This is a genomic window from Megasphaera geminata F0357 (genome assembly GCF_000239275.1).
In the GTDB taxonomy this organism is placed as follows: domain Bacteria; phylum Bacillota; class Negativicutes; order Veillonellales; family Megasphaeraceae; genus Megasphaera; species Megasphaera geminata.
The window spans coordinates 1-57,671 of record NZ_JH417610.1 but is presented as its reverse complement, the minus strand read 5'-3'; the positions used below and the strand labels follow the sequence as shown (position 1 = coordinate 57,671).

The following is a 57,671-nucleotide window of genomic DNA, read 5'->3' as shown; positions in this document are numbered from 1 at the left end:
CTTTCTAACTCGTTCTACCGCCCAGTCCACTAAACGGCAAACATGGTAGCGGTCACACACTATGTGAGCATGAGGAAATAGGGGTTCCATTACAAGCCTAAATTGCGGAGACATATCCATCACAATAAAGCGAACCTTCTGTCTCGCATTTCGGCTATAGGAAGCGAATACCTATACAGGGCGTTCGTATCCTTCTTCGGTAAACTATCAATGATATTATGGCTGTCCGGGTCGGTTAAAATAACCTGGTATTTCTGGCCGGCCGCATTGCCTCTAAACTCATCTACACCCAAGACGGTCGGCAATTCGTTCGGTCGTGAAATAGAAATAAGGGAGCAATACCGAATAACGGTAGTTACAGACACATGGCAAGCACGAGCGATGCTCGTGTAGTTCAGCCTTTCCTGTAACAGACGAAATATTTCGGCAATAGTAGTCATACCTAATCGCCTGTAACGCTGAATAAAGGGATTTTTTTCTGAAAATGAATGGGTACATTGAGGACAAGAATATCTACGTTGCTTGTATTTAGCACAGATATATAAACCGTGAATACTTCCTAGATTTATCGTACGAACTCGATAGTCCTTTATATATTTCGTAGTATGCCCGCAATAAGGGCAAGTATGCTCCGTGGCGGGAAGCCTCACCTCATAGACTAACGAAGTATCTGTTTGGTAGGAATGGGTAATACATTCCCCTTTAATATTGAAGAAGGGTTGTATATAATCAATAGTAGGCATATGAGATCGCATCCTTTCTTTAGGACTTAGACACTTTTATTGTAAAGCATGCGAGCCTCATATGCTTTTGTTTTGCAAAAAAATAATGTTGAAGTCAGCACCTATTCGGTGCTGACCCCAACATTTATTATAGAACCAGAATTATTGTTTGCGTTACAGTTTGTTATAATTCGTTACAATCTATTATTTCTCAAATAGAAATATGGTGCGGTTGGCGGGACTTGAACCCGCACGACCATAGATCACTGCCGCCTGAAGACAGCGCGTCTGCCATTCCGCCACAACCGCATAAAACTAAAAATCATACAACGCCTTATATTGCTCTTCGTTCTGCATTACTACTTTAACATACTCTCGTGTTTCTGAAAAGGGTATTTGCTCTATTTCAGAAAAATTTTTGTCCCAGCCGTACTCCTTTATCCATTCATCCACCTGACCACGGCCGGCATTATATGCCGACAGTACCAAAATCGTATTACCGTCGTATTCCCTGAAAAGGTAAGCCAGGTACCATGTTCCCATGCGTAAGTTCATACTCACGTCACTGAGTTTATCCGCTGAAAATCCGGGCAGGCCCATTTCTTCCGCTATCCACTCTCCCGTCTCGGGCATGATTTGCATGAGCCCGCTCGCACCGCGACGGGACGCCGCCTCCTGATTAAACTTGCTTTCCGCCAGGACAACAGCCGCGACCAGGCTGGGCCGCACACCGTTCGCATGGGCATATTGACGCACCATATAATCATATTCCAAAGGATAGACGAATTTGCGCATGACCGTCTGTTTCCACGAGCTGAAGTAAAAGATGCAGAGGAGCACCGCCAAAACAGCTATAATCGTCGTATCCGTCCTGTTTTTTCTCCTCAAAATATCCTCCCTTCCCGGCTCAGATACGGGATTGCAGTCTTCTCCACTGAAAAAGGACCTGTGTCTTCGTTTCTTCCGGCGTACCCGAGTTGTCGATGACGACATCGGCAAGCGCTTTTTTCCCGGCAACGGGAAGCTGCGAATGAATCCGCCGCTTCGCTTCTTCTTCACTACAGCCGTCCCGCTTTACAAGACGGGCCAATTGCACCTCGTAAGGTACATAAACGAGCCATACTTCATCAACATATGAGTCATATTTTACTTCATATAAAAGAGGCATGTCAAGAAAAACGGCCGACCCGCTCCCGGCTTTTTCCAACGCCTCGATATCATCGTCAATACGCCGGTAAATCAGCGGAAAGAGAATTTCTTCGAGCCGTTTTTTCGCCGCTTTATCGCCAAAAACAAGGCGCCCCATATATTCTCTGTCCATAGCCCCGCCGGGACCGACGGCTTCCGGTCCGAATGCCGCCGCCACGCGGCGCACTCCTTCCGTTCCGGCGGCCACGACATCATGGGCGATGCGGTCACAGTCGATGACCTTGGCCCCCAGGTCGCGGAGCATACCGGTCACAGTACTCTTTCCCGTGGCAATGGAACCGGTCAGGCCGATTTTGTACATATAGTTCCCCCTATTTCTGACAATGCGGGCAATAACGGGTGCCCCTGCCGCCCTGCTTGACATATTGAACGGCCGTACCGCATTTGATACACGGTTCTCCTTCTCTGCCGTAAACGGCGAGATTTTTCCGGTTGCCCCCTTCTCTGCCGCTGCCGTTGACGAAGTTGCGAATCGTCGTGCCGCCGTACGTAATTCCTTCCGCAAGAACCGACTGTATGGCTTCATGCAAAGCGACAAGGCTCTTTTTCGTCATGCTGCCGCAGCGGCGGGACGGGCGGATACCGGCGAGAAACAGCGCCTCGTCCGCATAAATGTTGCCGAGTCCCGCAATCACGGTCTGATCCAGCAAAAAAGCCTTTACGGTGCGTTCGGATTTTTTCAAGAGAGACCATATATAATCGACGGTAAAGTCCGGACCGTTCGCGTCGGGGCCGAGTGTGTCATACCCTTTAACGCCTGTCGGCCCGGCCGGCGGAATCAGCCACAGACAGCCGAAGGTACGGACATCACAATACACAAGATTCCCTTTATCGAGGCGGAAAATAATATGAGCCGACTTAGGCAAATCGGCTGCGGCGGGAAAATAGACGAGGCTTCCCGTCATACGCAGATGTATGAGAAGATGACGGGGACCGTCAAAGACAAGGCGCAGATATTTTCCTTTCCGCTGCACGGCCGTCACGGTCTGCCCGCGCAGAGCCGCCGCGAAATCGGCGGGCGACGCATTTTTAATAAGCCGTGGCAAGGCAACGTGAACGGTTTCAATCGTCCGTCCCGGCAAGACCGCCGCCAAGGTGCGGCGCACCGTTTCCACTTCCGTAAATTTCGGCATAGTATCCCCTCTTCCCTACTTGGCCTCTTCCCAGGTTTTACCGCTGTGTATATCCGCAATAAGCGGCACGGACAAGGTGACGATCCCTTCCATCGTTTCTTTCAGCACTGCTTCCGCTTCTTTCTTTTCGCTGTCAGGTACTTCCAGAACGAGTTCGTCATGCACCTGGACAAGCATGCGGCTCTTTAGATTACGCGCTTCCAATTCCGTCTGTACGGCATTCATCGCCATCTTGATAATATCGGCCGCGCTGCCCTGGATAGGCGTATTCATGGCTGTGCGCTCGGCAAATGAACGGCGCATAAAGTTTTTGCTGTTAATTTCCGGCAGAACGCGCAGCCGCCCGAACATGGTCCGCGCTTCACCGGTCCGCCGCGCTTCTTCAACAAGACCGTTCATGTAATCATGAATGGTGCTGTAGCGCGCAAAGTAAGATTCAATATACTCTTTGGCCCGTTTTCTCGTAATGCCTAAATTACGTGCCAGGCCGAAGTCACTGATACCGTAAATGATGCCGAAATTTACGGCCTTGGCATGGGAACGAAGCTCGCCCGACACGTCATCAAAAGGCACGCCGAAAACCTCCGCCGCCGTCCGTCTGTGAATATCCTGACGGTGGCGAAACCCGTCGATCATCGTCGGATCCTGTGAAAGATGCGCGAGAAGACGCAGTTCAATCTGCGAATAATCGCCTGAAATAAGCCAATCATACCCTTTTCCCGGCACGAAGAAGGAGCGGATTTTGCGTCCCTGTTCCGTGCGGACAGGGATATTCTGTAAATTCGGTTCCGAGCTGCTGAGACGGCCCGTCGCCGTCACCATTTGGTTGAAAGAGGTGTAAATCCGCCCCGTTTCCTGTACGATCAGCGGTTCCAACCCGTCCAGGTAAGTGGAGATGAGTTTCTTCAAAGCACGGAACTTGAGAATTTTCGGAATAATCTCGTTATATTCCGACAGTTCTTCCAGTACGGACGAGTCCGTCGAATAACCGGTCTTCGTCTTCTTGAGGGCGGGCAGGCCCATCTTTTCAAAAAGGATGACGCCGAGCTGTTTGGTTGAGTTAATATTGAAAGATGTGCCGGCAAGATCATAAATTTCCGTTTCCAGCGCATCCGCTTCCTGCGAAAATTCCGCCTTCATCGCTTCAAGCCGGTCGCGATTCACGGCGAACCCGTTGTCCTCCATAACAGCCAGGGTACGCACGAGCGGCGCTTCTATCCGTCTGTACAAATCAGCCAGCCTTTTGTCTTCCAGAGCTTCCATTTCAGCGGTTCGCAGCGACAGGATAAAAGCGGCGCAGCTGCCGAGCTGATGGGCCTCATCACGCTTGTCTTCACGGAAGGGCAGCCCGAAAAATTCGGATAAATATGTAAGGCCGTACGTCGTACGGGTCGGATCGAGGAGATAAGCCGCCAAGGTCACGTCAAAGAGAGGCGGCGTTGCCGCACCCGCATATTTTGCGGCCTTATACAGGGACTTCCCGTCTTCCGAAAGGACCGTATCCGCTTTTGCCAAAGCCCGCAGCCATACGCCGACAGCCTCACCGCTTACATAGTAAACTCCGTTTTCCACGGCCACGGCAAGACTTTTAGCCCGCATAGCGCCGGGAAGCTTTTCATATACGGCCGCAACGGCGGCTACGGCACCGTCAAGCGCCTGCGGCGTGAAATCTTCCAGAAATGTCAGCTCCGCCGCGTCTTCCTCTTTTTCCGGGTTTTCAAACCGGGCGAAAGCGGCAAACCGTTTCAGGAGGCTGCGGAAGCCGAGCCGCTTAAAAATTTCTTTTACTTCCTCTTCACGGGGCTGCGGCAGGAACATGTCCGTAGTGAAAGAAAGGGGAACACGGCAGTTGATCGTAGCCAATTCCTTTGAAAGCATGGCCTTATCCTTACTGTCAATCAACTTTTCACGCAGCTTCTTGCCGTTTATGTTATCAATGTGGTCATACACGCCTTCGACAGTGCCGTATTCGGCAATCAGCTTCTGCGCCGTCTTTTCGCCGACGCCGGAAACACCGGGAATATTATCGGATGCATCGCCCATAAGGGCTTTCATGTCGATAACCTGAGACGGCGTATAGCCGTACTCGCTCCGCATAACGGCAGGCGTCACGGCGAGCATCGTCGAAATGCCCTTCTTTGTCAGATAGACCGTAATCCTGTCGTCGACGAGCTGCAATGCGTCACGGTCGCCGGCAATAACGGAAATATCCGTATCGGCATCAGGTATGTTTTTGGCGACAGTACCGATGATGTCGTCCCCTTCATACCCTTCAATTTCCAGAACACGGATACCCAAACACGCCAAAACCTCCCGAATAAGGGCAAACTGCGGGCGCAATTCGTCGGGAGCCGGTTTACGGGTAGCCTTGTAATCGGCATATAAGTCGTTGCGGAAAGTATGTTTATCCTTATCAAAGGCCACAGTAATATACTGAGGGTTCAACTCTTCATATAACTTCAAGAGCATATTGAGAAATCCGTAAACGGCATTCGTCGGATTTCCCCGGCTGTCCGACAGGGGCGGCATGGCATAGAAAGCCCTGTACAGCAAACTGCTCCCGTCAACGATCATCAAGCGTTTTTTCATCTCAGTCACCTATTACCCGTCTCAACGTAAAAAAGACCGCACAACAGAATATACGAAATAGACGGCCAAAATACCGAGTAAATAAGGCAGTGCCACGATGAGCAGGCCGAAGATCCCGACAATGACGGCAATAATAAAAAAAACGATAAGGGCCAACGCCGCTTTTACACGCAGCGGCAGGCCCCGGGCCGCGTAAATGTGAATACGTTCTTTCGAACGCCCGCCGTATGCGCGTTCTTCACTGAGATCGTTATAGATATTCCCGTCCTCATCTATAGTCTGACCGCGGAAATTATCCCGTTCCGAGTCGGACATGACCGTTGCCTCTTCCGTTATTGCCCGCCTGTGGCATACCTCACAGAGGCCGTCATCATAGACGGATTCGTTATCACACTGACGACATTTCATAGTACTTCCTCCGCACTCTTAATACTCGTTATGCTTCATGCGACGTTCTATATCGCGTTTAGCTTCCTTTTCTGCCAAAGGCCTGCCGCTTATCGTACAGCTTCTTCCCTGTAGCCAAGCCCACCGTCGCTTTAACGCGGCCTTTCTTAAAGTAAAGATTCAACGGGATCAGGGTATAGCCTTTTTCTTTCGTCGCCCCGATAAGCTTGAGAATCTCATACTTGTGCAGAAGTAATTTCCGCGTCCGCAGGGGATCCGCATTGAAACGGTTTCCCTGTTCATACGGGCTGATATGCATCCCCACAATATAGGCTTCACCGTTATCGATACGGCAGTAACTGTCTTTCAAATTAACCGCTCCCCGGCGCAGGGACTTCACTTCCGTACCCGTCAAGGCAAGACCCGCTTCATAGGTGTCATGGATAAAATAATCATGACGGGCTTTACGGTTATCCGCAATGTATTTCACGCCTGTTTTCTCAGCCAAGGTGTTACCTCCCGTTTTTCCTCTTGCCTTTCTTATCCTTTTTACGGCCGCCTCCGGACTTGCGTACCTCTTTAGGCTTCATGCCTTTGGCATTCTTCTTGCCGCCCTTACGGCCTTTACGCTTTCACTTCGCCGTCGTACGGTCACGGTCCGGTAACGTTTTCCGATGATCCTCCGCCTGTTTGTGACGGCGGGCGCCCCGTTCGGCAAAAATTTTCTGCAGATCTTCAAGTGAGTCTATCTTTCCCGGCACAAAATCGATTATACAACGCTCCGTATCAACCGACGCCAACGTGACCGTCATTTCATCGCCGAGCCGATACACTTTACCGCCGCGACGGCCGTTAAGCGTATACGTCCCCTCGTCAAAATCGTAATCATCATCGCGCAGGAGGGAAATATGCACAAGCCCTTCAATGCCGTTTTCCAGGGACACAAACAGACCGAACGGCGTAATTCCCGTAACGTGCGCCGTAAAAGCTTCCCCAACAAAAGGCTTCATATATTCCGCTTTTTTCAGATCGTCCGTGTCCCGTTCCGCTTCAACGGCAATGCGTTCGCGCACACTTGCATGCTCCGCGGCTTTCGTCAGGAAAGCCAGCTTCGCGGCGGTCACTTTTTCAGTATACTTGTGCCTCTTTGCATAGGCCCGAATGAGGCGATGGACCATCAGGTCGGGGTAACGACGGATAGGCGAAGTGAAATGGGTATAACTGGTCGAAGCCAGTCCGAAATGGCCGGCATTGACGGTCGCATAGCGCGCCTGCTGCATGGCCCTCAGGGCAACGGTCTGCACAACCTGCTCCGCCTCCGTCCCTTTAGCGAGCGCCAAAAGGCGCTGAAATTCGGCCGGTTTGGCATCGGTCGCACTCGGTATGGGCAGGTTAAAAACAGACAGAACCGTCTTCATCAGCTCAATGCGATCACTGTCGGGAATCTCATGGATTCGAAAAACAGACGGATTACCGCTGCTTTCCAAATAAGCCGAAACAGTTTCGTTCGCAATAAGCATTGATTCTTCAATTATCTGTTCGGCTACAGTTCGTCTCCGTTCTTCGAGACGCAGTGGTCTGCCTTCCGGATCAAGAATAATCTTGTACTCGGGAAAATCAAAATCGACGGCGCCGCGTCGTAAACGCATTTGCCTGAGGATTTGCGATATCTCCCGCAATATGCCGATCATGGGCATGAAGGGGGCTAAATCGGCGGGGACAATACCGTCGACGAGAGCTTTTTTTATTTCTTTGTAGTTACAGCGCCGTTTAACCCGGATCACGGCAGGTCCGATATCGGCGCGGACAACCGTGCCGTTACGGTCGATCTCCATGACGCACGTCATGGAATAGCGGTCTTCACCGGCATTGAGACTGCAAATACCGTTGCTGAGCACTTCCGGAAGCATGGGAATAACGCGGTCTATGAGATACACGCTGGTACCGCGCTCATACGCTTCCGCATCAATGACGGAGGCAGCCTTCACATAGCGGCTGACATCGGCAATATAGACGCCGAGACGGTAATTCCCGTTTTCCAGTCTGACCGCGTCGACGGCATCGTCCAAGTCCTTGGCATCTTCGCCGTCAATCGTAATCAATTGTCTGTCCCGGTAATCGTTAAGGCCCTTTTCGGCTTTTACGGTCTTATCAATTTTCTCCGCCGCTTCGAGCACCTCTTGAGGAAAGGCGAAGGGTAAACGATGACGTGCCATAATAACCTTGATATCCAAGTCCTTATCGCCGTTGTAGCCGATGACCCGTTCTATTTCACCTTCAGCCTTATGCGCGCCTTCGGGCCATTTCGTAATACGCACGAGTACGCGCGCACCGCTGCGGGCATCACAGGCCTTATCCAGGGGAACGTAAACATCTTCATGAATCCGTTCGTCATCGGGCGTGACAAAGCCGAAGTCCGCCTGCCGATCATATGTGCCGACAAGAGTCTCATTGGCACGTTCGAGAACGGAAACAACGGTTCCTTCTTTACGGCGGCGTGCGGCGCCCGGCGTGACATGAACAACGACTTTGTCGTTATTCATGGCGGTCATCCTGTTTTCTTCGGCAACATAGACGTCATCTTCTCCGTCAGGGGTGACCACAAACCCGAAGGACCGGGTATAGCCCTTATATATACCTGTTATCTCGACGGCCGTTTCCTTCTTATGCCGTTCTTTGCCTGTGTACTTCACAAATATACTTCCTTCCGCAAAACCGGGATGCCATAAAACATAATATAATTATTATACCATATATCAAATTCACACGCTGTTTTCGGACATTAAAAAACCTGCGGCCGCGCCGCAGGTCATATGTCTGTCAAAATGTATGCAACAATCTGCCTAAAAGTAAGGTTAAGACAGCGAAAATAACGGAAAGGATGATCGGTCATTTTTGATAATAACGCATCCATGCCTCTGGCACGGCTGCCGAACAAGTCTTCGGCACCGCCGCCGAACCCTGCCCCCATGCCTTGCGTCTTGCTTTTCTGTGCTACCACTACGGTGATAAGCAATAACGACACTATTATGACGAGAATTTCCAATACGGTAATCACGGTACGCCTCCTTATATCTCATGGATAACAGTATTATTGTACACTGATTTATCCTATCTATCAATAGATTTTGTACGTTTTGTCCGGTTATCGCGGGAAAGCAGATACTCTTCCACCTTTCGCTTGACCCGCTGCAACGCATTATCAATGGACTTTTCACGGCGGCCGAGCTCAACGGACATTTCACGATACGACTTGCCGTCCAAATAGGCAATGAGCACCTGCCATTCCAGTTCGCTCAACACTTCATTCATTTTCATTTCAATATCTTCATAGGATTCACGGCTGATAATCAGTTCTTCCGGATTCATTGCCCTCAGCCCCGTCAGTACATCCTGGAGAGTCCGTTCCGATTCGTCCGCATAGACGGGTTTATTAAAGGAAACGTATGAATTCAGAGGCACGTGCTTTTGCCGCGTCGCCGTCTTGATAGCCGTAATGATCTGTCTGGTAATGCAAAGCTCCGCAAAGGCCTTGAACGTCACCTTACGCGACGGTTCGTAATCGCGGATGGCCTTATAAAGACCGATCATCCCCTCCTGAACGATATCTTCCTTATCCGCGCCGACGAGAAAGTAAGAGTGGGCTCTTGCCTTTACGAGATTGCGATATTTCTGAATCAGGTAGTCCGAGGCCGCCGCGTCTCCCTTTTTGGCGAGTTCCGTAATATTTTCATCAGTACGCGTTGTAAAATCGTCCTCCTTATGACTGCTCATATCTGCGCTCCTATTTTGATCTGCGAATTTTTTCAAGCTTTTCCCATACTTCACTGTTCCGCACGTAATGGACAACCTCGTTGCGCGTGCCCGTTTCAAGCTGACTGTTGTCATGCCGATAGCGGCTTGCTTCCTTTTTCATACGTTCCACGTCATCCGCCAGTTCCCGCGCCGACACACGATTGGCACCGCTGCCGAGAACCTGCAGCTGTTCCGTGCCGTCCGACGTAGCCACATAAATACTGCGCCGCCGGTGACGCTGCTCATAGACAAGGCGTTCAATGCGGCTGTCGGCCGTTTCTTCCTTATCTGTATAGACGACAGTACAGTCCCCGCCTATTTTCTCTTCTTTTGCAGCTTCATCCGTGTACATGGCGTCAAAGACAAGCACCAGTTCGATACCCTTGATTTTGCCGTACCCCGTCAAGATATCAATCAGTTTTTGCCGCGCATGTTCCAGCGATTCGTCAGCCAGTTTCTTCAACGGGTCCCAGGCAAAGATAATATTATAGCCGTCCACAAAATAGAGGTCTTTCATGCTTGTTCCCGACGCTGCCGCACGGCTTCATACAAAAGCAGAGCCGCCGCTACGGAAGCATTGAGGGAGTTCACACGGCCGAACATGGGAATCCGGACAAGGCGGTCGCAATCTCCCTGACTAAACGGGATATTCCCTTTCCCTCACTGCCGATAACGAGAACGAGCGGGCCCGTCAGGGAGCTGTGAAAGTAATCCGTCTCGCCGTCCATATCGGCGCCGATAACCCAAAATCCCTGCTTTTTCAGTTTTTTCAAGAAACTTGCCGTGTTACCGATGCGGACGACAGGCATGTATTCGACGGCGCCGGCCGAAGTTTTACCGACGGTTTCATTTACAGGAGCGCTGCGGCGTTTCGGCACGAGGACCGCATGGGCGCCGGCGCATTCCGCCGTACGAATAACGGCGCCCAGATTATGCACGTCTTCAATGCCGTCAAGCAGGATGAGGAAAGGGACATCTCCCTTCGCCTGCACCTCGCTCAACACCTCGTCCAGGTCGGCAAAGGCGACAGCCGCGGCAAAGGCGACGACATCCTGATGGTGCGTACCGCGGGCATGGCGGCGCATGACATCGGCGCTGACGGGTTCCACGGGAACCCCTTTTTCACGAGCCATGCTCCTGATACGCAAGAGCGGCTGTGAATCCTTGCCGGCTGTAATATAAATTCTTGTCACCGACCGCCCCGCTTTCAAGGCTTCGATAACACTGTTACGGCCCGTAATAATAGCTGAATCCACGATTTACTCCTTATGGTGAAGCTCACAATACGTTTTCGTGCCTTCATAAATAAGATCCATAATCTCGCACAACCTCTCCTTCTGCCCGGCGAGCACAAGATACCCGACAAGCGCTTCCAAAGCCGTGCTGTCACGGTATTCCGCGACAGACGCACTCTTCGGTACGCCGGATCCGGTATTGCGCGCACGCTGACATACCTCCGCTTCAACTTCATTAAACCGCTCTTTTATTACCCTGTAAACGAAAGACTGCGCTTTGGCAGACACAAATTCCGCCGCCAGCGTGTGGAGAACGCGCACACTCGGAATACCCGTCGCGACAAGGCGTTTGCGCATAGTAAGGGCATAATGCGCATCACCGACAAGCGCCAGATTAAGGGAATCCGCATGGGCCGCATCATAGCCGGGAACATCAAGGGACGTCCCTGTCGCAAACGCAGTATATGCTCTTTCTTTTACGTGTTGAAACTGTTTAAATCTCATTTCTTCCAACGCGCTCCCTGCGGCGAATCTTCAATGGTGATACCGAGCTCCGAAAGTTTATCGCGAATGGCGTCGGCCAAAGCATACTGCTTCTGCGCACGGCATTCCTGCCGCAGCTCCAGAATGACGTCCATCAGTTCCGCATAGTCTTTATCGCCGGTACCGCCGCGCACGCCGTTCCAACGATCTTCCAGAATGCCGAGAATATCCGTCATCGTTTTAAAGATATGTTTAACTTCCGCCAATACGGAAGCATCGACAGGAACATCATCAGTAACGACTTCATTTTTATAAATGTTGAGCTTCTTCGCCAATTCGAACATTGCGGCGCTGGCAAGGGCCGTATTGAAATCGTCGCACATGGCTTCCTCAAAGTCTTCCATCGCTTTTCGCGCATCGTTTAAAAGCTGTGCCGACGCTGCCGAACCGGAACCGGACGGCAAGTCGAGGAGATAGAGGGTATTATCGATAGCCGTACCGAGGCGTTCGAGGCTGCGCGTCATCTCCGTCAGGCGTTCATCGCTGAAATCCAGGGGGCTTCTGTAATGGTTGGAAATGAGGAAATACCGCAGCGCATCGGCGCTGTAGTGCTCCAGGACATCCTTGACGAGGAAAAAATTATTCAAAGATTTGCTCATTTTTTCCGAATCAATTGTAATAAATCCGTTGTGGACCCAATAATTTACCATCGGGCCGTGTCCACAACAAGCCTCGGTCTGAGCGATTTCATTTTCATGGTGCGGGAAAATGAGATCACTGCCGCCGCCGTGAAAATCAAACGGTTCCCCCAAGTATTTCAAACTCATAGCGGAACATTCGATATGCCAGCCCGGACGGCCCTTGCCCCAGGGGCTGTCCCATGCGGGTTCACCCGGCTTCGCCGATTTCCAGAGAGCAAAGTCCATGGGGTTTTCCTTACGATCGTCCACTTCGATGCGGGCGCCGGCCATCATATCGTCAAGAGAACGGTGGCTCAGTTCACCGTAATTCTCAAAGCTCCGGACGCGGTAGTAAATGTCCCCGTCCAATTCATAGGCATGGCCCTTCTTTACGAGTTCGCCGATCATGCTGATAATATCGTCCATATGTTCAGACACGCGGGGGTATCTGTCGGCACGTTGAACGCGAAGTTTATCCATTACTTCAAAGTACGACGCAATATAGCGGTTGGCAACGGTATCCCACGCCGCGTCTTCACCGTTTGCCGCATTAATGATCTTGTCGTCGACATCGGTAAAATTCTGAATATGCGTGACCTGATAGCCCAGGTGCTTCAGATAGCGCTTAATGACATCCCACGTAACGAAGGGACGCGCGTTGCCCATGTGGGAATGGTTATACGGCGTAATGCCGCAAACATACATTTTGACCTGACCGGGTGTGACGGGCTTAAACAATTCTTTCTTCCGTGTCAGTGTGTTGTATACGGTTAACTCTCTCATAGCATCTTCCTGATGAACACAAAAAAGGCCGCCATCCCCTGACAGAGACGGTGGCCCGCGGTTCCACTCTGCTTTACGGCAATGCCGTAATCTTAGTACCGGTAACGGCGGCCGACCGGATCGGACTACTTCTCAATTCACCCGACCTATTCACGAAGGCAACTTCATCGTTCTGCTCTCTGAACGGACTCTCAGCAGCCGCCCCTTCTCTCTGTAGCGCTCGGCGATGAACATATTTCGGTCATCATAGTTATTACAACCTGCAATGAGGTTCTTAATTTATATTATATAGTATACGACTTGAGACGGGCTGTCAAGATGGCAGCCGCCGCAGAAGTCCCGTCTTTTGCAGGCGGGCCATGACCTTTTCGCGCCCCATGAGAGCGATAATATGATGCAGGTCGGGGCCGTGCATAACGCCCGTAACGGCAACGCGTATCGGCATGTAGACGGCTCTTCCCTTAACGCCGAGCTCTTTTTGCACCTTTTTGAAAAGCGGCTGCACCGTGTCGGCGGTCACTTCATCAAGAGCCTGTAATTCCCGTGCAAATACGGTCAAAACGTCCGCAGCCGTTTCTTCCTTCAGAACGGCTGCCGTTTCTTCATTTTCCGGTGCATAGTCGTCAGTGAAGAAAATTTTTGCCGCAGCGGCGGCCTGCGCACCGTATTGAATATGTTCACGCAGCGCCTGAACCATCTCCTTAATCCGGATAAGAGTCGCGACATCGGGGTTTTCGGCTACATACCCCGCTTTCTGCAGGTGCGGCAGGCAAACCGCAAGGAGCTGGTCCGCGTCCAGTTCTTTCATGTACTGGAAATTGATCCAGTTCAGTTTTTCAATATCGAACACTGCCGGATTCTTGGCTACGCGATCGAGCGTGAACAGCTTGCAAAGCTCTTCTTTACTGAAAATTTCCCTATCACCTTCGGGCGTCCAGCCCAGAAGCGCGAGGAAATTGAAGAGAGCATCCGGCAGATATCCCATGTCCCGATACTGCTGCACGGAAGTGGCGCCGTGACGTTTGCTCATCTTTTTCTTATCCGCGCCGAGAATAAGCGATACGTGAGCAAATTGGGGCGGCTTAAAGCCCAACAGCCGGTAAAGCACAAGCTGGCGCGGCGTATTGGAAAGATGCTCTTCCGCACGGATAACATGTGTGATTTCCATAAGCGCGTCGTCAAGAACTACACAATAATTATAAACGGGGACGCCGTCGGATTTAACGATAACGAAATCGCCGATTTTATTGGAATCAAAAGAAACTTTACCGCGAACGATGTCATCGACTTCAAAGGTCTCGTTCCCGGGCGTCTTAACACGAATGACATACGGCCGGCCTTCTTTTAAGTACTGTTCCACCTGTTCCTGTGTGAGCCGGCTGCATTTGCCGCTGTATACGGGAGTTTCGCCCTCGGCCATTTGCGCGTTTTTTTCGGCCTCCAATTCCTCATGCGTACAAAAACAGTAATACGCTTTTCCTTCAGCGAGAAGCTTATCCGTATACTCCCGATATATCCCGAGCCGTTCCATCTGACGGTACGGGCCGTGGTCACCGCCTGCATCGATACCTTCATCCCAGTTAATGCCGAGCCAGGCAAGGGCTTCTTTAATATTTTCTTCCGATTCACGCGTGGAACGCTGCCGATCCGTATCTTCAATGCGGACGACAAAGGTGCCGTCTTCGTGCCGGGCAGCCAGGTAGTTAAAAAGAGCGGAGCGGGCGCCGCCTATATGGAAAGGTCCGGTCGGACTCGGAGCAAAACGTACGCGTACTTTCTCAGACATAAATCAATTCCTCCTACAGTGCATTATACTTGAGAACCATGGCGGCGGCCTGTGCGGCCATACCCTCTTCTTTACCGATGAACCCGAGCCGTTCCGTCGTTGTCGCCTTGACGGACACATCGGCCGCCCCGATTTCCAGAGCAGCCGCGATATTGCGGATCATGGCGGGGATAAAAGGCTTGACCTTCGGCCGCTGAGCCAGCAGAGTCGCATCGACGTTAATAATGCGGCAGCCGTTCTCGACAAGAATCTGTTTAACCTTACGTAAGAGCACAAGGCTGGATATATCTTTAAAAGCCCCGTCCGTATCGGGAAAATACGTGCCGATATCGTTGAGTCCTGCCGCTCCCAAAAGAGCGTCCATAACGGCGTGAAGAAGAACATCCGCATCGGAATGGCCATCCAGCCCCTTTTCAAAAGGTATGGTAACACCGCCGACAACAAGCGCGCGCCCCTCTACGAGACGATGGACGTCATACCCGCTGCCGACACAGTGCTTCGTCGGGCCGTTTAAATAAAATTCGAGAACAGGTATATCATCCGGCGTCGTTACCTTATGATTACGCTCATCACCTTTGAGCACAACCAGTTTTCCGCCGATTGCCTCGACAAGGGACGCGTCATCAGTACCGCTGAAGCCGTGGGCCTTTGCATAACGATGTGCCTCCCTGAGAATGGCGCGGTGAAAAATCTGCGGGGTCTGCACCGCAATAAGCCGGCTCCGTTCAAGCGTTTCCAACCGCTCCGGACCGACTCCGTCCGCACTTTCACGAAGCTTTACCGTATCCTTGACGGGAATGGCGTAAACGGCAGCTTCGGCTGCTTCCATAACAGGCACGGCATTATCATACCACTCCGGACCGGTCAGCGGCCGTGACCCGTCCTGAACCATAACGACGGCGCTGTCTTCCGCCGTCGCCATAAGACCGTTATATACCGAATCTTCCCGCTCGGCTCCGCCCAAGGCGTACTTCACAGGTATTGCCGGGTGAAGGGAAGCTACAATTCGTTCAACATCCGCGCGATCCCGCTCGGAAATTACGATAACCGCCTCGTCTACCCGTTTCGCCGCGAAGACATGGGCCAGCGTGTGTTCAGGACGGGTTTACCGCACAGAGGATAAAATAATTTATTCCGTTCGTAACCAAAACGGCGGCCTGAACCGGCAGCCACGACAATAACAGATACTTTCAACCAATCCACCTGTTTCTTAATCAGATACTTTTACGAAAATCATGCGGCCTGCAGAGGTCTGCAAGACGGATGTAACCGTAACGGGAATATTCATACCGATGTATTTTTCCCCGTTCTCGACGACGATCATCGTACCGTCATCAAGGTAAGCTATGCCCTGATTTTCTTCCTTACCGGCCTTGACAATGAGCACATTCATTTCTTCACCCGGTACGCGGGCCGGCTTCATGGCGTTAGCCAAATCATTGATATTGAGGACGATGACGCCCTGTAATTCGGCAACCTTATTGAGGTTGTAATCATTGGTAATGACCTTGGCGCCAAGCTGTCTGCCCAGACGGATAAGTTTGGAGTCGACACCCTGGGCGTCTTCGAAATCATCGCTGATAATATCGACCTGCACATGACGATCTTCCTGCATCTGCTTGAGAATATCCAAGCCGCGGCGTCCTTTGGTACGCTTCAGCAGATCGGACGAGTCCGCAATAAGCTGCAGCTCTTCAAGGACAAAAACAGGCACGAGAAGAGGCCCTTCCAGAAAACCGGTCGCACAAAGCTCGGCAATACGGCCGTCGATAATCGAGCTCGTATCCAGGAGTTTACCGACGGGACCGACATCTTTTTTCACCGTTTTGTCCTTGCTCTGTTTGCCGAAACGGAAAGACGAAAGAAGCGCGGAAATCTCCGTTTTTTTGCGGACGGCAATACTCATGCCCGCATAACCGAAGACAAGATTAAACACGATCGGCCCGTACGCGCCGATAATGGGGAGCCGGGCGAAGGCAAGTCCGATTAAGTTAGCGATTATAAGTCCAATAAGCAACCCTATCGTCCCGGCAAGCAGGTCCTGTCCGGACAGGCCGCTTAAACTGAATTCAATGCGATGAATGGCCGCCCAGATGAGACGCAAAATGAAATGAGACAAAATATACCCGACAATGGCACCGACGAAAGCGCCGGCAACATATGCGATGACCGTAAGGACAGTAATGCTGTAAAGGCCCTTGGCCGCGGCTTCGCCTTCAATTTCGGCGCTGAAAAAAGGAGCGGACATCAGCTCGTCGGCAAGAACCACGAAAATGATGGCCACGACAAGGACGATAAGCCAGCGCATGACGGTGTCCGCCAATTTATGAACCTTGGCGCGCCGCGCTTTACCCGCTTCCCGATCATCTCTCGAAGAAGTTCCGTAATCCGTCATATCAATTCACCTCCTGAAAGAACACAGAACACCCTTAAAACTGTTTAATTATATCATGTATACCACATCGTTACCAGTATGATACCGCATATGGGAGCGCTCTTTATATTATAAACGGGAAATATAGCAACCCCTGTTTATATATTATGATGTGAATGTGCAGAGATTATCGCCTCAACATAATAAAAATCCCCTGTGAGAAAACTCGCAGGAGATCACCGATCGGGATATTACGATCTTACAGCATTCAAAAAACATAAATCCATAGACAGGATCTTAATTCTATACAATTTTTTGCATCCATAAGTTCATGCCGTCAGCACCACCCGCGTCTTGAGCACATATCCAAATTATCATCAATATCCAAGTCAGTCCGCTACGTCCCGTTAAAAGCCGCTTCTACAGCTTCCCGCAGCGTCTTTACGGCGACGATATCATACTTTCTCTTATCCCGGTCGTCTGCGTTGCCGACGGGAATGATAAATCTCGTAAAGCCGAGTTTTGCCGCTTCCTGTATGCGTCTGCGGACATGCGGCACGCGGCGGATATCTCCGGTCAGACCGATTTCACCCATAACGACAGTATTCTTATCCATGGCCATATCCCTAAAAGACGAAACGACCGACAGGGCCACGGGCAAATCGGCCGCCGTTTCGTTTACTTTCAGGCCGCCGGCAACGTTAATATAGACATCCTGCGCCGACAGGTTCAGGCCGGCCCTCTTTTCCAGGACAGCCAGCAATAAAATCAGACGGTTATAGTCCATGCCGACGACAGTACGTCGGGGCACGGAAAAAACGGACCGCGACGTAAGAGCCTGTACCTCTCCTACAAGAGGGCGCATACCGTCCATAACGGCGGCGACAGCCGAACCGGCCTGTCCCGCGGAACGCTCCGCCAGAAGCAGTGCCGACGGATTGACCAGCTCTTCCAAACCTCTTTCGGACATGGTAAACAATCCCGTTTCATGAGTCGACCCGAACCGGTTCTTCATGCTCCGCAGGACACGGAACTGATAGTGCCGTTCCCCTTCCAGATAAAGAACCACGTCAACGAGGTGTTCCATGAGCCGGGGACCGGCAATAGTCCCCTCTTTTGTCACGTGCCCGACAACAATAACGGGAATACCGGTGGACTTGGCAAAGTTCATGAGCTTATTCGTCCCCTCACGGACCTGTCCCTGACTTCCCGGCGCACTGTCACAATCGCCTGTATACATGGTCTGTATGGAATCGACAATGAGAAGCCCCGCCTTTTCCGTCTCCGCCGCTTTTAAAACCGAATCAAGATATGTATCGGCCTCGACAAAGAGCCCTTGCGGATCAATACCGAGCCGCTCGGCACGAAGCTTAATCTGCCCCGCCGATTCTTCACCGGACGCGTACAGGACCGGTCCCGCCGCTTTTGAAACGGCTGCCGCCGTCTGCAGGACAAGGGTCGACTTGCCGATCCCCGGATCGCCGCTGAGAAGAATAAGCGCTCCCGGGACGATACCGCCGCCCAGAACCGTATCGAGCTCACCGATGCCTGTTGTCAGACGGGTCACCGTCTCCAGCTTAATCTCCCTCAACGGCGCCGGCTTTGTATCGTTTTGCCGTACAGATGACGCCGCAGCCGCCGGTACGGCAGCTTTTTCCGTTTCCTCCGCTAACGTGTTCCACTCGCCGCAGTGCGGGCAGCGCCCCAACCACCGGGTCGAGACGCTGCCGCATTCACTGCAGACAAAGCGGGTCCTCACTTTTGCCATCGTATCTCCTTATATCGTTTCGAAGTCGAGTTTTTTCTTATCCTTACTGTCGACATGGACAGTCTTGCCCTCCGTCAGCCGGCCTTCTAAAAGCAATTCGGCAATAGGATCTTCCACCAGTTTCTGAATGGAGCGGCGGAGCGGCCGTGCGCCGTAAGCAAAGTCGGTACCTTCGCCGACAAGCACATCCGTTGCCGCTTCCGTCCGTTTAAACTGCACGCCCTTTTCAGAGAGGCGTTCCATCAAATCATCAAGCATAATACCGACGATACGCTGTAAATCCTTCTTTTCAAGAGGCCTGAAAATGATCATTTCATCAAGGCGGTTAATAAATTCGGGCCTGAAGAACCGACGTACATCACCCATGATTTCCTTTTCCGCCTGTTCAAAAGCCGTCATCTTTGTTTTTTCCGTATCACCGCCGACAGCAAAGCCCATCGTCGGCGTTTCGGGACGCAAATGCGTGGCGCCGAGATTGCTCGTCATAATGATAACCGTATTGCGGAAATCGACAGTCCGCCCCTTCGTATCGGTCAGGCGGCCGTCATCGAGAATCTGCAAGAGAATATTGAAGAAATTGCGGTTCGCTTTTTCCACTTCATCAAAGAGAATGACGCTGTACGGTTTTTCCCGCACCTTATCGGTCAGTTCCCCGCCGTCGTCGTGACCGACATAGCCGGGAGGCGCGCCGATAAGACGGGCCACGGCATGAGATTCCATAAATTCGCTCATATCAATGCGAATCATCGCATCTTCACTGCCGAAAAGCCGCCCCGCCAAGGTCCGTGCCAGTTCCGTCTTACCGACGCCGCTGGGGCCGAGAAAGAGGAAAGAGCCGATAGGACGCTTCTCATCCTTCAGCCCCGCACGGGCACGTCGGACGGCTCTGGCAACGGCCGTAACGGCTTCATCCTGGCTGATGACACGCTTATGTAACTCTTCTTCCAAATGCATAAGCCTCTGCGACTCCGTTTCCGTAATCTGTTGTACAGGCACGCCCGACCAGACGGATACAACATCGGCAATGTCGTCGGCAGACACAACGGGACGTTCTTTATTTTCAGTTTCACCTCTGCAGACGGACTCAAGTTTATCTTCCGCCTCTTTGATCCGATCGCGCAGATCCGCGCATTTTTCGAAATTTTCCGCCGCCAGGAGCGCTTCCTTTTCGCGGTTCATACGGGACAACTCATCTTTCAGCGCTTTCACTTCCGCCGTAGGCACGGCTTCGCGCAGGCGCACCTTGGCGGACGCCTCGTCAATGACGTCAATCGCCTTGTCAGGCAAATATCTGTCGGCAATGTAACGCGCCGAAAGAGTAACGGCCTCTTCAAGGGCCCGGTCTGTAATCGTCACGTGATGAAAGTCCTCATATCTGCTGCGCAGACCTCGCAAAATCTGCAGCGCGTCTTCCTGCGTCGGTTCATCGACGCGGACAGGCTGGAACCGCCGTGTCAGAGCCGAATCCTTTTCAATATGCTTCTTATATTCATCCGTTGTCGTCGCCCCGATGCACTGTAATTCACCGCGCGCCAGAGCGGGTTTCATAATATCGGCCGCATCCATCGTCCCTTCTGCCGAACCGGCGCCGACAAGCTGGTGGAGCTCATCAATAAAGAGAATGACGGACGGATCCTTTTCCGCCTTTTCCAGAATGCGTTTGATTCGTTCTTCGAATTCCCCGCGATACTTTGTGCCGGCTACAAGACTGGACAAATTGAGCGAAAAAATCTGTTTATCCGCTAAAGGATACGGCACATCGCGGTCGACGATCTTCTGTGCCAGGCCTTCGGCAATGGCCGTCTTACCCACACCGGGCGCACCGAGCAGGATAGGATTGTTTTTCGTCCGCCTGCAGAGAATCTGAATAACCCGTTCCACTTCTTTATCTCTGCCGATGACGGGATCAATCTTGCCGTTTGCCGCATCAGCGTTTAAATCCCTGCCGTAAGCAGTCAGAAGATTAGATTCACCGCTGTCTTCCTCCGCAGCCGCACCGGCATATTCGTTGGGGCTGTAAGCCCCTTCCCCGGCGCCTTCGGTATACGGCATATCCTCATTAAATTCATTAATCCGCTCAATTAAGGCGGCCGGATCGACATCCATACTTTCCAGCACCTGCACGGCCATACTGTCGCGCTGCTGCAAAATCCCGAGGAGGATATGCTCCGTACCGACATAATTACGGTTCAGCCGCTTCGATTCCGTTACGGCAAATTCCATGGCCTGTTTCATTTTTCTCGTCAAAATAAGGTCGGCATCAGGCGTCATGCCCAAACCGACAATATTTTCCAACGCGCGGGTCACATTGGCAGTGGTCAGCCCCAAGTCACGCAGCATCTGACCGGCCGCCCCGTCTTCGTTGAGGACGAGACCGAGCAATATATGTTCTGTTCCTACATAATTATGCGCCATCCGCTGCGCAGCGGTGCGGGCATACCGAAGAACTTGTTTAGAGTCGTCTGTAAAACGATTATACATGCACATCTCCCTCCTTACGTGTCATGCATCATGTAAATCTAGTCTTTATATTCCTGCAATGTATCCCGTAAAAGACGGGTACGCACTTTAGCTTCTTCACCGAGACCGCTTTTGCCGACGGCACGGATATAGGCGGGTTCGCAGACAGCCGCCAACGCGGTGTACGCATGAGGCTTTGCCTTAATCAGGCCCATAGTCGTCGCCAATTGGAAATCACTGAGGAGATTCAACGCCTCTTCATGCTCCATAAGCCAGGCCTGCGAAAGAAGTCCGTAGCTGCGAAGCAGCCGATCGCGTACCGTGTCGGGTTCATTTGCCTGTAAAAGAGCGCGGCAAGCCCGTTCTTCCTGAATGATATGGGCGACTATCTTTTTTAACTGAGTGACAATATCCTCCTCCGTAACGCCAAGCGTTACTTGATTGGTAATCTGGAAGACATTACCGATATATGTATTCCTGCTGCTGTAAACCCCCATGAAAACGAAACCGAACTTCGTAATTCCCTGTGTAATACGATGGAGCCTCTTCATGGCGGCGAGGCCGGGCAAATGCAGGGTCACGCCTGCCAGAAATCCCGTGCCTGCCATGGACGGGCTGGCCGTAAGATAGCCGAATTCTTCATGAAAGGCATAATTAAGCGTTTCTTCCAATGCATCGTCAACACGCAAAGCATCGTCTGCGGCTTTTTGTACAGTAAACCCGGCCGCCGCCGTTTGAACGACAATGTGATCCGCTTCATTTACCATAACCGAAACGGCCCCGTCTTCGCGTACTATAACGGCATGATGTTCGGGCACATTCATCAGGGCGGCCGAGATAAAATGCTTGGTTGCGGTTAATTCCCGTTCGGCATTCGTCAGCGCCGGCATTTTAATACATTCATACTCTCCCGCGCCGATAGCGTCAAGACGCGGTACCGCAGCAACAACAGCCGTTTCCGCCGCGCCCAGTTCCGCTTTTGAGGCACGATTGGGGAAACGGTATTCACGGAGATTGCGCACCAGGCGCACACGGCTGTCGAGCACAACATCGTTATCCGCCCCCGAGCCCTGCTGCCACGGCAGGAGCGTAGAAGCTATACAGTCTTTAAACATGACCTGTCACCTCACCGTCATCATGCCGTTCCAGCGCTCTGATCTCATCGCGGATCTCCGCCGCTTCTTCATATCTTTCCGCCAACACAAGCTTACGCAAATGCTGCCGCAGCCGTTTAATATGCGTCGCCGTACGGAAAACGCCGCTGCCTCTGGCCGGTACCTTGCCGACATGGCGCGCATGGCCGTGAATACGTCGCATGAGCGGCCGGATTTCCCCATTGAATGCATCATAGCACTTGGGACAGCCGAACTTGCCGGTGCGGTTAAAATCACTGTACGTCATGCCGCAGCCGCTGCAGCGCGGTTCATCGGCAGCCGGCCCTTCATAATCGGCATAAGCCATCTTACGGAAAAAATCGTTGTCCACAATATTCAGCGCATGATCACCGCCGAGGGTACCCTGCTTCTTTGCACAGGCGGCACACAGATGCAGTTCCGTACGCTTGCCGTTCTCTATCTTCGTAATGTGCACAACCGCGTCAGTCAGTTTACACATATCACATAACATAGGCGCACCTCCTTCAAGCATGGGGCCGCAGGTTAAGACTTTTCAGGATACGCGTAATAACGGCAATGCGCTGCGGTTCATCATCAATCCTCGGCAAAAAGCGCCCGGAAGGTATGATGAAGCATGATAGCTTCGCTGTTCGTCACCGCTTTATGCTTCAAAAGACGGAACAAGAGGCCGTCCAAATCTTCCATAGAAACACTGACGGCCGGGCGGCGTTCCGATAAGGTTACGGGCGTGCAGTCCATTTTTTTCTTTTTCTGCTGCAACCGTACAATGCGCACAAAACCGCCGGAACCGCGGCGCGATTCGACGATAAAGCCCTTATCGTTGGAAAACCGCGTACTCAGGACATAACTGATCTGTGACGGCGCGCAGTCCAATTCATCGGCCAGTTCATTACGTCGCAGAATAATATTTTCTTCCTCTTCTTCCAGTAATTTATGAAGTATGAATTTTTCTATTTTATCAGCTAAAACACTCACTCTATCACCTCTCGGTTAAACTTTCATACAGGTCTGTTCGATACTGCTTTGACCTTACGCCTTATTATATTAGACTTTTTGACTTTTTGCAAGGTTTTAAGAATACTCTCGCCTGATGCGGAAAGCATTGACAGGCCGATTTGCAACCTCTTATAATGAATAAGTTATATCAATCGTTTCGAATGCATCCCGGGAGGCGGCCATGCTCAGTACATCCTATTTTTGGAACCTGTCGCGAAAAATATACAAGCATCGCAACTTCAGAGAAGATAAACGTGCTTTTGTTTTTTTCTGTAAAGCCTGCACCAATAAAGGGCTTTTTCAGGAACTGTACGACTACTTTGACGCCTATGCTCCGATGCGAAATTTCCTGACCGAAAAAGACAGGGACTTCCAGGAAATCATGACGCGGGTCTTTTTCTTCAAAAACTCGACTATGCGCGAACGGCTCAATGCACTGGAACACCATTTCGATATTCTCCGCACCATGTTTACGGACGAAGTCATTCATGAACTCTATTGGGGCAACGGCTATACCCTGTGGCAGTCTCCCGACCCGGAACTTCCTTTAGAATGCCGTCTCGTTTTTGATACGGGACAGCGAAAAGAAGGGTTCCTCTCGCTCTTCATCTATTACAGTGGGAATATGATATATCACTTTAATTTTCGTTTCGACTATAACGCGGAAAATGTCCCGTCCCTTTACGTCGGCACCCTTCAGGGTTCCAAAGAAGGCTTGGCGCAGACCAAGGATTTGACGAAAAAACTCTTCGGCTACAGGCCGAAAAACTTTATTCTTTATTTACTCCGTATTTTCGTACAGACCTTGGGAATGAAAAACCTCTACGTCATTACCGACGAAGGATTCTATACAAACAGCCATCTTCTTCGCGGCAACCGCTCAAAGAAAACAAACTTCAATGGCTTCTGGCAAGAAGAAGGCGCCTTCTCCGCCGCCGGCGAAAAATGGTATCTGGCTCTACCTATTGAAGAAAAACGCCGCAAATACGATGAAATCAAATCACAGAAGCGCAACCTTTTCCGTAAGCGCTACCTTCTCATGGATAAAATCGTACCTCCTTACATTGAAGCGACAAAAGCCTTATCCGGCCCGAATTCGCTCCGATACCGTCAGCAATCGACGAGGCGTCCGTAACAGATAAACCGGCGGACTACGATCCGATTGAAGCGCCGAAACGATAAAACTTGTACAAGAAAAAAGGTTCTATAATACATGTTGGGGTCGGCAGTGAAAGCTGCTGACTTCAGCATTCTTTTTTTGCAAAGAAAAGCATATGAGACTCGCATGCTTTACAATAAAATGTCCAGTCCTAAAGAAAGGATGCGAACTCATATGCTTACTGTTAATTATATAGAATCTTTAATGAATATAAAAGCTGAATGTATCAAGAATACATACGAAACAAATAATGCCTTTGTATATGAATTACAGATCCCCGTTACTGTGCGTACTTGTCCCGGTTGACGAGTTTCGTGGGAATGCAGCCGAACAACGATACCAAGTGATTCTGACGGGCTCATATACTCATATATACCGGACATTTTGCCTAAAAGAGAGACAAAGCTTTGTGTAAGTATTTCTCAGGCTTTACACGCCGCATCAGGATAAACGTTAAGTTCATTGTGATGGATATGTTCAACCAATTTAAGTGTATTATGGAGAGACTGTTTCCCAATGCCCATATTGTGGGCGAGCAGTACCATATTGCCGCTAGGGTAGTCAATTTTTTCTTTATTTACATCAAGAATCATATAAACCGCTCTTACACTAGACAATAATATCAAAATTGGGATTAACAAATGTTAATAGTGAGTTTTTGGCCAAGTGCAAAGGCAATTTTGCTCATAGTTTCAATACTAGTATTATTACCACGCTCAATTCTGGCAATGGTTGATTGTGGAACATGTGATAACTCTGCAAGTTCACGCTGAGTCAACCCGGCATTTTGTCTAGCATTAGATACTGCAATTGCACTTTCTAAGACAGCTTTTTCTGCTAAGTAACCTGCTTTGAAGTTATCGTGTTTTAATTCGTTTCTTAAAAAATCATCAAATTTAATAGTTGCCATGATTGTTCTCCTCAAATTCTTTTTTCAATTCTTTAGCATGCTTGATTTCACTGGACGGTGTTTTTTGAGTTTTCTTAGTAAATCCATGAGTGATGATGTAACGATCGTCAACCGCATGGAAGTATAAAGCACGCCGGATATTAGAAGATACCTTTGAACGGATTTCAAAAATATCATTATCCAGTTTTTTAACCCACTCCATACGCTGTGCAATCAGCAAGCCCTTTTCTTGTATAACATCAATTGTAGCGAGAAGCTTTTGCTTATCTTTTTTAGGCAAGGCTTGTAAAAACTCAATGAATTCATTGTGCCCATTTAGCCGTGTGTAAAATTCGAATTTAGGTTGTTTCATTATATTTTATGATAGCATATATTGTTCAAAAAATGCAATTAGTAATATTGAGTTATTTATCTGTAGCGTAATCAGACATTTGCGACAAGTACTCATGCAGAATAATTAAGAAGAATTCTGCCGCCACCTCATTGGGTGATTTGAAACTAAGCATCCTTTGTGCAACGGTATTATGTCGACTTGTATACCGCTTACGGACTTTACGAAGGCCTTCTATCCTATCGAAACTTCGGTCATAATAGATTTCATAAGAAGGAAGCTCCCTATTATCCTGTCGGTTTGGCCACTTGCATTATAACAGAGTTTTCTTCTTATTTTTTATACCCGTTCGGATGAGTTTTATGCCATTTCCAAGCGTGTTCGATTATCGTTCCGATATCGCTGAATTGCGGCCGCCATGTCGTTGCCTTCCTGAATTTTTCAGACGAGGCGATAAGGACGGCCGGGTCTCCGGCACGGCGCAACGCTTCTTTAACCGTAAAGTTACGGCCGGTCACTTCTTTAGCCACCCTGATCATTTCCCGAACGGAAAACCCGTTTTGAGAACCTAAATTAAAGGCCTGTGATATGCCGCCGTTTACAAGATATTCGAGCACGCGGCAATGGGCATCGGCCAGATCGACGACATGGATATAATCACGAATACACGTGCCGTCAGGCGTCGGATAATCCGTCCCGAAGATGCTGATACTGTCACGTATCCCCAATGCAGCCTGCAAGATGAGAGGAATCAAGTGCGTTTCCGGAACATGATCCTCACCGATAGAAGCGTCAGGAGACGCGCCGGCAGCGTTAAAATACCGTAAGGACGCATAATGAAGGCCATAGGCCCGGGCAAACTGAGCCAGCATCTGTTCAATCATAAGCTTCGTCTGACCGTATACATTCGTCGGCTCATGCGGCATAGTTTCCGTAATCGGCGTTACTTCCGGCTCACCGTAAACGGCAGCAGTCGAAGAAAAAACAAAATTCGGCACGCCTGCACGGCGAACCGCTTCCAGAAGGGACCATGAACCGATAACATTGTTATCATAATAGACGGTCGGATTCTCCATGGATTCGCCAAGCCGGCTATGGGCCGCAAAATGCATGACCCCTTCAATCCGTTCGGTCTCAAGAATCGTCTGCACGCTGTCCGTATTATGAATGTCTTCAATAATCAGTTTAACATCCGTCGGCACGGCGCCCCGATGTCCGCGCGATAAATTATCAAGAACAACCGCCTCATGCCCCTTTTCCAAAAGGGCCCGCACCGCATGACTGCCGATATACCCGGCACCGCCCGTCACTAATACTTTCATAGTACCACCTCTTCATGCATCGCCGTAAAAGATACGCACAAATGCCTTTTATATAATTCTATAAGATTACAATACATGTGTTACACTGGTATATAAAAATAAAAGAGAAAGCTCTTTTTGCAGCATGCTGTATCTACACAAAAAATCATTAAAAAAAGAGTACTTTCTCATGAAAAGCGTATCACAAGACATTACTCATTACCAGGCAATTCTTTCCTATGCGGAAAAACATGGTGGCGCTAACGGCTGCCATCATGCACCATACGTATCCACCGATTTATCTATCGCCTACGTAAGCGGTGTAACATTGGGGGGGCTTCTTACAACGAAAACATTATTCCCGCTCTATCACCGGCTTGTACTGCTACATGAAACACCCGGGCTAACGGCATAAAGGTCAAGTATATTCCAAGCCCTATCAGCCCACTTGCAAAAAAGCGGCCCCACAGAAAGGACATGGGAAGTTTTACGTCATTCACACGTTTCATGCCTTCGATGATTTTAAGGTACAACCGGCACGGCGGAACAAAGAATACAATCAGTGCCCTTAGGTTGGAAATCACTGCGTTACTGTCTCATTCAATTTCTTTCTGCCGTGTAACATATGTTTGACAAATCGACAAACTGGACATACAAAAATTTTTTATAGATTTCGTAATGACTTAAGTTTAACACTTATAAATAAATTCTTCTCATATTCATTAAAATTAACATACCACTGTAAAGCAAAGAAAAAACTGATATAAATAACGATAGAAATACAAAAGGCAATAACCGTATGCCTAATAAAAAAATAATTCCATAAAAGATAAGCAACAGTCATTACTGCCAATGCTACAAAAGCAATTTTAGCAATTTCTCGCCAAAAGACAACTATATTAATTTTCATACAGCAATGATAATACCAGTTCATTAAAAGTCCATTACCTATAAACATACATGTCCCGGTAGCAACTGCGCCGCCCAAAATCCCATAATCACGAATCAACCACACGGCTAAAATTATATTTGCTATTCCCATAAAAAAATATATTATGGCACGGATATGATAAACATTCCTTGCCTGCATAATAATTAAGCCAATATTTTGAATCAAATCAATCGTAAATGGAATCATTACTATTAAGGCTATCCAATAGGCATCACGAAAATTCTCACCTGCCCAATAATGAAGAAAATCATGCCCAAAAATAACAAAACCGGTCAAGATTAAAGATAATAAATAAAATTGTAATCGTCCGACTTTTATAAATATATGTTGAAAGGCCTTGTCAGACTCTCTTCGCGCAACCATCATGGTTATTTTCGGCAATAAAACTCCCGACATAGCTGTAGATATATTCATATAATTAATATAAATTTGGCTTGCAACAGCATAAACAGCTACAGCAGCCGTGCCTACTTTTAACCCCAATAAAATTTGATTACTCTGCCAAAACACTTGATCAACAACGGCAACAACAAACAAACTTATAGACAATTTATATAATGCCTTGATAATGGATTTATTGCATCCGCAATAAGAAATCTTAGTATGTAATATATATCTACAATAACTCCACTTAATAAAAATCAATACGGTATTAAACAAAGACTGTACTAAAACAACGTATAAAGCTGTTGGATACCAAAAAATAACCGCAATAACAACAAATGGTTGTAATACGACTTGCAATATACTGACTATCTTTAAAAATATAAACCTTTCATGAGAAACAATGATCGCATCAAAAATTTTAGAATTAAAAAGCAGAATAATATTAAAAAACAAAAGCAACAAAATCTGCTGTGCACTTATTATCATAGATTCAGATAGAGTTTCTTTAAACAGTAATGGAATATTATAATAAATTATTATACTCACAAAACACAACACAATGCTAATTATCAAACACAGAATTGATACTGTTGATAATAATTCCTTTATGGTCTCCTTCTTGTCTAACTCTAAATACTCTGACAGAAATTTAACTATAGTTGTCGATAACCCAAAATCTAATACATTAAAATAAGCGATAATAGATCCTAACAGTTTATATAACCCAAACTCATCTATACCTATATAAGTAACTAAAATAGGAACGTATGCCAAATTTACCACTGTATTAACTAACAGAAATAAATAAGATAAAATTATCCCTATTTTCCTTTGATGATATTGATTGCCAGGCATTTTTATCTCCCCCGAAAGTTCTCTTTAACAACTCTTTGTTAACCAATATACATCAAAATTATGATGGCTTACCTGATTTTTATCTGGAGGTGGAGTTATATAATCTCCAAATGTATTAGTTAAATATTCATCATACCCTTTCGGGGCCCAAAATTCACTCTCCTCAAATTTCAATTTAATTCCAGAGAGCATAGACTTTCGACTAGCATACTCAAAAGACCAATTCCAAACATAAACAGTCAGCCCTACATTATTACATGAATTAAAATTAAATTTCTTCGAAATAGAATTGACTAGCAAGAATACTTTTTGTGTTGGCACCCATGCAAGAAGTGTTATTAAAATATATTTAACAATTGTTCTTAATTTATTTTTTATACTTATATTTTCCTCTTTTGAATCGGAAAAATGTTTACTAGGAAGATAAATAAAAGCGGAAGCATTGCCAATAACACCTAATGTCTTTTGTATTAACACAAGAAATTTATGCATAATCATATTATCAGGGATACCATCTATAGGAAACACATCAATAAAGGCATGATATTTGCTATATTTTTTTTTTAAAGTATTTTCAAATAATATCGTTTCCGTATCGCCAACACGACCAAACGCCATATGCCAGTCAGGATTATTGTCTAATGAATCAGCTCTATACCTACTATTACTCCGATTATATAATTTAAAAAACCTTTGATAATCCTCCCTTGGCATCATTATATCAATATCATCATCCCAAGGAATAAACCCATTATGCCTAATTGCACCTAATAAAGTACCTCCGCAGAGAAAATACCTAATATTATGCATACGACAAAAACAGGCTACATCTTTTAAAATATTAAATTCTACTATTTTTAGTTCTTCTTTAGTCAACGCATTCATAGAATCTAAAATCCTATCTATTATTATATAATTCCAGAAAATCATTATGATACCTAGAATCATTAGACATGGGCGTAATGATAATTGTATCTCTAAATATCCAATATGCTACCTTCACAACACCTGTGCTCTTTCCCCATACATTCAAAGCCGCAACTCGAATCTCTTCAATTGATATCTTTAATTTTCCCATTTCTTCTATTATAGACAATACTGATGATCCAGTATCTACGGAATCATCAACTAACAAAATCTTTTTCACCTTTCCAAGGCTCTCTAAATCTTCTGATTTAAAATGCACATCTCTTTTTTTTACGACTGCATGGACACCTGATTTTAACTCCAGCCTTCTAAAAAATAACTTTATCCTATTAGGTAATACCTGTAATAATGGAGATACGACAGATTTAAACCCGTTTGTCCTACGTTCAGCATAAACAGGAATAAGCATCACATTCAATGACTCACTTATATATTTACCAATTAAATAGCCTCCTTTAGCAATATATATAATAAGATCTGGTTCATAATCTATTTTAATCTGATTTGCTAATTCAACACTTTTTTCTTTTAAATCGTTTAATGATAGTTCGATATAATCCATTAAAATCACCTCGCTGTACAAATTTAACGATTCTAGCTAAAATTGTGATTTTATGTGCAATACTAATACAAGAATGGCCGTATGACTCATTCATTTCTAATAGAGCCAAAAATTCTTCCGGCGATGACGGCTCAATATCAGAAATAATATAATTTTTGCCGATCTCAATTGAAGTATGTGCATCGGAGCCTATTACCTTTTTCAAATGGTATCGCTCAGCAATAAGATTCTGGTATTTATCATATACGGGATCAATATTCCTGCCATTATGAACTTCAATACAATCTATCAATCCTTTTAATTCTTCTATATATTGTTCCTTTAAAACGGTTTTAATACGCTTTAAATCAGAAGGATGTGGTATATAAACAAGTCCATTTTGCTCTTTAATTTTTTGTACAGTTTCAGAAGGAGTCAATCCGCAAGGTATTTCTTTGTTTAAATATAAACCGATAATTTCTCCTCCCGTAGTCATAATTTCTTCACCAATGATTACATGTATTTTATTCCCACGTCTTTTACAATATTCAGAAAATGCAACTGCCCCACTAATATTATTGTGCTCAGTTATAGCAACATAGTTAATGCCAGTAAAAATACATCGCCAATATACTAACCAGAAGGGCAGTATACTATCATGGGAATACTTTGTATGTATATGTAATTGAATTTTTGCCATAGGTTATTATTTATCTAATAAAAGCAGGGCTTCCATAAATTGTTTCATATAATTAATCCCTCCAGTAGAAACACGAATATAATCTTTTAATATTTCATATCCAAATGTTTTAATTGCTATTTTTTTATTAAGTAACATATTATAGCTTAATTTAGACGGGTCGGTATTAGTTTTTATTGAAACAAAATTACCACCGCCATAAGTGTAATCATACCCTGCATTATCTAGCGCATTAAATAGATACATACGTCCATCTAATTCAGTATTAATAAGATATTCTATTAAGTTATTATCATTAATAACTATATTAGCAAATGCTAATGCTATCGCATTTGTATCAAACGTAGGACGAACTCGGTTCATAAGTTCAATAATTTTTTGATCGGCCACAGCATATCCAATACGACATGCAGCTAAAGAAAATAATTTCGAGAAAGTTCTCAGCACAATGATATTATCATACTTATCCAGTAATTTTATTTGCGATTTTTCATAAAAATAATGATATGCTTCATCAATTATTAATAATGCACCTACAGAATTAGCCTTCTCAGCAACTAGTATAAATTCTTCATCTAAAAACGCTCTCCCAACCGGATTATTAGGATTCAACATCGAAACAATAGAAGTATTTTCATCTATAGAATTTATAAAGGAATCAAAATCTATATCAAAGTTATCAAGAATCTCAATTTTCTTGTGTTTAAGCCCATACATGCCGGCAAAAACACCGTACATTTCAAAAGTCGGTGTTATACTCAAAAAGACAGAATCAGGTCTACCAAAGGTCTCAAAAATATATTTCAAAGCCATTTCAGAACCATCTGTAACCGAAAATTGCGCTTCAGGCAAGTTATGAATTTTTGATAAAGATACAATTAGCTCTTTCTTATCAGGATAAGTAGCCAGAAATTCCGGAGTAATTAATTTTACCATTCTTGATACAATATCCTGAGGTAACCCACCCGGATTTTCATTCATATCAAGGCGTAAAATATTGCTGCGATCACCATTAGGATACTTTCTAATTAAATTATTTACTAATGAACTCACATAAACCATCTTTATATACCTCCCATTATATACTGATAACAGAGTCACTATTATATTTATCTATTTAATGCTGCTATACAGCTGATTTCCTCAAAGGTAAGTAAAATGGACTCGGTCTTATTTAAAATACATCTACCAAATTCTGCAATCTCATAACGCAATCCGTCCCCATCAAATTTATAGAAATATTTTCTATTATCATTTACATTTTCAAAGCGCACTTCAAAATATTCGGTCTTCCACCAAGGCGCAGGAACATAAATATAACCTTTATCTCCGGCTATAGTCAAAGTCCCTTCACTCTTTGCATTAATAGCTACCTCACTGGATGCAATTCCCTTCGGATAGCGAACCAGAATTTTAGTAAAAATATCAATATTATCAACATTTTTTCGTGAAAAATATTGAATATCTAAATAGTCAGTGCCTAATAGTTTAATAAACGCTAAAAATGGATACGATGCAAGAGCATTAACACTGCCGCCGTTGGCTATTCGAATCTGTTTTAATAAATTATTTCCATTTATCTGAGTAAAGTTAGCATCTACACTAATTATATTTCCGATAATTCCACTCTTAGCAAGTGAAACCAATTTTCCAAATGCAGGAGTATAAGCAGTTTTAATTCCTTCCATAAAAATACAATGCTTCTGACTTGCTAATTCTCTAATATTTTGAAGCTCTTCTTTATTCATTAAAACCGGAAATTCACATAAAATATGTTTGCCATGATTTAATATTCTTTTTATTACTGTGTATTGATTTACTGGTGGTACTGATAAATAAACTGCATCAATATTCTTGAAAAACTCTTCTTCTGAATCAACTAATTCTAATCCGTCTACATATAATAACTCACTTTTATAACTCGTATCATAGTCAACGTATAGACAAGAAACTTCAATACCACTGACAAACTTAGCTTCATCTATAAAACGGAAAGTAATTTGTTCAGCACCCCAAATACCAATTTTCACAGTATTTTGGTTTCTTAATATTGTACTTGATACACCTTTCGTACGAGGCAAATAAATGACCTCGCAGTACTCATTCAAATAATCAAAATGTCCAGTCCAATCAGAGCCTACCGTAAAAACATCAATATTATACTTCTTTATGTCATCAATTTTTTGTCCAAAATATTCTTCTACAATTACTTCATCGGCAAACCCGGTTTCTTCAACATGCTTAATACGAGTCATTAAAGAATCTCGAACATTTAATTTACCACGATTTTTATCAAAATCACTTGAAGTAATCCCAACTATTAAATAATCACCTAACGCCTTAGCATTTTTTAATAAATTATAATGACCCTCATGAAATAGATCATATGTACCGTAAGTTATGATTTTTTTCATGAAAATTTTACCTCCCACATGAGTAAATAATACATAATATCAAATTTACATTTCAAGTATAATATTTCTTCTTGCAATAAAATAAAATTGGATATATTCCACTATATAATAATAAAAACTTCATTAAATTTTTAAAACCCAAGTCTTTTGCAATATAAAATTTAAAAATATCTTTCCATGGAGATGTATGTATTAGACTATTAAATTCCTTTATACAGCAAAGAAAAGATCTAGGATATTCGGGAGATAAATAATATCTATAGAATAGTTCCCTCACTATGGTAAACCCTTCTAACATTAATGCCCGTTTATTTATATCATCAATAATATTCTGTCGTAAAACATTTAATCTTTTTTCTGACTCTTCAACAAAGTCACTTCTATATTTATGCAACGAAGATTCATTATTGAACAGATAATAGTACCAACAGCTAAATATCACGCCAATAGAATACCTATTATTTCTCAATAATCTAAAATTAAAATCTTCATCTTCCCCAAATTTCAAATCTATATTAAACAAATTATCTAAACATACATCTCTTTTTAAGATTTTAGCACAAGGGCCTCTGCTTACATAGGCCTTTTCTCTCCAAAAATACTCTTCCCCTATATTAAACATATGATTAATCAATTTCTTTTTCAGTTTAGTATTTAAAAGTATAATTTCAGGGTTTCTAGTTCTTTCAAAAATTTTTAAAGTATCTTTCTGAACATAAAATACAAGACCATATAATATGTCTAAAGAATATTTCTCCATATATGGTAAAGCTTCTTCCAACATGACCGGAGAAATAAAGTCATCTGCATCAATAAATGTTATATATTTTCCCTTACTAAGGTTAATACCAACATTTCTTGCATCCGAAACTCCTCCATTAAATTTATGAAAAACTCGAATATAAGAATATCTATTCCCAAGAATATCTAACAGTTTGGAACATTCGCTATTGCTACCGTCATCAACAATAATTACTTCAAAGTTACGAAAAGTTTGATTATCTATACTATTCACACATCGCAGTAACTCAATTTCTGAATTATTGTATACAGGAATAATTAAACTAAAATCAATCATAGCCTTCTCCTACTGTTTTTTATAAGCAATTATATTGTGATCTATTCGTTCACTTTCTGGCGGTAATTGAGTATAATCGCCATACATATTTTTCAAATAGTCTTTCCAGCACGATAAGACCGGAAATTTTTGGCCTTCAAATTCTAATTCCTGCATATTATCAAATCCTGTTTTTGGAAAACGTTCTTGTGGGCCTTCTCCCCATGCAATGATACCGATATCATTAGCAGTATCATAAGGATACGATTTAGCTAGTAAATCCATCCTATCTAAGCATCGCTGGATACCATATAATCTACATAACGGGATTAAAGACAGTTTACCTAATCTATGTGCAGTGCTTTTGCCAGTATTATATTTGGCTCCTGCAATTTTCACCATTTTTTGATACAGTCGAGATCTCAAATATATTCCTTTCATAATAATATCATCAGCAGCAAACCCGTCTACAGGAAATATATCAATCCACAAATAACTGCTTCTTATCGTATCTGTATACATATTAACACAAGGAATATCTGTATTAATAATGGCCGCATATATAGCATCTAAAGAATGACCTAAAGGATTAGCTATTAATTTATAGGTAGCATGGTTAAAATCTTCGGCCAAAGACAACAATCTTTCATAATCTGGTCTAGGCATACAAACATCAATATCATCATCCCAAGGAATAAAACCTTGATGCCTAGCGGCTCCAATTAAAGTCCCATATATTAAGCTATATTTTAAATTATGTTTTTTACAAAAAGCAGCATACCGTTTAAGAATATCTAATTCGGCTAACTGCAATTCTCTTAAAGTTAATTGTTTCAATATACAATACCTCTTTCACTTAAGATATTGACTCTTCAAATATCCTAATGCACCATAAGAAATTCCAAGTATAATCCAAGTAGTATATAAAGTTTTATAAGAACCATTCATATTTGCGACTAAGCTCCCAGTCAACGAAAGAATGCAAACTAAAATAATGATTTGTCTACTATCATCACATTTAAAATACTCATGCAATAACATATATATAATCACCATAAATGGGAATAAATATAAAAGTAATCCCAAAATTCCTATCTCCATGAAACTGGTAACATAATCATTCATGGCATCAACATTATACTGTAGAATACCAATATTTTTAATAGTCGACTTCCAAAGTTTAACTTCTCGTTCTTCTAACGCTTCCTCATCCAAGTTTTCTAATATATAAATCGTGGAGAAACCTTTGCCTACACCTAATACTGGATGGGACATTCCAACTCGCAATCCACTTCTCAATAATCCATACCTAGCACCATTACTCCTGGCTTTCCCCTCATTTAATGAAACCAAATTGCGTTCAATTAAGACTTTTATACTTTGCTCAGAACTAAACCTTAGATAATTTTCATATTGTATAATAGCCACAGAAGTAAAAAATGAAACAATAGAAAGCAATACTATGATACTCCCTGACTTTAAAAACTCTTTTCTTTTAATTGCTATTAATATACATAAACCAATAAGCAAAAAACTAAATACACCATAAGCAGTTCTAGCTTGAGACAAGAAAACAGTACACGTAATGAGGAATATAAACCCGCTGCTTATAATCCTGTTTTTTAAATTATTCTTATAATATAAATACCATCCCCAGACAAAAGGCAATATAAAAGCAACATAATTACCAATCCGAGACGGTTCACAAAGAAAAGATCTTACTTGTTGTGAATCCCACAATAGAGGGGGCCACCATTCAGATTCAGTTTCAATAACGTGGATATAGGGAGTTATTATTTCCAAAACTTTCCTTGCCGTTTCATTGCCCCCTAAATAAAATATATCAATAATAACTCCTATCATAAAAACACTAACAGCACATAATATTGATTTATTAATAATTTCCCAATATTTGCAAAAATCCAATTTTATATAGTAGGCTATTAGCCACGAAAAGCCAAAAGTATAAAGACCTGTTAATAAGCTTTCCTTAATTACTCTAATAATTAACCAAACAGCCAGTATATTCTTATTGGAAAAGTTAAGCCCCATATTTTGTAAAATAACTGTGACGGCCTGATATTTATTAGATTGTATACTCCCTAACAAATACTCACTGTCATAATACTCAAAATTAAAGGCCCCAATAATAGTAGCTAATAAAAGCACACTTGTAAAAACACCTATATATTGAAATACCTTACTATTAACTAATAAAACAATTGATGTTTTTATACCCACACTAATAAATTGATTAACAGCATGCAAAATAAATATTGCGAATAAAAAGTACCGTGTTAACAGACGGGAAAAATATATACTAATTAAGCCAAAATTAAAGGCTTGCGGAATGTTATCAAAAAACAAACAGAACACAGACATGAATATTAAAAACTGGATTAATTTATTAATACACTTATTAGACATCATTTCATAAGCCATTCTTCCGTTAATATGCGCCTTTCCCCTTAGCAACAGCTAACACGGTTTTAACCAAATACACGATATCAATCCACACACTCCAGTTATGAACATACCAGGAATCCATTTGCACCCGTTCATCGTAAGTCGTATCACTGCGTCCGGATACTTGCCATACGCCGGTAATTCCCGGCGGCACTAAATAGAAATCGTTGATATATGTGCCGTACTTTACAATTTCATCTTTTACAATAGGTCGCGGCCCGACTAAACTCATATCCCCGACAAGAACATTCCACAGCTGCGGTAATTCATCAAGACTCGTTTTACGCAAAAAACGGCCGATTTTTGTAATCCGCGGATCGTCTTTTAATTTAAAATCACGTTCCCATTCTTCTCTTGCTTCAGGATTATCTTTCAAATACGCATTTAATTCTTCCTGTGCATTAGATACCATCGAGCGAAATTTATAACAAGAAAATTCTTTGCCGCCTTGTCCTACTCTACGATGCGCAAATACAACGGGCCCCGGATTAGAATCTAATCGAATCAATAACGCAATAACCGCAATGAACGGAAGAATTAAAATCCCGCCGCAAACTGTGACTACAATATCAAATATCCGTTTTATAATACGGTTGACTTTCTTTGTTAAATTATTTTGCACGCGTATAATGAGAGCCTGCTCCTCCATCATACCCTGGACACTGACGTTGCCTGCAGGTACACCGAATAACTCGGGAACAAAAGAAACGCATTGCACCAGTAATTGCAGCTTATTAATCAACGCCACTAATTCTTTAGATTCTAATCCGGGTGCACAAACAAGTACATTCCGGACACCTGTTCTTTTAATAACCTGTTCAATGTCATTAAAACTACCCAAACAGGGATATTGGGATGCTATAGCTTCCGACTTCGGATGATCATCTATATATCCGATAATTTTATAACACATTATGGGCATACGGTTGAACGCATGATTCACCAGTTCAGCCGTCTTTCCCGCACCAATAAGCAAAACGGGAACCCCAAAAAGATGTAAATACAGGAGTATACGTTCCACGATATAACGAAAAATAATTACATTAATTGTAATAACTCCATAAGAAAAAGCGACAAAAAGTCGAGAAACATTATTAGTCACATGCCCCGAGTACATTAATACAATAGCAACAATAACACCAATCGTTACACTGCGAAAGAGCTTTTTTATTTTATCCCAATACGGAGCCTCGATTTCATACGTATCGTTCAATAAAAACACAAAAATGAACAGTAACGGAATCACGCCGAGAATATAGAAGGGTTGAAGGCGAAAAGACTTGTCTAAACTAATCCAATAAAAATTAATTCGCAAATGGTATGCTGCCCACAATCCGGTAACTATTGCCAGATAATCTGCTAGCATTAATAACCCTTTGTTTATTATCATTACATTAGATAATGATATAATTATGTTTTTAACTACATTAATTAACATACTACCACCAATATATAAAATTGAACATAAATGGTATTCAGCAACTCCGCTCACACTATAAAACTACACGCCTTTCAATAAATAATATTTTATAACGTTAAGGCTTAATTGTATATATTTTTGTGGCTTACAGAAGTAATTTCCCATCCGGATAACTATTATCATGCGAAACTGCTCCTTTAAAATTCTGCTTTTTAACGGAAGCACACATAATACCTAACATTCCGAAGAAAATCCGCATAACAAACTTATTGGTAATCCCCGCATCAACCTGACCATGCACGGTTAATGCAATAAACCCCCATAACACAGCAGCCACCAGTATATTTTCCGGATTATTATACAATAAATACAATAAATAGCAGAGTAAAATCCCTGTAAGTATTAAATAACCAATCCCGCCAATCAATCCGGTTGCAGAAAAGAAGAAAGCAATATTGTTATGAGGCATCGGAGTATCCCGTTCCTTAGCTTGCGGCAATATATAATGTACATATTCATCTTTCCAATGGTTAAATCCTACGCCATACAGCTTATGATTTTCCCACATTCGGTAGCTGGACTGCCACATTAACAGTCGCTCATTGTCGTACGGACGATGCAGTCCGCTTTTATACTCATCGTGATTCGTTGTTACAGCTATCATATCAGCTACAGAGTACTCATTTGTATTTTGAATATGTACACTGTAAATGTAACTTATCCCCATAAAAAGTACAAGCAATAACCCCCAGCCGATTCTTTTAAAATATTGTGGATATAAGCGAATTAAATATACAACTGCTACGGTCCCACCCCCTGCCAGAAAACCGCTGATAGAACCGCGCGATAATGATAACGCAAAGGGAATCAAACTGAATAATACTAAAAAACATTGTATTATTAAAATCAATCACTATCCTGTTTTTTCTGTCTTTTGTTAATAATTTATACGTATATACGGCTCCTGCAATACAAACCGGGATTCCTTGTTCTAACACTTGTGCAAATCCGTTAGGACTCACAAATATGCTATGTATCCTATATTCAAAATACCAATCGTGTTGAAAAAACGCAGGAATTTGTAGCCAGCCATAAAGTGATAAAATAAACACAGCCAATCCGGCGCCTAAAAATAATCCTGCCTCGCTTTTTTCTTTCACATATCCGTAAAACATAGGAATAAAAGGAAACGCCCAGGATAAATATTTAAGAGTTAATTGCATCGTTGTCCGGTCAGGTTGAAAAACCGCAGCAATGAATAAACATGTGAAAAATGAGCCATACGCAATTAAAATCGGTCTTGGAAACTTACTGTCAGTCCCGTACCTGCCATATTTATAATTCCATACTGTGTATATCAGAAGCAAAGATAAGGATATACTGTAGCCGGCATTGCTTTCACTTAAAATCAAAAAGAAAGCATATACCATCGTACATACCAATACTTTTATTTCCCATGCGTGTATATATTTCTTCAAAACACCCATTAATGACTCCAGATCTATTTAATTTAAATACTGTTTAACTTGTTCCACTCGTGAAAACACATCAAATACCATCTCGGCTGTTATGTTTCTTATATCCGTAATGTTGTTCGGGTATTTCAGTTTGTAGTCATGTATATTAAAAAAATCATTACAACGCTCAACCCTCAAATCAATAGGATAACAATCATGTTTAGGTGCCCATCTGGAAGGAAGGTCTTTATTAAATAACGGAATCACAGGCGTCCTGGTTGCAGCGGCAATATGCATAGGCCCGCTGTCACTGCAAATTAAATATTTGGCTTCCTTCACTAACCAGACAAGTTCAAAAAAACTTGTCTGGTTAAGCAGATTATTCGGACATTCTACCAGCTTATCATTATATTCTTTTGTTTGACCTGCTATTACGACCGGGATCCCGTACTTTTGTTCAATCTGTTGTGTTAAAGCCACTATATCTTTCTTATTCCAATCCCGTTCATAACGACTTGTATACGGAGCCAGCAGCACAAAAGGAGTGTCGGCAAAAATGCCCAATACTTCCAGTTTGCTTTTTACTGACTCAATTTCACCGATATTAGGCTGGGATACCTCACAGTATGTCATGTCACCTTCAAGTTTAATCCCTAATGCTTCACTGATAATCCCGGCATTGGTGACTGCGGCATACTTTTCACTGGTAAAAACGGAATTCTTTAATTTCCTGTTTAAACAATTATTGAGCAGCTTTCCTTTCCTTGCATATCCTGCACGCAAGGGAATTCTGAATAAAACCATCCACGGCAATAAATGAGGCTGCCAATCCGTACATATAACTATGTCTTGCTGTGAAAGTTCCGGTAAAACTCTAAAGCGCGACATAAATGTTCCTCGTTTTACGCCTATTACATAATCTATCCATGGAACACGATTAATAACTTCAACTGTTTGCTGTTTTGTTAAAATGGATAATTTACATGAAGGGTAGAGATTTTTCAGCTTATACAAAGAAGGTGTAAGCATAATTAAGTCTCCGACGCCTCCCCCTGTTGTTATAAATATTTTTTTCCCGCTAAGCATAGAGGTATTCTCCCCAATCAAGATCAGCCTTCAAATAAAGTATGCTCATTCCTTATGTACAAAGCGTTTCCAAGGCAGTATTATCACTGCACTTTTATTCCCCTGAAACGACAGGTATTACTACGTAAATCTCCATACTTTCATACTGTTGTCAATTTCTTTCAGCCGGAAGACCTGTCTTCATTTTATGTACATATTATGCAAATGTTCACGATATCTAAAGTTTCCGCCTATTTATGCCACTATAGTGAAATACTAAATCACCTTTCAGTTTTTTCTTTGCAGCTCATATAGCTTCAAATATTTCAACATAGTATATGTAAAATGAGCGCAACACAGATAGGAACCCAGCCATCCATCCAAAAAACCTTTACGAAGGATAAACATTTTGAAAAAACCTCCTATACTGTGTATGAGAATACCGGGAAGAGAGGTTCTTTTCCCTCGTTTTAACGCGTCATTTGCCCAAATCGCAGTATAAAGACATAGTTTTTCTTCCCATTCGCGCCAATCGCGATAGGTATAATGTTCAATGTACCCGGACAACCGCTTCTCTGCCAGAGAGCATTCCGGATGTTCATGCACCTTATATACCCATTTCACGGATGTGCGGGGAAACATACGCAGCACACGGTCCGGTTGCAACACACCGTGATTAAACATAATTCCGAATGCTACGGATTTACGGGTAATCGCGTATTGCGTATTTAATTCACCTGTCGACAAAACAGACATAATGGCCTCTATCAGCTCATTGTTCAGACGTTCGTCCGCATCCAAATAAAGAACCCAGTCAGCATCAGTCTGAGTCAAACCGAAGTTGCGCTGTGCCGAAAAATCATTATCCCATGTACGATAACATACCCGTGCTCCGTGTGCTTCTGCTAATTCAACCGTATTGTCAGTGCTGCCGGAATCAATGATTACCACTTCATCGGCACAACACTTGGCATTTTTTACAACAGAAACTATATTTTCTTCTTCATTCTTAGTTAATATCAATATAGCTAATGAATTCACGCAACAAACTCCTTCTAAGAACAATTGTATAAATCAGGACAACCTGCTTACTTCTTTTATTACCTGTTCCCATGAATCCCAAATTTTCTCAGGTGCATATTGCTTCATCGCTTCTTTACCGGCATTACCCATGGCAATGCGTAAGTTCCGGTCTTTCATCAATGTTTCCAAGGCGCCGGCAAAAGGTAAGACGCCATCTTCACAAAGTATACCGTTTTTTCCGTCTTCAATGAGTTCATTCACGGCGGGACAATTTCTATATCCTACAGCCGGTAAGCCCATACTCATCGCTTCTGCTAAGGCCAGTCCAAATCCTTCGCAAGCACTGGGAAAAGCAAAAATATCACATTTCTGCAAAACTTCCGGAACCTGCTCAGTAGTCCCCATGAAATGGACACGGTTTTCCAAGTTATTCCGTTTGATGAGAAGCTCCAGCTCCGCCTTATAGGTCTTTCTATCTTCCGCCCCCCAAAGTTCTACATGCCAATCCGGATAGGTTGTCGCAAGTTTCGCAAAGGACTCCACTAAAAGATGAGGGCGTTTATGATTCTTTGTCAACATGCCTACAAAGACAATGGTATATCGTTCTTTATGCATATCCAGCGCGGCCTGTTCGGAAAATTGCGGTATTGCATTACCGATAACAACCGTCCTGGCTTCAGGTAAACGGTCTGTTATATGTTTACTGAAAGACGGTAAAAGCACTTGGTTCACGGCACTTTTCACTAAAGCCGGAATTTCTTCCGGAGGATACGTATAAAAATAATCTTCCGGATCACCGTGACTCATCGTAATGACCGGGACTTTCGTTCCTATATCGCATAAAAGAGCTTTGCTCGCCGCCGGTTGAAAAGAAATGATACATTCAGGCTGAGTCCATTCTAAAATCTCCTGAAGATTAGGAAGTAAATACGCTTTAATAAATTCATCATTTACTGCACGCGCCTTAGCTTTACTAAAAGCCCTCAGTATTTCCCGTTTTACTTTAAGATGCAGAGGAAAAGAAATCTCTCCGTCTCCATAGTGGCATAAATCATAAGTTGTTACTTTTTTATCTAAAGGATAATAAAAATCACCCTTTCGGACATCACTATACACCAGACTCACATCGTGCCCTCTTTTGTACATTTCATTGGCAAATGCACAGGCGACTTTCGCCAAACCTCCTGTATCTCCTACCATTTTTGTTAAATTCGTCAGCAGAATTCGCATCTGTTTCACTTCTCTCCGACCATACCGTTTTTCATACATTTAAAACGGCTTTGATTAAGTTTTCATGACTGTATGCCCGGTTAGCCGCTTCCAATCCCTGTCGGTATACATACGGCGCCGAAAGGAGTGTATTAACAAATGATTCCAGCCCGGAACATATTGTTTCTACCGATGTGAGATCAACCGTTTCGCCGATATGATAGTTACATAATACTTCCGGATTAATTTCAGGTGATACCAAAACCGGTTTTTTAAAACCGATAGCCGTAAATAACATGGCGCTCCAATGATAGCGATAGCGTTCGGCACCATACGGCATGAGAAAAGCATCTGTATTCAACAAGGCTTCGTCCCAATTTTTACCGATTAAATCAGTGTGTAAGAACGTGATATTTTTGTATTTTTTATACTCTGCGGCAATAGAATCAAACAGTACTCCGTCTTCCGGCTTGGCTGTCGCACCTTGAACCAGTAACGTAACAGGGCCGACAAATCTTGCTTTTATGAAGGCATCCAACAAAGGAATGATATTTTTTTCTTTTCTGAACTGTCCGAAAAAACCTAACCGCAAAGGCTGATGAAAAGATAATTCAGGCAACTCACAACGGCCGGTGTTTACATCAATACGACTGGCCGGCAAAAAGACGGGAGGCATTATTTTTCGTATATTCGTCAAGTCGGTCCGCAACATATCATCCCGCAAGGTAATAACATCCATGTAAATAGCACGATATGCCCTTGCTCGCCGTGCCTGCTTATGAAACCGTTCCAATTCCTTCTTACCTATACCGTGAAAAATAAGATGGATCGGTACGGTTGAGTCTTTCAGAGGTGTATCTAACAGAGCGTTGACATATCGATATGTACTTGTCGGAATAATGAGGGCATCACAATGTTGACTTTTTATTTCCTTTGCCGCTGCTGTAAACCAGGCACGCCTTCTTTTTTCTCGGAGAAGTGACAGAAAAGGTTTCTTCCACTTAGACGCCCCCGCATAAGTAACAACTTCACCACCGTCCAAATACACGACAGGCACGCCGTAATCGTCTTTAAAAGGAAAGTTTGCAGGAACAAAAAAGATCGGTTCATGGCCTTGACGCATTAATTCATTCACTAAAATCCGGTCAAATTCAACTTCATGACCGGCAGGCATACTTATGCTTTCCAGTATAGCTACACGCATTTGTATGTACTCCCCCTATGTCAGCTTTATTCAACGGCTTCAACTGCTGTCATTACTTACAGTGGCGAATATACCAACCCGTAACTTCACTATAAGCATTACGGATTGCCTCAAATTCGACTATATTTTGTTCAATATTCTGATAATCACAGAAATACTGAGCTATTCTGTCACCATAATACCCTATTCTATCATCAGTCAACCAGTGGTAAGGAGTAACAACTTGATTGACTTTTTCAAAAAATGAAGGCATTAAAGCATAGTACTCATATCCTTCAGGCGCAATTAATTCAAATAAAGTCGGTATTATATTCATATGGCCGCCTATACGGGTAGTGGTAAACATATCCGCCTTGATTTCCTGATGATACATGGCAAAAGATGTGCAGTACATTTCACGAACAGTAGGGCTTTTACGAGGGTAACGTTCACTGCCGAGAGGAATTACTAACCTTGAATGGTCTCCGGTCACAACAATCAAACTGTCAGCATATCTCTTTTTTATTTCTTCTATGAAACTGGTCTGAGCCCAATCGACATAATAATAGGTTCCTAAATCTGCCAACAATGTTTTATTTCTTTTCATAGATTCAGGAAAATCGGAAAAAATCCGACCCACATTGATGCCGTATTTCTCAATGGGAATTGTATAAGGTCCATGATTGGAAGTCGTATAGATAAAATGAAACGAAGGCTCATCATCATATTTTTCCAGATTATGTTTTATCCCGTCAAGAAAAATATGATCATACACACCAAGCCATGTTTTAGGCGCATCTTTCGCACAAATCACATTTCCCGACAAAGCCACGTCAAAGCCCATAGATTTTGAAAACTCGCCGATACTGGACCATGATAAACTCCCTCCGTACCATAAGACAGTCTTATACCCCAGCTTAGAGAGCTGCGCCGGGAGCGATGTAACAGGGGGCTTATTACGAAAATCCTGTCTCTCGTTAATTTCCAAGTTACAATCAAATATGCCTGAAATAAGGCTGGTAATCGCCGGCTGAGAAATCATACCGGCAGGCAAGAAGTTATTGATCACAAAAGTATGCTCATTATTACGAAAACGTTTTCCGTTATCAACAATATGAAGGTTGCTGAATTCTTCATCGAAAGGAGCTTGTGTATAACTTTCTCCAACTATGAAAAATATATGTTTCGGTTTGGTGATTCTTGCCCCTTCGGCAAAACGCCTGAAAGCATGTAAAATATTTTCCTTATTCCGGACATGAAGCGCAGGCTCCAGTATCTTCTCGGACTCTTCGTCACTATGGTTTAAAATTTCATGTACCGGCTGTCTGTAAATATTTTTCAAATTAATAAAATCGTCATATGTCGCCTTGCCGAAAAAAATATCATTTTTGACAACTTCAGGTACCGTATCCCATTCAGGCTTTTTACGGTGATTTAAAGTACCGCCGTAGCGGCACCAATAAAAAAAGAGTATAGATACTATAAATAAAAATATATTAATTCCTAAATTCAAAACCCTTGACGATATTTGAGGATATATGAGCAGCGGAACATGAATTAACAGTGCTGCCATCCCCGTATACGTGAGCAGATAAGGTATAATTCCCGCTAAAATTAATATACCATGGTTTTGATTGAAAAATATATCCATCAAATTTTTTTTATCAGCCTTGCCTCCTAAACGTAGTGTCGGGTTGAAAATATCATGGAAATGATAGTAAAAAATCATACGCCCGGAAAAAGCGATATATAAAGCAAGCATATACAATCCAAGTAAGGTAATCCGCACATAGTTTCCCACTGTATAGTAGGATGAAAAAAATATACCGGGCACTGTAACCAACAAAAAAAGGACTAAAAACACATACGCATTATAATCCATTCCCCACCAAAACCCGTACCTAAAGCATTCAATCCACTTTTTTTCATTGCCGCGCAACGTTTTATCAGGCGCATATGCCAAAATAAAGATTAAGCGAAACACTGCACAAAATAATGGAGCAAGCAACGCCAGCTTTACATCTTGCTGTACCCCGTAAAACATACTTGAAAACATATATTCTCTCCAATACAATAAATATAAATATCCGCATAACTTACTGCGTTGCCCTTATATCCTGTTCCCGTGCTTTATTCTCCATGCCGTCAGTTCACGCATGATTCGAATTTTATCTTTATAGGCGCCCGGCATCCTGTCATTCTGCTCAAAAATACCCTTATCATCAGCCCAGAGCCGATGATTAAAAACGAACTTTTCTTTTTCGAAGAGGCTCGGTACCATTGACATATAGGTTTCTCCGGGACGGCCGACGAGTTCCGCCAAAGTCGGAATCATCTGAATGGACATGCCCGTACTGTCGGAGGCAATCCAGTCTTTCCGCATCCCTTGTCCGTAGAAAATAAGCGGTATTGTCGAAGCAACTCCCGGTCCGACGTCACGGACAAAGCTGAAACGTTCACTATGGTCGCCCGTAATGACGAAGAGTGCTGTCGGATCCTGTCGCCGTAAGGTATCCACGAATTCACCCATCACATGGTCGGCATACCAGAAGTGTCCCATTTCATTGACCTGTTCGGGCGTATCCGCAATGGAGTCGGGCACGTGCCCGTGCACCTTATCCGCGTCAAAGCCTTCTTTCTCGACGGGAACACTGTAGGGCGGATGATTGGATGTCGTCATGATAACGTTGAGTATTTTTTCTCCTTTATGAGCCGTCATGTATGTTTCGACAGCCCTAAAAAGGGCCCCGTCCGCTACGCCCCACGCATTTTCTTCATCACTTTGCATCTCCGACGCATCGTGAAATTCGTCAAAATTCTGAGCCATGGCCATCTTCTTTACGTCCTGCCAGGTGCTGAACCCGCCATACCAGAATACGGTCTTATATCCGAGGTGTTTCATGACGGAACCGATACCGAGACCGTATGCAGATTTATAACTTTGCGGCTCATAGTTCGGATACAGGCCCACATCGGGCATTCCGGTCAAAAGGCCGTTGATAGCCGGCATCGTGCCCGTTCCCTGGGCAAGGGCGTATGCAGGGCTCATACTGTGTTCGTCAGCCGCCAAACGGCGACCTTCCCGGGCAATGTAAGCACCCGGTTCGTCATAGGCCGCTAAAAACGGCCACAGTCCGTACGATTCGCCAAGGATAACCGTAACAGACCGCGGTTGCTCACGCAGCCGTTCTGTCGTAACGATACGGGTAAACGCCTCATCAAACCCATCCGCATTGCCGTTGCCGCCGATTGCCGCAATACGGCTGCGCACTTCATCAGATGTCAGTGAAACGCTACTTAACTTACTCATCCGTTTATGGATCGATCTCACGCGATAAAGTGCCTGTATATCATCTAATACCGCTTCATTCAAGAGGTTCGAAGGAAGGCGGGCTGCATTTTCCCAGTTAACGGAGTGCGCATAGGAAAAGCCGCCGCCATAGCGGATAAATACGCAAAACACTAAAAAAAATAAGATACCGCCGACAGCCAGGAGTACCTTACGGGTACGGCTTTCAGGCGGCTCCGCCGTCCTTACGGAGCAATTCAAAACACGGTACAACAACAGCACCGATATGGCGGACACAGCGAGGGCCCCCAATAAGAGCGGAATCGCATGGTATTGTTCGACGCCCGTCTTCAAAATAGCTTTAATACCGTCGTTCTTGCCGTTAATAACCAGCATATTATACCCGGAGTTAAAGATACGATAAAAGGGCAGCCGTCCGGCAAAGAGGAATGTTAAAACGACAGTCATGAAGCCGTAGCTGAAACGTCGTATTGTCTGCGCCGGCCACTTCAGCCATAATTGCTGCGGCGTATCGGCAACGACAACGGACAGCAAAACAATGACACCCGTCGATTTGAGGCTTAGCCGCAACCCCAGAAGCATTGCTTCACCGACATCTTTTATACCGACAGAAGCCAGTTGTTCCGAAAAGAAAATAATAAACGCGAGGCGGAACAAAGAAAACAGTACCGTAAAAAACAAGAATGCACGAATCTCTATTTGAACGGTCTTTGTCAATACCTGCCATCTGCTCACGCCACTACCTCTTTTCAGCTACGGCTCACTGTCATTATATCATCTTATATCTGAACGATGATAATATAAGACTCTATTTTTTATAGAGGATGCCTTCCAAATTAAGAAGGTATCTCTTTTTATCCAGCCCGCCGGCATAACCCGTAAGGCTGCGGTCACTGCCGATAACGCGATGGCACGGCACGATAAGGGAAATCGGGTTATGCCCGACAGCACCCCCTACGGCCTGGGCAGACATGGGTTTCCCGGTTCTTGCACTGATCTGTGCCGCTATGGCGCCGTACGTAGTCGTTTTGCCATAAGGAATCTTCTGCAAAACGGACCACACTTCCTGACGGAAACTTGTGCCGTGAAGTTCCACAGGTACGTCCGTTTGCGGCTCTTTACCGGAAAAATATTCATCAAGCCACGCCTTCGCCGCTTTAAAGACCGGCGTTTCCTTTCTCTTATAGTCGTCGCCGAATTCGGGCTGATACAGCTGCCCCGCAAAATCAAGAGCGGTCAGCGCCCTGTCCGTGCCTGCCATAATAATTATACCGAGCGGTGATTCATACGTAGTAATATATTTCATGGGGCCTCCTTATTTTAAAGGCGTCGTATCAAGGTGTTCATATTGCGCCAGCAGATTATAAAGACGGCGTTTGATCATATGGCAGCCGCCCGCCTCTTTGCTTTCAATATTCAAAGGCATATTCGGGTCATGAAGGGACAGCCGCAAAAGAGCCCAGCCTTCGGGAAATATAAGACGCACACCCTCATAAGACGGGGACGCGACGGGGATCCGCCGGTCAAAAGCGGTTTGTTCCAGCGCCTCCAGTACTTTATTGCCGTAACGATGAACATCGTTGACGCCGCTGATAGTCAAGCGGTATTCAGCGGCCTCAGCCGGCTCTTTTAACCGCTCGATCAGCGCTTCCAACTTTCCCCCCCCCCGCTTCGCTTTTGCGGCTGCAACGAGGAGTTTCACGGCCAAATATGCGCCGTCATCAAGAAAATAATTTTCGCTGAGCGCCCCGTGTCCGGAAGTCTCGATAGCTAACGGGGATATAACAAAGCTCTTATTAAGGCGGATACATTCATTGATAACATTTTTATACCCGCGCATGTACCGATGGTGGACAAGATGAAGTTCATTTTCCAAAAAATCCGTTAATTCATCCGATGTAACGGAATCCGTGACAATGGTGCCGCCGGGATAATCGTCCGCCAAAATAGCCGCCATCATGGCGATGAGGGCATTGCGGTTCACTTCCGTGCCGTCGGAAAGGACTGCGCTCATACGATCCACATCCGTGTCGAAGATAAGTCCCAAATCGGCATGATTCGTGAGAACCGCTTCTTTGACGGCGGCCATCGCCGTCTCATCCTCCGGATTAGGGACGTGATGGGGAAACATGCCGTCCGGCTCAAGGAAACGGCTGCCTGATATATCGGCGCCCAACGGAGCCAACACATCGGTCGCAAAGAAGCCGCCCGCACCGTTACCGGCATCAACAACGATATGCATGCCCTTGAAGGGCCCGGCTTTTTCCGAAATCTCCAGCTCTTTGCAGATACTTGCCCGTAAATGAGCCGTATAGAGCTCCATAAGGTTGCAAGGCACGACAGTTCCTTCTCCCGCCGCCGTGTTTTCCTTTGCCGCCGTAGTCAGGATTTCTTTTATATCGGCTTTTTCCAAACCGCCTTCAGGTATAAAGAATTTAAGACCGTTACGGTTGTACGGCAGGTGGCTGGCCGTAATCATGACGGCGCCGTCCGTTTTCGTCTCTTTAAAAACGGTGGACATGAACATGGCCGGCGTCGATGCGAGGCCGCAATCCAGAACAGTTACACCGGCACCGCCCAGTCCCGCAAAAAGGGCTTGTTTCATTTCAGCCGCAGAAATACGCGAATCATGACCGACAGCAATTTTCAGTTCTTTTGCGGCCCGGTCCGTACGTTTTTCCAGAAAAGCCGCGAAAGCCCCGCCGATTTGCACAACCCGTCGCGCTGTCAGATTGACGCTTTCCCCGTCAACTCCCGCAGTGGCAACGCCGCGAATATCACTGCCGTTCTGTAATTGTTCGTATGAACCGTTATCGGTCATGATTCTTTCCTCCCGCATTTTCTGCAACATATCTTAAAAAAGAGGTTTCGTCATAAAAACAAAACCCCTTCCCGCTGTAATTCTTATAATTCTTTTGCCGCCGCAACGATAGCTTCCGCCGTCAACCCGTATTTCTCCAATAAATCGTCGGGCGAACCGGACTCGCCGAAGGTATCGTTAATACCGACAAAGGCCTGTTTCGTCGGGCAGGTGCGTGCCAGTACTTCCGCTACTGCCGAACCGAGGCCGCCGATCACGCTGTGTTCTTCCGCCGTAACGACTTTACCGGTCTTTTGTGCCGATTCAATAACAAGTTTTTCATCAAGCGGTTTAACAGTGTGTATATTGACAACGCGGGCCTGTATTCCGTCAGCGGCAAGTTGTTCCGCCGCCTGCAACGCTTTTGCCGTCATAATACCGGTCGCAAAAATCGTAACATCGTCCCCGTCGCGCAGGATTTCACCCCTGCCCCACCGGAAGACATAATCTTCGCCGTGAATGTCTTCGACTTCCGCACGGCCAAGCCGTATATATACGGGGCCCGTATATTCGACTGCCGCACAAACAGCTTCTTTCGCTTCCTTTGCGTCGGCCGGGTTGATAACCGTCATGTTCGGCAGGGAACGCATGAGAGAAATATCTTCCACTGCCTGATGGCTGCCGCCGTCGGCGCCGACAGTGAGGCCCGCATGGGTGGCACAGATTTTTACGTTCAGATTGGGATAACAGATGGAGTTACGCACCTGTTCAAAAGCGCGGCCTGCAGCAAACACGGCAAACGTGCTGGCAACGGGAATTTTACCGGCCGCCGCAAAGCCTGCCGCCGTACCCATCATATCCTGTTCGGAAATTCCCATGTTGAAGTACCGTTCGGGGGCAACCTCTTTGAACGCACCGGATTTTGTAGCGTTGCCGAGATCCGCTTCCAATACGACGACACGCGGGTTTTTATAAACAACGGTTTTCAGCGCTTCACCGTATGCGGCTCTTGTAGCCTTGCCCATTATGCTTCACCCCCTAATTCTTTAATCGCGGCGGCACATTGTTCCGCACTCGGCGCCTTACCGTGCCAGCCGACTTGATTTTCCATAAAGGATACGCCCTTTCCTTTTATTGTTTCAGCAATAATGGCTGTCGGGCGACCTTTTGTCGTCCTCGCTATCGCCAGGGCACCGCGAACGGCATCGTAATCATGTCCGTCGATCTCAACGACGTTCCACCCGAAAGCTCTGAATTTTTCGTCGATCGGCATAACGGACATCACTTCATCATTAGTGCCGTCAATCTGTAATTTATTATGGTCAATGAAAGCCGTTATATTATCCAGCCGGTAGTGCGCCGCCGACATGGCGGCTTCCCAGATCTGGCCTTCCTGGATTTCCCCGTCGCCGCAGACGACGTACACGCGCCAGTCGGCCTTGTCGATTTTAGCGGCCAGCGCCATGCCGTTAGCCGCGGAAAGGCCCTGTCCGAGAGAGCCGGTCGACATGTCAACGCCCGGTGTGTGTTTCATATCCGGATGACCCTGGAGCATGGCGCCGCATTTGCGGAGCCGCCACAGTTCTTCTTCCGAAAAATATCCTTTTTCCGCAAGAACCGCATAGAGGGCCGGCGCGGCATGGCCTTTCGAGAGAACCAAACGGTCGCGGCCGGCATCATGCGGATCGGCGGCATCAACATTCATCGTCTCAAAATAAAGAACTGTCAAAATATCCGTAACGGATAGCGATCCGCCGGGATGCCCGGATTTTGCCTCAGTCAGCATCTTTACAATATTCTGACGCACATGGGCCGCATGTTTTGCCAATTCTTCGTTTTTCATCGTCTTCTCCCCTTTTCGTCGTGCTGTAAAAACCGCTTACGTTAACAGAATAATATAAAATCATCGTTACGTAAAGGAAAATTTGCCCGCCGTGAATCCTTTAGAAAGCTAGTAGACTTCTATAGTTTTGCCCACGCGGACATCATATTTGGAAAGCATTTTTTCACCGTCCAGCATGATACAGCCGGGACGCTCCGCCTCACTGCCGCCTTTAAAGCACAGCGTGCAGTGTCCCAGTTCATCCAGTGTATGCAAGGCTTCACTGCCTATAGCCGTAATGCTGAAAGCCTTGTCGCAAATGATAAACGCATCACCTACTTCCAAGGTGCCGTGACCGGCTTTGCGCTTTTGAAGAACCGAGATTTCAGCAAGTTCCTGCGGTACAGTATAATCGAATAAAACGAGATACCTTAAATCGGGATCGCCGAGGAATTCCAATGCATCGGAACCGTAACCGACGATTTCGTGCCGAATATTTCATTATTAAAACTCCTGTATTCTATGTGTCTTTCCGGCAGGCCAAAAGCCCTTCGGCACAAGAAGCGTCCGTAATCAGCGTATTGATGTAGCCGCCGCGAATAGCGCCGATGACGGCTTCTACCTTGTCGCTGCCGGCCACGACGGCAATACGGCGCGGTACTTTGCGAATATCCGCCAAGGTCATGCCGGCTACGCGCTCATTATGGGAAGCGAATTGTTCCGACTCTCCGTTTATATCAAAATACTGCAGGCCTATATCGCCGACTGCACCGCGGGCGGAGAAGTCCCGCAAAATAGGATCGTCAATATATTGCATTTTAAGAACTGTCGAATAGTCCCCCTGAGGAACGCCTATGCTCATAATAACGGCGTTGAGATTAGTAAAGAGAGCAAAAATCCGTTTTATGGACGGCTCTTTCTTAAATACGCTGATTACGCCCGCATCGGCAAAAACAGCCGGTGCATAAAAAGGTATATATTCGGCACGAAATCGTTTGGCAAATTCCGCGGCCAGCCAGTTGGCATGGAGCTCCAAATACGTTTCGCCCACACCGCCCAGAACGGGAACGAACCGGCAATGAACAACTTTATCAACCACATAATCGGCCCGGGCGATGTTATGCAGCGTAAATCCCAAGGTCACGCCGACCGTATCACCGTCTTTAAGGACGCGATCCAAATAGGCCAGGGCCGTGACGGCAAGCAGAGCGCTGACATGTTCCGACTCGATTTCAATGGGCCTGTCTTCAACGACGATAACTTCCTGCAGACCGAAACGCTCCTTCCAACTTACGTTCGGTTTCACCGAATTCGGGAGCAAACGGATCATGCACTTCAATTTTTACGATTCCCTGTTCTCTGCCCTGTTTCAAAAGCCGCGATACAGTCGGTCGGGAAACGCCTAAAATATCACATATTTCCTGCTGCCCTAAATTCTCACGATAATAGAGAAGGCAACATTTCACTAAAAGCCGCGTGTCATCGACGATTTTTCTCACAACCACACCCCGTTTACTGTAACTAAGTATATTTATTATACACCGCCCTGTCGTTTATGGCTATGTGCACCGAAAACCTTTACGATTTTAAAAATACATGATATGCTATGAATAAAGATTATTAATTAGTGTCCAACCGAATTAATTTGGAATTATACAGAAGGAGATTATCCATGGCAGATATAAGAAACTTGATTAAACAACAAAAAAATGTCATCCGCCAGGTATATAAAGGATTTACATCCAATACTACGGGCGGTTGCTGCGGCGTTAACCTGCCGCCTGCGGAACAGGCCGAACTGAAACGGCTGAAAACAGGAGAAAAACACTGATTTTTACATATTGTACCGTTTATGTTATACTTAACAGAGCATATCCTTTATGCACCCTTTCACGGGGATGTAAAGGTTTCGACGTGTACAGTTGTATCATGAACAGCGAGCCGGGGTTTCATCTGCCCGTAAATCGGTGAACCTTTAAATTAAACGCAAAAGAAAACAATTTTGCTTTAGCTGCCTAAGGGCAACTATCGTCTCTTGCCGCTGATCCCGCGTGCGGTTTGCAGGCGTCACTCAGCGGGATACCGAGCGGCCGGGCCCGACGGCCGTTGCGGGAACCCACCGGGCTGGATCGGTTCGGTTTGTCCTTGTACGAAAACCGATCGAAACACTGAACAAGGTCTGCGCTCGGAGAGGTTCATGGGGCAGTGTGTACGGACAGGAGTTCGACTCTCCTCATCTCCACCAAAAGAGAACGAGGTTATACCGATGAGTATAACCTCGTTTTTTTTATACAATCAATCACGTCTCCTGCGGCACCGTGATTGGATAGGACAGTCTCGGTCAACAGCCGCCAATCATGCTTCATGCTTCGCCCTCGCATTCTTGGGCTGTTTTCGAGTACGTCCTATATGCCAATCACCTCTCCTGCGACGCCGTGATTGGATAGGACAGTCTCGGTCAACAGCTGCCAATCATGCTTCATGCTTCGCCCTCGCATTCTTGGGCTGTTTTCGAGTACGTCCTATATGCCAATCACGTCTCCTGCGGCGCCGTGATTGGATAGGACAGTATTTTTCCGGGATTCAGGATCCAGTTGGGGTCTATTGCTTTTTTGATGGTTTTCATCAGGTCCAGCTCAACAGGATCCGTATATTTCTCCATATATTTCAGGCGTTTCAGGCCGATGCCGTGTTCTCCGGACAGGCGACCGCCCAGGCTGTACACATAAGGATAGGCGACGGCACGGAAGGCTTCCGTCTGCTTCTCCCATTCAGAATCACTCATATTGCCCTTCAAGATCTGGAAATGGAGATTTCCGTCTCCGGCGTGAGCAAGGCAGAAGATGCGGAAATCATAGCTTTTGCTTTCTTCAACAAGATACCGAATGCAATCGGAAATACGCGTTACCGGTACGACCATGTCTTCCGACGTGGCAACTTTTGAAAACACGCGCGTACTTTCCAAGCAGTTACGGCGAACTTTCCAAACACGCTCATCCGCTTCGACCACCTCCACGGCACCGCATTTTTCACAAATGCCGACAAGCTTTTCCGTTTTTTCATCCAATTCGCTTTCATTGAACGCTTCTATCGTAAAACCCGTCTTCATAGTGAGGCAGCTTTACTTCACTGTAATCGCAGGCACTGCGGACAAAGTTGTTATCCATGAACTCGACGGAGGTCGGATTGAGTCCCGCTTTGACCAGTTGCGGCACGAGATCTGTTGCTTTGCCGAGATCCGTAAATACGGCCAGTACATCAAGACGGAAAGGACACAAGGGTACAAGTTTCAGCGTAGCCTTCGTAATGATTCCCAACGTGCCTTCACTGCCTATGATCAGCTGCTCAAGGCAAAAGCCGGTAGAACACTTTTTCAGGGGCGCCCCTAAGGTCGTTATTTTCCCGGTCGGCAAGACGACTTCCACCAGCGTAGACCTGATGACGCGTCGTACCGTAACGGACGGCTTTATTGCCGCCCGCATTGGTTGCCAGATTATCTCCGATAAGACAACTGTCGGCGCTGCAGGGGTCACCGGCATACATGAGATGTTTCGACTTTGCAAGATTCTGGATATCGACGGTACGGACACCGGCTTCAACAACCATATACATACCGTCCTCATTGAACTCCAAAATTTTATTCATGCGTTCCATGGGGAGGACAATCCCCTTGTACGCGGGAACGGCGCCACAGCTGACACTCGTGCCGGCACTGCGCGGGGTAACGGGGATTTTATACCGATTGGCGATCTTCATCACCTCGCCCACTTCTTCCGGATCGGCCGGCAAGACAACCGCTTCCGGGGTGCCCCAAAAAGACGGGGTCAGGCTTTCTTCTTCTTTATAGGCGGATAGGACCTGCGGATCGGTTTTTACATACTGCTCACCGAGAGCTTCTCTCAAGGCGGTCAACACTTCCTCTGTTACAGGATTATATTGCATAATGCACTCCTCATGATTTATATTCCCTCTTTTTCCGGGGATACAACTAATTTATAAGTTTATTATATGGCAGAACTCCCCTGTTTTTAAAGTGCTCTGCCCATCAATAAAAAGACTGAAAACCCGCATTTTTATCTTAAAAAGCAAAAAAAATAACACCGATTCCGGCGAATCGATGCTACTTTTCCGGAAATATGGCCTGCGCAGACAACCCCACCGCCATTATAATTGATCCATAAAAAAGGCAATGACAAGGCGTACCGCCATTAATACGATGACGCCCTTAGAGAGGATTTCTAAAAAATGTTCGAATTCATCTTTCCTTTTGTATTTATGACCGTCAGAATTTTCGTATTCCATGTGCCGCTCCTTTCGTTAATGGGGAAACAGTTCTTGCACAAGACGAGCCGAATTTTTATCCTGCTTAATTCCCATAATGAGAGTTTTCTCCGAATTTTCCATGTGCTTCTTCGCAATCTTCCGCGCCTGTACACTATTATGATTGGCAATATATTCCACGAGCTGACGATGTTCTTCCCATGTCGCCGCCAAACGGCCGGGATAATGCATGGAAATGGAACGGAAACGCAACATCTGTTCACGCAGATTATGAAGTATATCCACAAGCCGGCGAACGGCTCGCTCTGTAAAGGACGCCGTGAAAACGGATGTCCGCGTCGACTATTTTATCAAACTCATCCCGTGCTATATACTCACTTATTTCCACGACAATCCGTTCTAGTTCTTCCAATTCATCCGGCGTGATCCGTTCGGCCGCAAGGCCTGCCGCCAATTCTTCGAGAGCGCTGCGGATTTCAAATACCTGGACGACATCTTTTAAGGAAATATCGGCAACATATGTACCCCGGAGCGGCATCATGACGACAAATCCTTCCCAGTTCCA

General features: G+C 45.2%; 53 protein-coding genes, 1 tRNA gene, 1 other RNA gene and 6 pseudogenes (1 of these 61 running past the window's edge). 4 read left to right on the top strand and 57 right to left on the bottom strand.

Features of this window, described 5'->3' with window-relative positions; translation table 11 throughout:
- The 26 genes and pseudogenes from HMPREF0080_RS11015 to HMPREF0080_RS07625 all read right to left on the bottom strand — a co-directional run.
- On the bottom strand, positions 1–114 hold the 5' end (the start) of the coding sequence (locus HMPREF0080_RS11015; protein WP_245527262.1) for a transposase. 489 nt of this gene lie to the left of the window's left edge; only the first 114 of its 603 coding nucleotides appear in the window; the start codon lies at positions 112–114; the stop codon falls past the left edge of the window.
- 5 nt (positions 115–119) lie between these two features.
- A complete protein-coding gene (locus HMPREF0080_RS11010; protein ID WP_006790869.1) occupies positions 120–440 on the bottom strand; it encodes a DDE transposase in 321 nt (106 codons plus the stop codon).
- A gap of 114 nt (positions 441–554) precedes the next feature.
- Positions 555–743: pseudogene (locus tag HMPREF0080_RS11005) on the bottom strand (ISL3 family transposase); the annotation flags it as partial.
- A 203-nt stretch (positions 744–946) separates the two neighbouring features.
- Positions 947–1,031, bottom strand: a tRNA-Leu gene (locus HMPREF0080_RS07730).
- A gap of 6 nt (positions 1,032–1,037) precedes the next feature.
- A complete protein-coding gene (locus HMPREF0080_RS07725) occupies positions 1,038–1,610 on the bottom strand; it encodes a lytic transglycosylase domain-containing protein (RefSeq protein WP_006790868.1) in 573 nt (190 codons plus the stop codon).
- A 19-nt stretch (positions 1,611–1,629) separates the two neighbouring features.
- Positions 1,630–2,232 (bottom strand): dephospho-CoA kinase, encoded by a 603-nt coding sequence (coaE, locus tag HMPREF0080_RS07720; protein WP_006790867.1) that lies wholly within the window; start codon positions 2,230–2,232, stop codon positions 1,630–1,632.
- A 10-nt stretch (positions 2,233–2,242) separates the two neighbouring features.
- Positions 2,243–3,064, bottom strand: a complete 822-nt coding sequence (gene mutM, locus HMPREF0080_RS07715; RefSeq protein WP_006790866.1) for a bifunctional DNA-formamidopyrimidine glycosylase/DNA-(apurinic or apyrimidinic site) lyase — start codon at positions 3,062–3,064, stop codon at positions 2,243–2,245.
- Positions 3,065–3,079: 15 nt separating this feature from the next.
- On the bottom strand, positions 3,080–5,653 hold the full coding sequence (polA, locus tag HMPREF0080_RS07710) for a DNA polymerase I (protein WP_006790865.1): 2,574 nt from the start codon (positions 5,651–5,653) through the stop codon (positions 3,080–3,082).
- Positions 5,654–5,674: 21 nt separating this feature from the next.
- Positions 5,675–6,061 (bottom strand): hypothetical protein, encoded by a 387-nt coding sequence (locus tag HMPREF0080_RS07705; protein ID WP_006790864.1) that lies wholly within the window; start codon positions 6,059–6,061, stop codon positions 5,675–5,677.
- Between the two features lie 18 nt (positions 6,062–6,079).
- Positions 6,080–6,548, bottom strand: a pseudogene (gene smpB / locus HMPREF0080_RS07700) (SsrA-binding protein SmpB).
- 124 nt (positions 6,549–6,672) lie between these two features.
- On the bottom strand, positions 6,673–8,733 hold the full coding sequence (gene rnr, locus HMPREF0080_RS07695; protein WP_006790862.1) for a ribonuclease R: 2,061 nt from the start codon (positions 8,731–8,733) through the stop codon (positions 6,673–6,675).
- 116 nt (positions 8,734–8,849) lie between these two features.
- The gene (secG, locus tag HMPREF0080_RS07690) at positions 8,850–9,098 is read right to left on the bottom strand and encodes a preprotein translocase subunit SecG (protein ID WP_006790861.1); all 249 of its coding nucleotides are present in this window, start codon (positions 9,096–9,098) and stop codon (positions 8,850–8,852) included.
- A 53-nt stretch (positions 9,099–9,151) separates the two neighbouring features.
- Positions 9,152–9,814, bottom strand: a complete 663-nt coding sequence (gene sigH / locus HMPREF0080_RS07685; RefSeq protein WP_006790860.1) for an RNA polymerase sporulation sigma factor SigH — start codon at positions 9,812–9,814, stop codon at positions 9,152–9,154.
- Between the two features lie 10 nt (positions 9,815–9,824).
- Positions 9,825–10,352 (bottom strand): NYN domain-containing protein, encoded by a 528-nt coding sequence (locus tag HMPREF0080_RS07680; RefSeq protein WP_006790859.1) that lies wholly within the window; start codon positions 10,350–10,352, stop codon positions 9,825–9,827.
- Positions 10,349–11,091: pseudogene (gene rlmB / locus HMPREF0080_RS07675) on the bottom strand (23S rRNA (guanosine(2251)-2'-O)-methyltransferase RlmB). Before rlmB ends, HMPREF0080_RS07680 begins: the two are co-directional and overlap by 4 nt.
- Positions 11,092–11,094: 3 nt before the next feature.
- A complete protein-coding gene (locus tag HMPREF0080_RS07670) occupies positions 11,095–11,574 on the bottom strand; it encodes a Mini-ribonuclease 3 (protein WP_006790857.1) in 480 nt (159 codons plus the stop codon).
- On the bottom strand, positions 11,571–13,016 hold the full coding sequence (gene cysS, locus HMPREF0080_RS07665) for a cysteine--tRNA ligase (protein ID WP_006790856.1): 1,446 nt from the start codon (positions 13,014–13,016) through the stop codon (positions 11,571–11,573). The genes HMPREF0080_RS07670 and cysS overlap by 4 nt, the downstream gene beginning before the upstream one ends.
- Positions 13,017–13,329: 313 nt before the next feature.
- Positions 13,330–14,802 (bottom strand): glutamate--tRNA ligase, encoded by a 1,473-nt coding sequence (gene gltX, locus HMPREF0080_RS07660; RefSeq protein WP_006790855.1) that lies wholly within the window; start codon positions 14,800–14,802, stop codon positions 13,330–13,332.
- A gap of 13 nt (positions 14,803–14,815) precedes the next feature.
- On the bottom strand, positions 14,816–15,385 hold the full coding sequence (gene ispF / locus HMPREF0080_RS07655) for a 2-C-methyl-D-erythritol 2,4-cyclodiphosphate synthase (protein ID WP_245527261.1): 570 nt from the start codon (positions 15,383–15,385) through the stop codon (positions 14,816–14,818).
- A pseudogene (locus tag HMPREF0080_RS11000) lies at positions 15,371–15,975 on the bottom strand (IspD/TarI family cytidylyltransferase); the annotation flags it as partial. The gene ispF and the pseudogene HMPREF0080_RS11000, both read right to left, overlap by 15 nt.
- Before the next feature lie 37 nt (positions 15,976–16,012).
- A complete protein-coding gene (locus HMPREF0080_RS07650; protein WP_006790852.1) occupies positions 16,013–17,197 on the bottom strand; it encodes a PIN/TRAM domain-containing protein in 1,185 nt (394 codons plus the stop codon).
- 376 nt (positions 17,198–17,573) lie between these two features.
- Complete coding sequence (gene radA, locus HMPREF0080_RS07645; protein ID WP_006790851.1) at positions 17,574–18,944, bottom strand: DNA repair protein RadA; 1,371 nt, start codon at positions 18,942–18,944, stop codon at positions 17,574–17,576.
- A 9-nt stretch (positions 18,945–18,953) separates the two neighbouring features.
- Positions 18,954–21,425, bottom strand: a complete 2,472-nt coding sequence (locus HMPREF0080_RS07640; RefSeq protein WP_006790850.1) for an ATP-dependent Clp protease ATP-binding subunit — start codon at positions 21,423–21,425, stop codon at positions 18,954–18,956.
- A gap of 38 nt (positions 21,426–21,463) precedes the next feature.
- Positions 21,464–22,519, bottom strand: a complete 1,056-nt coding sequence (locus HMPREF0080_RS07635) for an ATP--guanido phosphotransferase (RefSeq protein ID WP_006790848.1) — start codon at positions 22,517–22,519, stop codon at positions 21,464–21,466.
- Entirely contained in the window at positions 22,512–23,030 is a 519-nt protein-coding gene (locus HMPREF0080_RS07630) for a UvrB/UvrC motif-containing protein (RefSeq protein WP_040347531.1), read from the bottom strand. The genes HMPREF0080_RS07635 and HMPREF0080_RS07630 overlap by 8 nt, the downstream gene beginning before the upstream one ends.
- An 83-nt stretch (positions 23,031–23,113) precedes the next feature.
- Positions 23,114–23,515: a CtsR family transcriptional regulator gene (locus HMPREF0080_RS07625; protein WP_006790846.1), complete on the bottom strand. Its 402-nt coding sequence runs from the start codon at positions 23,513–23,515 to the stop codon at positions 23,114–23,116.
- Between the two features lie 202 nt (positions 23,516–23,717).
- On the opposite strand from HMPREF0080_RS07625, the gene HMPREF0080_RS07620 reads away from it, so the two are divergent.
- Both HMPREF0080_RS07620 and HMPREF0080_RS11760 read left to right on the top strand, forming a co-directional pair.
- On the top strand, positions 23,718–24,671 hold the full coding sequence (locus HMPREF0080_RS07620; RefSeq protein WP_006790845.1) for a DUF535 family protein: 954 nt from the start codon (positions 23,718–23,720) through the stop codon (positions 24,669–24,671).
- Positions 24,672–25,102: 431 nt separating this feature from the next.
- Positions 25,103–25,315, top strand: a complete 213-nt coding sequence (locus HMPREF0080_RS11760) for a transposase (protein ID WP_071777905.1) — start codon at positions 25,103–25,105, stop codon at positions 25,313–25,315.
- 14 nt (positions 25,316–25,329) lie between these two features.
- Here the strand turns inward: HMPREF0080_RS11760 and HMPREF0080_RS07610 are convergent, their stop codons facing one another.
- The 28 genes from HMPREF0080_RS07610 to HMPREF0080_RS10280 all read right to left on the bottom strand — a co-directional run bounded on the left by HMPREF0080_RS07610 (position 25,330) and on the right by HMPREF0080_RS10280 (position 54,324).
- Complete coding sequence (locus HMPREF0080_RS07610) at positions 25,330–25,605, bottom strand: helix-turn-helix domain-containing protein (protein WP_006790842.1); 276 nt, start codon at positions 25,603–25,605, stop codon at positions 25,330–25,332.
- Positions 25,592–25,957: a type II toxin-antitoxin system RelE/ParE family toxin gene (locus HMPREF0080_RS07605; protein WP_006790841.1), complete on the bottom strand. Its 366-nt coding sequence runs from the start codon at positions 25,955–25,957 to the stop codon at positions 25,592–25,594. Before HMPREF0080_RS07605 ends, HMPREF0080_RS07610 begins: the two co-directional genes overlap by 14 nt.
- A 311-nt stretch (positions 25,958–26,268) precedes the next feature.
- Positions 26,269–27,258 carry a UDP-glucose 4-epimerase GalE gene (gene galE / locus HMPREF0080_RS07600; protein ID WP_006790840.1) on the bottom strand — a complete coding sequence of 330 codons (990 nt, stop codon included), beginning with the start codon at positions 27,256–27,258 and terminating at the stop codon, positions 26,269–26,271.
- Positions 27,259–27,901: 643 nt separating this feature from the next.
- A complete protein-coding gene (locus HMPREF0080_RS07590) occupies positions 27,902–29,431 on the bottom strand; it encodes an oligosaccharide flippase family protein (RefSeq protein ID WP_006790838.1) in 1,530 nt (509 codons plus the stop codon).
- Between the two features lie 24 nt (positions 29,432–29,455).
- The gene (locus HMPREF0080_RS07585) at positions 29,456–30,316 is read right to left on the bottom strand and encodes a LicD family protein (RefSeq protein ID WP_040347529.1); all 861 of its coding nucleotides are present in this window, start codon (positions 30,314–30,316) and stop codon (positions 29,456–29,458) included.
- 13 nt (positions 30,317–30,329) lie between these two features.
- Positions 30,330–30,920, bottom strand: coding sequence for a phosphoribosyltransferase family protein (locus HMPREF0080_RS07580; protein ID WP_006790836.1), 591 nt, complete (start codon positions 30,918–30,920; stop codon positions 30,330–30,332).
- A complete protein-coding gene (locus tag HMPREF0080_RS07575) occupies positions 30,871–31,599 on the bottom strand; it encodes a PHP domain-containing protein (RefSeq protein ID WP_006790835.1) in 729 nt (242 codons plus the stop codon). Before HMPREF0080_RS07575 ends, HMPREF0080_RS07580 begins: the two co-directional genes overlap by 50 nt.
- A 6-nt stretch (positions 31,600–31,605) precedes the next feature.
- Positions 31,606–32,661, bottom strand: a complete 1,056-nt coding sequence (locus HMPREF0080_RS07570; RefSeq protein WP_040347527.1) for a pyridoxal phosphate-dependent aminotransferase — start codon at positions 32,659–32,661, stop codon at positions 31,606–31,608.
- Between the two features lie 47 nt (positions 32,662–32,708).
- Complete coding sequence (locus HMPREF0080_RS07565) at positions 32,709–34,013, bottom strand: adenylyltransferase/cytidyltransferase family protein (protein WP_006790833.1); 1,305 nt, start codon at positions 34,011–34,013, stop codon at positions 32,709–32,711.
- A 52-nt stretch (positions 34,014–34,065) separates the two neighbouring features.
- Positions 34,066–35,091: a glycosyltransferase family 2 protein gene (locus HMPREF0080_RS07560; protein ID WP_006790832.1), complete on the bottom strand. Its 1,026-nt coding sequence runs from the start codon at positions 35,089–35,091 to the stop codon at positions 34,066–34,068.
- Between the two features lie 9 nt (positions 35,092–35,100).
- Complete coding sequence (locus HMPREF0080_RS07555) at positions 35,101–35,907, bottom strand: LicD family protein (RefSeq protein WP_006790831.1); 807 nt, start codon at positions 35,905–35,907, stop codon at positions 35,101–35,103.
- 15 nt (positions 35,908–35,922) lie between these two features.
- Entirely contained in the window at positions 35,923–37,512 is a 1,590-nt protein-coding gene (locus tag HMPREF0080_RS07550) for an O-antigen ligase family protein (RefSeq protein ID WP_006790830.1), read from the bottom strand.
- A 7-nt stretch (positions 37,513–37,519) separates the two neighbouring features.
- Positions 37,520–38,974 (bottom strand): undecaprenyl-phosphate galactose phosphotransferase WbaP, encoded by a 1,455-nt coding sequence (wbaP, locus tag HMPREF0080_RS07545; protein ID WP_006790829.1) that lies wholly within the window; start codon positions 38,972–38,974, stop codon positions 37,520–37,522.
- 127 nt (positions 38,975–39,101) lie between these two features.
- A complete protein-coding gene (locus tag HMPREF0080_RS07540; RefSeq protein ID WP_172633485.1) occupies positions 39,102–39,827 on the bottom strand; it encodes an O-antigen ligase family protein in 726 nt (241 codons plus the stop codon).
- Positions 39,718–40,443, bottom strand: coding sequence for a hypothetical protein (locus HMPREF0080_RS10990; RefSeq protein ID WP_006790827.1), 726 nt, complete (start codon positions 40,441–40,443; stop codon positions 39,718–39,720). Before HMPREF0080_RS10990 ends, HMPREF0080_RS07540 begins: the two co-directional genes overlap by 110 nt.
- A gap of 18 nt (positions 40,444–40,461) precedes the next feature.
- Positions 40,462–41,499 (bottom strand): glycosyltransferase family 9 protein, encoded by a 1,038-nt coding sequence (locus HMPREF0080_RS07530; RefSeq protein ID WP_006790826.1) that lies wholly within the window; start codon positions 41,497–41,499, stop codon positions 40,462–40,464.
- A 267-nt stretch (positions 41,500–41,766) separates the two neighbouring features.
- Positions 41,767–42,519, bottom strand: coding sequence for a glycosyltransferase family 2 protein (locus HMPREF0080_RS07525; protein WP_006790825.1), 753 nt, complete (start codon positions 42,517–42,519; stop codon positions 41,767–41,769).
- Positions 42,520–42,552: 33 nt separating this feature from the next.
- Positions 42,553–43,731 carry a glycosyltransferase gene (locus HMPREF0080_RS07520; protein WP_040347519.1) on the bottom strand — a complete coding sequence of 393 codons (1,179 nt, stop codon included), beginning with the start codon at positions 43,729–43,731 and terminating at the stop codon, positions 42,553–42,555.
- 31 nt (positions 43,732–43,762) lie between these two features.
- Positions 43,763–44,914, bottom strand: a complete 1,152-nt coding sequence (locus HMPREF0080_RS07515; RefSeq protein WP_006790823.1) for a glycosyltransferase family protein — start codon at positions 44,912–44,914, stop codon at positions 43,763–43,765.
- Between the two features lie 52 nt (positions 44,915–44,966).
- Positions 44,967–46,949, bottom strand: coding sequence for an LTA synthase family protein (locus HMPREF0080_RS07510; RefSeq protein WP_040347516.1), 1,983 nt, complete (start codon positions 46,947–46,949; stop codon positions 44,967–44,969).
- A gap of 54 nt (positions 46,950–47,003) precedes the next feature.
- Positions 47,004–48,938 carry an LTA synthase family protein gene (locus HMPREF0080_RS07505; RefSeq protein WP_006790821.1) on the bottom strand — a complete coding sequence of 645 codons (1,935 nt, stop codon included), beginning with the start codon at positions 48,936–48,938 and terminating at the stop codon, positions 47,004–47,006.
- 73 nt (positions 48,939–49,011) lie between these two features.
- Complete coding sequence (locus tag HMPREF0080_RS07500) at positions 49,012–49,509, bottom strand: methylated-DNA--[protein]-cysteine S-methyltransferase (protein ID WP_006790819.1); 498 nt, start codon at positions 49,507–49,509, stop codon at positions 49,012–49,014.
- Between the two features lie 9 nt (positions 49,510–49,518).
- The gene (locus tag HMPREF0080_RS07495) at positions 49,519–51,024 is read right to left on the bottom strand and encodes a phosphohexomutase domain-containing protein (protein ID WP_040347513.1); all 1,506 of its coding nucleotides are present in this window, start codon (positions 51,022–51,024) and stop codon (positions 49,519–49,521) included.
- 83 nt (positions 51,025–51,107) lie between these two features.
- The gene (locus HMPREF0080_RS07490; protein WP_006790817.1) at positions 51,108–52,028 is read right to left on the bottom strand and encodes a transketolase family protein; all 921 of its coding nucleotides are present in this window, start codon (positions 52,026–52,028) and stop codon (positions 51,108–51,110) included.
- Positions 52,028–52,846, bottom strand: a complete 819-nt coding sequence (locus HMPREF0080_RS07485; protein ID WP_006790816.1) for a transketolase — start codon at positions 52,844–52,846, stop codon at positions 52,028–52,030. The genes HMPREF0080_RS07490 and HMPREF0080_RS07485 overlap by 1 nt, the downstream gene beginning before the upstream one ends.
- A 108-nt stretch (positions 52,847–52,954) precedes the next feature.
- Positions 52,955–53,308, bottom strand: coding sequence for a PTS glucitol/sorbitol transporter subunit IIA (locus HMPREF0080_RS07480; protein WP_280959848.1), 354 nt, complete (start codon positions 53,306–53,308; stop codon positions 52,955–52,957).
- Between the two features lie 37 nt (positions 53,309–53,345).
- Positions 53,346–54,131: a sugar-binding transcriptional regulator gene (locus HMPREF0080_RS07475; protein ID WP_216436711.1), complete on the bottom strand. Its 786-nt coding sequence runs from the start codon at positions 54,129–54,131 to the stop codon at positions 53,346–53,348.
- A complete protein-coding gene (locus HMPREF0080_RS10280; RefSeq protein WP_216436710.1) occupies positions 54,073–54,324 on the bottom strand; it encodes a helix-turn-helix domain-containing protein in 252 nt (83 codons plus the stop codon). Before HMPREF0080_RS10280 ends, HMPREF0080_RS07475 begins: the two co-directional genes overlap by 59 nt.
- Before the next feature lie 173 nt (positions 54,325–54,497).
- Between HMPREF0080_RS10280 and HMPREF0080_RS10065 the strand changes: the two genes are divergently transcribed.
- Positions 54,498–54,656, top strand: a complete 159-nt coding sequence (locus HMPREF0080_RS10065; protein ID WP_006790813.1) for a hypothetical protein — start codon at positions 54,498–54,500, stop codon at positions 54,654–54,656.
- A gap of 63 nt (positions 54,657–54,719) precedes the next feature.
- Positions 54,720–55,070, top strand: a transfer-messenger RNA (tmRNA) gene (gene ssrA / locus HMPREF0080_RS09490).
- Positions 55,071–55,358: 288 nt separating this feature from the next.
- On the opposite strand, the pseudogene HMPREF0080_RS07470 reads toward ssrA, so the two are convergent.
- The 3 genes and pseudogenes from HMPREF0080_RS07470 to HMPREF0080_RS07465 all read right to left on the bottom strand — a co-directional run.
- Positions 55,359–56,767, bottom strand: a pseudogene (locus HMPREF0080_RS07470) (FAD-binding oxidoreductase).
- 222 nt (positions 56,768–56,989) lie between these two features.
- Complete coding sequence (locus HMPREF0080_RS09975) at positions 56,990–57,127, bottom strand: hypothetical protein (protein WP_006790809.1); 138 nt, start codon at positions 57,125–57,127, stop codon at positions 56,990–56,992.
- 15 nt (positions 57,128–57,142) lie between these two features.
- Positions 57,143–57,671 (bottom strand): annotated as a pseudogene (locus HMPREF0080_RS07465) (GntR family transcriptional regulator); the annotation flags it as partial.

Coding starts and splice junctions, on each gene's coding strand:
- HMPREF0080_RS11010 (WP_006790869.1), bottom strand. CDS start 440: ATGACTACTATTGCCGAAATATTTCGTCTGTTACAGGAAAGGCTGAAC.
- coaE (WP_006790867.1), bottom strand. CDS start 2,232: ATGTACAAAATCGGCCTGACCGGTTCCATTGCCACGGGAAAGAGTACT.
- mutM (WP_006790866.1), bottom strand. CDS start 3,064: ATGCCGAAATTTACGGAAGTGGAAACGGTGCGCCGCACCTTGGCGGCG.
- polA (WP_006790865.1), bottom strand. CDS start 5,653: ATGAAAAAACGCTTGATGATCGTTGACGGGAGCAGTTTGCTGTACAGG.
- HMPREF0080_RS07705 (WP_006790864.1), bottom strand. CDS start 6,061: ATGAAATGTCGTCAGTGTGATAACGAATCCGTCTATGATGACGGCCTC.
- sigH (WP_006790860.1), bottom strand. CDS start 9,814: ATGAGCAGTCATAAGGAGGACGATTTTACAACGCGTACTGATGAAAAT.
- HMPREF0080_RS07680 (WP_006790859.1), bottom strand. CDS start 10,352: ATGAAAGACCTCTATTTTGTGGACGGCTATAATATTATCTTTGCCTGG.
- HMPREF0080_RS07670 (WP_006790857.1), bottom strand. CDS start 11,574: ATGAGATTTAAACAGTTTCAACACGTAAAAGAAAGAGCATATACTGCG.
- cysS (WP_006790856.1), bottom strand. CDS start 13,016: ATGAGAGAGTTAACCGTATACAACACACTGACACGGAAGAAAGAATTG.
- gltX (WP_006790855.1), bottom strand. CDS start 14,802: ATGTCTGAGAAAGTACGCGTACGTTTTGCTCCGAGTCCGACCGGACCT.
- HMPREF0080_RS07650 (WP_006790852.1), bottom strand. CDS start 17,197: ATGACGGATTACGGAACTTCTTCGAGAGATGATCGGGAAGCGGGTAAA.
- radA (WP_006790851.1), bottom strand. CDS start 18,944: ATGGCAAAAGTGAGGACCCGCTTTGTCTGCAGTGAATGCGGCAGCGTC.
- HMPREF0080_RS07640 (WP_006790850.1), bottom strand. CDS start 21,425: ATGTATAATCGTTTTACAGACGACTCTAAACAAGTTCTTCGGTATGCC.
- HMPREF0080_RS07635 (WP_006790848.1), bottom strand. CDS start 22,519: ATGTTTAAAGACTGTATAGCTTCTACGCTCCTGCCGTGGCAGCAGGGC.
- HMPREF0080_RS07630 (WP_040347531.1), bottom strand. CDS start 23,030: ATGTTATGTGATATGTGTAAACTGACTGACGCGGTTGTGCACATTACG.
- HMPREF0080_RS07620 (WP_006790845.1), top strand. CDS start 23,718: ATGCTCAGTACATCCTATTTTTGGAACCTGTCGCGAAAAATATACAAG.
- HMPREF0080_RS07610 (WP_006790842.1), bottom strand. CDS start 25,605: ATGGCAACTATTAAATTTGATGATTTTTTAAGAAACGAATTAAAACAC.
- HMPREF0080_RS07605 (WP_006790841.1), bottom strand. CDS start 25,957: ATGAAACAACCTAAATTCGAATTTTACACACGGCTAAATGGGCACAAT.
- galE (WP_006790840.1), bottom strand. CDS start 27,258: ATGAAAGTATTAGTGACGGGCGGTGCCGGGTATATCGGCAGTCATGCG.
- HMPREF0080_RS07590 (WP_006790838.1), bottom strand. CDS start 29,431: ATGCCTGGCAATCAATATCATCAAAGGAAAATAGGGATAATTTTATCT.
- HMPREF0080_RS07585 (WP_040347529.1), bottom strand. CDS start 30,316: ATGAATGCGTTGACTAAAGAAGAACTAAAAATAGTAGAATTTAATATT.
- HMPREF0080_RS07580 (WP_006790836.1), bottom strand. CDS start 30,920: ATGGATTATATCGAACTATCATTAAACGATTTAAAAGAAAAAAGTGTT.
- HMPREF0080_RS07575 (WP_006790835.1), bottom strand. CDS start 31,599: ATGGCAAAAATTCAATTACATATACATACAAAGTATTCCCATGATAGT.
- HMPREF0080_RS07570 (WP_040347527.1), bottom strand. CDS start 32,661: ATGGTTTATGTGAGTTCATTAGTAAATAATTTAATTAGAAAGTATCCT.
- HMPREF0080_RS07565 (WP_006790833.1), bottom strand. CDS start 34,013: ATGAAAAAAATCATAACTTACGGTACATATGATCTATTTCATGAGGGT.
- HMPREF0080_RS07560 (WP_006790832.1), bottom strand. CDS start 35,091: ATGATTGATTTTAGTTTAATTATTCCTGTATACAATAATTCAGAAATT.
- HMPREF0080_RS07550 (WP_006790830.1), bottom strand. CDS start 37,512: ATGGCTTATGAAATGATGTCTAATAAGTGTATTAATAAATTAATCCAG.
- wbaP (WP_006790829.1), bottom strand. CDS start 38,974: ATGTTAATTAATGTAGTTAAAAACATAATTATATCATTATCTAATGTA.
- HMPREF0080_RS10990 (WP_006790827.1), bottom strand. CDS start 40,443: ATGGGTGTTTTGAAGAAATATATACACGCATGGGAAATAAAAGTATTG.
- HMPREF0080_RS07530 (WP_006790826.1), bottom strand. CDS start 41,499: ATGCTTAGCGGGAAAAAAATATTTATAACAACAGGGGGAGGCGTCGGA.
- HMPREF0080_RS07520 (WP_040347519.1), bottom strand. CDS start 43,731: ATGCGAATTCTGCTGACGAATTTAACAAAAATGGTAGGAGATACAGGA.
- HMPREF0080_RS07515 (WP_006790823.1), bottom strand. CDS start 44,914: ATGCGTGTAGCTATACTGGAAAGCATAAGTATGCCTGCCGGTCATGAA.
- HMPREF0080_RS07510 (WP_040347516.1), bottom strand. CDS start 46,949: ATGTTTTCAAGTATGTTTTACGGGGTACAGCAAGATGTAAAGCTGGCG.
- HMPREF0080_RS07500 (WP_006790819.1), bottom strand. CDS start 49,509: ATGAAATATATTACTACGTATGAATCACCGCTCGGTATAATTATTATG.
- HMPREF0080_RS07495 (WP_040347513.1), bottom strand. CDS start 51,024: ATGACCGATAACGGTTCATACGAACAATTACAGAACGGCAGTGATATT.
- HMPREF0080_RS07490 (WP_006790817.1), bottom strand. CDS start 52,028: ATGGGCAAGGCTACAAGAGCCGCATACGGTGAAGCGCTGAAAACCGTT.
- HMPREF0080_RS07485 (WP_006790816.1), bottom strand. CDS start 52,846: ATGAAAAACGAAGAATTGGCAAAACATGCGGCCCATGTGCGTCAGAAT.
- HMPREF0080_RS10065 (WP_006790813.1), top strand. CDS start 54,498: ATGGCAGATATAAGAAACTTGATTAAACAACAAAAAAATGTCATCCGC.
- HMPREF0080_RS09975 (WP_006790809.1), bottom strand. CDS start 57,127: ATGGAATACGAAAATTCTGACGGTCATAAATACAAAAGGAAAGATGAA.